Here is a 57,671-nt window from a genome sequence, read left to right as displayed (position 1 = left end):
AGTACACACCGGCCTGGCTGTATAACAGCACCCATGCCAGTGCGATTTCAATCACCAGAATTTGCACTACAAACCGCAATTTAACACCGCGTTTGTTGTAGCTTATCAGCCAGCCGATACCGAATATCATTATAAGGCTCAGAAGGAAATGCAATATATTTGACGCCATAAAGGCTCCAATGAGTGTGAGTGGTGTTTTAAAGCGCGCACTATAGCAGCAACGTCACAAAACTCACCTGATTTTTTCATAATGTTTGTCATGAGCAATCGATTGCGTTCAAAAAAGGAACAAACAGACTCTGTTACTTTAAATAATGCCCTGAAGTGGTGAGAATTTTATTAATTCGCACTATTTTGGTGAGCTGATTTTTATTATAAAGAGCCGCGTTACCCGTATCTCGCTCTTTGCATTACCTGCCAATCTTTATCAAACCCCGGGGAAAATATGTTTACACAAGGACATTTTGTTAACGCTGAGATCCGCATCAAAGAAGAAGTGGATATTAACCTGGCCCTTGCCGCTATTGAGCAATTTTGCGCCGACATGAATAGCGAGGCCGGCTGTTCATTCGCCATGGCATTGCAGGATAAACAGGACTCGCGGCGCATCATTCTCTGGGAACGCTATGAAGATGAAGCCGCGTCGCAGCGCCATTTCGATGAGGCCCATACACAGCGCTTTATCCATTCCGGTCTGACTGAGTTTGTACAGGCCACCCTGTGCCAATTGCCGGTCAAGGAGCCAGTCGCATGAGCCACACGAAAACGTTGAACTGGGGCCTGCTGGGCACCAGCTTTATCTCCGGCATTATGGCCGAAGCCATTGAAAAGCATGACGGCTCGACCCTTTACGCCGTAGCGGGGCGTTCACCCAAAGGGCTGGAGGAGTTTTTAAAACAGCACCCGACGCCAACTCAGTATGACAATTACGACGCACTGATTAACGACCCCGCCGTGGACGTGGTGTATATCGGCCTGCCAAACCATATTCACCATGAATATGTGATGAAAGCCGCCAACGCCGGTAAAGCCATTCTGTGTGAAAAATCGCTGTCAGTGACCATGGCGGACACCGACGCCGCCCTTGCCGCTGTGGAAAGCAACGGGGTGTTCTTCCTCGAAGGCTTGATGTACTTAACCCATCCTTTCGCCAGCAAAATTGCCGAAGTGATTGCCAGCGGCGAGCTGGGCGAGGTGCGTTCCATTAACGCCAGCTACTGCGCGTCCATTGCCCAGTTTGTCAATCCGGGCAGCAAAGGGGCTATCTACAACCTCGGCTGCTACCCGGCGTCGCTGATTCATCTAGTGATGCAGAGCGCCAGCGCGGATGGCACCTGCCCGACGTGGGAGCTGACGGCCCACGGCCGCCGCAATCTGGGTGACGGCAACATCGGCGAGACGGCGGCAACCATTCAGTTCGCCAACGGCGCGCTGGCGCAGCTGCACTGTGCGGAAGATTACGGTATGTTCTGGGCGTTTTCGGTCGCAGGTAGCAAAGGGCGGATGGAAATCATCTCCAACCCGTGGCTGCCAGAGGCGCAGGCCAACGTGATCAGCGTTTTGCCGTATGAAGGGGAAGAGCAGCGCCATGAGGTGAGCGCCGACGGCGACGCCTTCCACTATCAGGTGCGCGCGGTGTGGCAGGCGCTGCAAAACGGCGAGAAAGCCTTGGCTCGCCCGGCGGTTCGCCCGCAGGACTCCCGCCAAATCATGCAGTTGCTGACCGAGTGGGAAAACAAAACCGTCTGCTGATCGGCAAGAAGAATTATGATTCAGGCGCACTCCGGTGCGCCTTTTTTATGGCTGAAGCTAAATAGCTGTCCGATCGCTGAATTGCTGGCGAAAGCGCGTCGGCGTGGTGCCCAGGCGCTGGCGAAAATGGTGGCGCAGCGTCTCCACCGAGCCAAACCCGGCTTCTTCAGCCACCCGTTCAATGCTGACCGTGCTGCTCTCCAGCAGGGCGCAGGCGTTTTCAATTTTTACGCTGAGCATCCATTCCCCCGGCGTGGTGCCGGTAGCGTCGTGAAAACGGCGCAGGAAAGTGCGGCGGCTCATTCCCGCCTCGGCGGCCAGTTGTTCAATCACCAGCGGCGTGTTCAGTCGGGTGCGCAGGCTGTCTAACAGCGGCGAGAGGGTTTTGCCCGGCAGAATCGACACCGGCTGGCGCAGATATTGGGCCTGATTGCCTTCGCGATGGGTTGAAGTGACCATGCGCTGGGCCGTGCGATTCGCCACCTGCGCGCCATAATCACGGCGAATCAGATACAGACAGAGATCCACGCACGCCGCGCCGCCGGACGAGGTGATCAATCTGCCTTCATCGACATAAATGACGCCGTGCTGTACCTGAACTTGTGGAAACTGCCGCGCCAGTTCCTCGGTGCTGTTCCAGTGGGCGGTGGCTTTTTTACCATCCAGCAGGCCAGTGGCGGCAAGGATAAAGCTCCCCGCACAGATAGAAACAATCCGCGAACCCTGCTGGTAGGCGCGTTGCAGCGCGGCAACCAGCTGCGGGGACGGCGCTTCATGCACGCTGCGCCAGCCGGGGATCACAATGGTTCCGGCGTCTTCCAGCAGCTCCAGCCCGCCGTCTACCGTCAGGCGCACACCACCCTGCGCGCCAATGGTGGTGTCTTCCACCGAGGCGACGTCCAAATCATAGAGAGGCGTGCCGAGTTGGTCGTCGACGCGGCCAAAGGCCTCTATCGCCGTGCCAAACTCAAAGGTGCACAGGCACTCATAGGCCAGCAGCACCAGTCGGCGGTTAAAGGGAGCATGCGAATTGAAGGGTGTGAAAGCAGTCATGGCGGGCCTTAGATGAATAGTGGCTAAAGTTGGCACAATATTGACGATACATGGCATCCGTGCCAATTACCACCACGCCTACAATCTTCCATACTGGGCCAACTTAACGTTTGGGTAGGAAGAGTATGAGCACGCCAACAAACACTAAAAATACGCTAGCGCTGGTGGCGGTCTGCCTCGCGGCACTGATGTCGGGGCTGGAGATCTCCAGCGTGCCGGTGATTTTACCGGTGCTGGAGCAGCAGATGCACGCCAGCTTTAAAGACCTACAGTGGATCATGAATGCCTACACGCTGGCCTGTACTTCGGTCTTAATGGCGGTGGGCACGCTGGCGGACCGTTTCGGCCGTAAGCGCGTCTTTTTGGTAAGCATCGCGGCCTTTGGCGTCACCTCGCTGATGTGCGGGCTGGCGGCTACCGCGCCCTGGCTTATTTTCGGCCGCTTCTTACAGGGGCTGAGCGGCGGGGCGATGCTGACCTGCCTGATTGCCATTCTCTCCACCCAGTTCCCACAGGGCAGATCGCGCAGCACGGCCTTCGCCGCGTGGGGCGTGGTGTTTGGCTTTGGGCTGGGGTTCGGGCCGATTATTGGCGGCGGGCTGGTGGCGCTATTTAGCTGGCAATGGGTGTTTCTGGTACACGTGTTTATCGCCGTTGTGACACTGTTTTTAGCCTTGAATAATGTGGTGGATTCACGGGATCCGCAGGCCAAAAAGCTGGATATTGGCGGGCTTGTGACGTTGTCACTCACGGTGTTAGGCAGTACCTGGTTGATAACTCAGGGAAGTACCCTAGACTGGCAAGGCAGTTTGGCCTATGGGCTGGTGGCGCTGACCCTGCTGAGCGCGCTGCTGTTTGTCTGGATTGAACAACGTCATCCTCACCCGATGTTTGATTTTTCGGTGTTCCGCATTCGGCCATTTTCCGGCGCACTGATGGGCTCTATTGGCATGAACTTTAGCTTCTGGCCGCTGATGATTTACCTGCCGGTCTACTATCAGGTCGGGCTGGGTTATAGCAGTCTGGCCACCGGCGTGGCGCTGCTGGCCTACACGTTGCCGACGCTGATTATGCCGCCGCTGGCCGAACGTTTAGTGGCGAAGTTCGGCGCGGCGCGCTTTATCCCGCTGGGGTTGTTCACCCTCGGGGCGAGTTTTATGTTGATGAAAATCGCTGCCGCCAACGGCTGGACGCTGCTGCCCGGCGCACTGCTGGCGGGGGCTACGCTGGGGCTGATTAATACGCCGGTGACCAATACCACTACGGGATCGGTGCCGGGCAACCGGGCGGGGATGGCCTCGGGGATTGATATCAGCGCGCGGCTTATCACGCTGGCAATAAATATCGCGCTGATGGGCAGCCTGCTGGTGGCGGGGATTGCCGCCAGCCTGCGGGAGAATAGTGCGGTGAATATGGCGTCGGGGGAACTCTACGCGCTGGCCGAGCGAGTGGCGGCGGGGGCGGAATCCGCGACGCTCAACGCGGGCATTCAGCAGGCGCTGATTGACGGCTTCGGCAACCTGCTGCTCTACGGCGCGCTGGGCGTCTGGCTGCTGGCGCTGGCAAGTTACCTGCTGTTCAACGGGCGCAAGGGCTGCCCGCACGAACTGCCGCAGTCGGTGCCTTAATTCGCCTCTGCCGGGGTGGGTGAAATATGAACCCGATCACAATTACCCGCTCCGGTTATTTTTCCCCCTTGTAACTTTGAATAGTTCGCTAGAGACTCAGGGCTAGAAAACAGGATTGTTACTGTTCATCAGGCAAAACCTAAACTTTCTGCTTCTTCACCCCCGCCGGTGCAAGAGACAGCAAGTTTAGGTTTTTTTTTGGCCTTTACTCAGGTGCTTAGCGATTCGCCTCTGCACGGCGCAACCACATCAGAACGAGATAAGATAATGGAATATAAGGTTTTAGCGGATGAAATCCTCTCAGGAGTGGGTGGACGGGAAAATGTAAAAAGCGTGGTGCACTGCGCCACTCGCTTGCGTTTCAAGCTTAAGGATAGCGGCAAGGCCAGTGCCGAAACCCTGAAACGCAACCCCGGCGTGATTATGGTGGTGGAGAGCGGCGGGCAGTTTCAGGTAGTCATTGGCAATCATGTCGGCGAGGTGTTCGACGCGCTGGCGATGAAAGGGGAAGAGTCTGGCGACGCCGCCAGCAATAACGGCGTGAAAGAGAACATCTTTGCGCGCTTTATTGATGTAATTTCCGGCATTTTCACCCCGTTTATCGGCATTTTGGCAGCATCGGGTATTTTGAAAGGCTTCCTGTCGCTGGCGCTGGCCCTCGGATGGATGAGCAGCGACAGCGGCGGCTACAAGGTGTTGTTCGCCGCCAGTGATGCCTTGTTCTATTTCTTCCCGATTATCTTGGGTTATACCGCCGGGAAAAAGTTTGGCGGCAACCCCTTTATCACGATGGCAATTGGCGGCGCCATGACTCACCCGCTGATGATTGCCGCTTTTGACTCATCGCTGGCGGCCAACAGCGTGGCGCTGGATTTCTTCGGTATCCCACTGACTTTTATCAATTATAGCTCCTCGGTTATCCCAATTATTTTCGCCGCGTGGGCCTCCTGCTGGCTGGAAAAACGCATTAACCCAAGGTTGCCGAGCGCGATTCGCAACTTCTTCACGCCGCTGGTTTGTCTGGTGGTGATCGTGCCGCTGACGTTCCTGTTGATTGGGCCGACGGCCACCTGGGCGAGCCAGCAACTGGCTAACGGATATCAATATATTCATGGCGTTAGCCCGCTGGTTGCCGGTCTTTTCGTCGGCGCGTTCTGGCAGGTTTGCGTGATTTTCGGCCTGCACTGGGGGCTGGTGCCGATGATGATCAACAATCTCAGCGTACTGGGCCACGACACCCTGATGCCGCTGGTGCTGCCCGCCGTGATGGGGCAAGCCGGGGCCACGCTGGGTGTGCTGCTGCGCACCAAAGATCTTAAACTCAGGGGCATCGCGGGTTCGGCATTTAGCGCCAGTTTGTTTGGGATCACCGAACCAGCGGTGTATGGCGTGACCCTGCCGCTGCGCCGTCCCTTTATCTTTGGCTGCATCGGCGGCGCAATCGGTGCCGCCGTGCTGGGCTTCTACCACAGCACCACATACTCCTTCGGCATGCCCAGCGTGTTCACCTTCGCGCAGATGATCCCCCCGACGGGCTTTGACAGTTCAGTGACGGCGGCGCTGGTCGGTGCCGGTTTCGCTTTCGCCTTCGCCGCCGTGGCAACCTGGCTGTTTGGGCTGTCCGCCAAGGCCGCGCCGCCAGCCAAAGAGAGCCGCAAAGCCGCGACTCCGGCAACCTCCGTCACATCTTCCCCCGTGCGCAGCAAAGAAGCACTTTTTAGCCCTCTGGCGGGCCACTGTATTGCGCTCAGCGAGGTGAAGGATGCCACTTTTGCCAGCGGCATGTTGGGCAAGGGGACGGCGGTTATTCCACAGATTGGGCGAGTCGTTGCACCCTGCGACGGCACGCTGGTGTCGCTGTTCCGCACGCATCACGCCTTAGGGATTCAGAGCCGCGATGGCGCGGAAATACTCATTCACGTCGGCATTGATACGGTGAAACTCGATGGCCGTTTCTTCACCCCGCGCGTGCAGGTGAATGACGAGGTGAAGCAGGGAGACTTGCTGCTCGAGTTCGATTTACAGGCCATCGCCGACGCGGGATATGACCTGACGACGCCGATAATTATCAGCAACAGCGATGATTATCTGGACGTTATTGCTTCAGCCATCGGCCAGCCGGTGGCGGAGCAAAGCCCACTATTGTCACTTTTACGCTAATCAAAGGAGAGACCAATGACTCAACGTTTTCCAGACGGGTTTTTATGGGGCGGGGCCGTAGCCGCAAATCAGGTGGAAGGAGCCTATTTGGCGGATGGCAAAGGGCTGTCCACCTCGGACCTCCAGCCGCAGGGGATCTTCGGCGAGATAAAGCAGCGCGTGCCGGGTGATTTTGGCATCAAAGACAAGGCCATTGATTTTTACCATCGCTTCCCCGAAGACATCAAAATGTTCGCCGAAATGGGCTTCACCGTGCTGCGCACTTCGATTGCCTGGACGCGTATCTTCCCGCAGGGAGATGAAACGCAGCCCAATGAAGCCGGATTGGCGTTCTACGATCGGCTGTTTGATGAGATGAAAAAGTACGGTATTACGCCGCTTGTGACGTTGTCACACTACGAAATGCCCTATGGTTTGGTGGAAAACTACGGCGGCTGGGGCAACCGTAAAACCATAGATTTCTTCGAAAATTATGCCCGTACGGTGTTCGAACGTTATCAACATAAAGTGAAGCACTGGCTGACGTTCAACGAAATTAATATGTCACTGCACGCGCCCTTTACCGGCGTCGGGCTGGCGGCGGACAGTAGCAAACAGGCCATCTATCAGGCAATCCACCATCAGCTGGTGGCCAGCGCCCGCGCGGTAAAAGCCTACCATGAGATTGTTGCAGGCGGCCAAGTCGGCAATATGCTGCTGGGCGGCATGCTGTATCCCCTGAGCTGCAAGCCTGTCGACGTGCTGGAAACCCAGCAGCAGAACCGCGACTGGCTGTTCTTTGGCGATGTGCAGGTGCGCGGTTATTACCCGGCTTACATGAAACGTTTCTTCAAACAGCATCAGATTGAGCTGGACATCACCCCTGAGGATATCGCGACGCTGAAGCATACGGTGGATTTTATCTCCTTCAGTTATTACATGACCGGCTGTGTCACCACCGACCCGCAGCAGAATCAGGCGGCGCGCGCCAATATTCTCAATATGGTGCCCAATCCGCACCTCGCTAGCTCTGAGTGGGGCTGGCAGATTGACCCGGTCGGTCTGCGCTACTTGATGAATGAGTTGTACGATCGTTACCAAAAACCGCTGTTTATCGTCGAAAACGGGCTGGGCGCGCGCGATCATGTTGAAGCCGACGGCAGCATCAACGACGACTATCGTATTCAATACATCAATGACCATCTGGTGCAGGTGCGCGAAGCCATCGCCGACGGCGTAGAAGTGATGGGCTACACCAGCTGGGGACCTATCGATCTGGTGAGCGCTTCTAAGGCGGAATTCTCCAAACGCTACGGTTTTATTTACGTGGATTGCGACGATCAGGGCAAGGGGACGCTGGAACGCCGCCGCAAGAAAAGCTTCTACTGGTATGCCGATATTATTAAAAACCACGGTGCCACGCTAAAAGCCTAACCCGCGATCCTTATCACGTTTGCGCCGCGCTCTGATTGAGAGGATGGCGAGAACTGGTAAAGTTCGGTTCTGGATTGTTACTGCTTAGGCAGGCAAAACCTGATCACTTCTCTGCGGAAGGGGTCAGGTTTTTTGTTTTTCAGGGGAAGGCAATGGAAATCACCAAAATACTCAATAATAACGTGGTGTTAGTGCTCGACCCACAGCATCGGGAACAGGTCGTGATGGGCCGAGGATTGGCGTTTCAGAAGCAGGTTGGCGATCGGGTTGACGATAGCAAAGTGGAAAAAGTCTTTGCGCTGCAAAGCGATCAACTGGTGGCGCGGCTCTCGGAATTGCTGAGCCACATTCCCATGGAGGTGATGACCACCTGCGACCAGATCATCCAGCTTGCCAGCCAGCGATTGGGGAAATTGCAGGAGAATCTCTATGTTGCGCTGACCGATCACTGCTATTTCGCGCTGGAACGGCAGAGGCAGGGCGTGCCTCTGAGCAACGCGCTGCTGTGGGAAACCCGGCGGCTCTACCCGAAGGAGTACGCGCTGGGCGTCGAGGCGTTAGCGATTATTGCCAGTCGGCTGGGTGTCAGGCTGCCGGACGACGAGGCGGGATTTATCGCGCTGCACCTGGTCAACGGGCAGCTGGATGGCGATATGTCGCAGGTGAAACAGATCACCAAGGTGATGCAGGAGATCCTACATCTGGTGAAATATCAGCTAAGGCTGGAGTATGACCAGGAGGCGCTGAGCTACCACCGTTTTGTCACTCACCTGAAGTTTTTCGCCCAGCGAATGTTCAGCCACGCGCAGGTGCCCGACGACGATGTCGCGCTCTACGTCGCGGTTAAAGAGAGCTATCCGCAGGCCTGGGGCTGTGCTGAGAAGATCAGTCTCTTCCTCGCCGCCACCTATCAACGCGCATTGAGCAAGGAGGAGATGATGTACCTTTCCATCAACATCGAAAGGGTGCGCAAAGAAAGTTGTGGAACCAAAACCGCCGAGTGACAACTCATAAAGCATAAAGGCCCGCCAGCGCGGGCTTTTTTGTCTGGTGACACCAGTAGCGGCCAGAATAAGCCATTATCAATCGGCTATTTTTGCGGCATTTATACCTAGGACTCTTCTTAATAATCCATCCATAAGGCGATTTTCCTCACACTTAGAGATAGGTTTTTTTTGCCTCAAATGCACAATACAGGTAGCATCCACCGCCGTTAATACTCTCAATCCAGCACTCCACAGCAGGGTTGGCTGCTGCTTTCACGTAAGTCAGTTCACCGAGTATTTTCAGTTAGGCTAAAAATAATAGAGCGGAACACACCGCGTAAGCGTCAACATCTGCAACCGTTTGCCTGTTGGGAGAATTCAGGCTGCGGGCATTTTTGGAGAACAGGAAAGAATGCGATTACATAGAAAGTCCGCTGAGGCGAAACAGGCCGCTAAGCGACGTTGGTTGGATTCACACGAAGACGGATATCACAAGAGTATGGGCAATCGTCAGGTTCAGATGATTGCCATTGGTGGTTCTATCGGTACCGGTTTATTCCTAGGTGCAGGTGCGCGCTTACAAATGGCGGGTCCGGCACTAGCAATTGTCTACGCGGTCTGCGGTATTTTCTCTTTCTTCATCCTGCGCGCACTGGGCGAATTGGTTTTACACCGTCCAACCAGCGGCAGCTTCGTTTCCTACGCCCGCGAGTTCTTAGGCGAAAAAGCCTCCTACGTGGCGGGCTGGATGTACTTCCTCAACTGGGCAATGACCGGCATCGTGGATATCACCGCCGTGGCGCTCTATATGCACTATTGGGGCACCTTCGGTGATGTACCTCAGTGGATGTTCGCCCTTGGCGCACTGGCCATCGTTGGCACCATGAACATGATTGGCGTGAAATGGTTCGCCGAAATGGAATTCTGGTTTGCGCTGATCAAAGTGGCGGCCATCGCGCTGTTCCTGATTGTCGGCGTGGTGGTGCTGGGCACCGGCAAAGAAGTGGCGGGCGGCTCAACCGGCCTGCACCTGATCACCGAAAACGGCGGCATCTTCCCGCACGGCTTGCTGCCTGCCTTAGTGCTGGTGCAGGGCGTGGTCTTCGCCTTCGCCGCCATCGAACTGGTCGGCACGGCGGCGGGTGAAACTAAAGATCCTGAAACCATTCTGCCGAAAGCCATTAACAGCGTTATCTGGCGTATCGCGCTGTTCTACGTTGGGTCCGTGGTGCTGTTGGTGCTGCTGCTGCCGTGGAATGCGTATCAGGCAGGCCAAAGCCCGTTCGTGACCTTCTTCAGCAAGCTGGGCGTGCCTTACATCGGCACCATTATGAATATCGTGGTTCTGACCGCAGCGCTGTCGAGCCTCAACTCTGGCCTGTACTCTACTGGTCGTATCCTGCGTTCCCTGTCGATGGGCGGCTCCGCGCCGAAGTTCATGTCTAAAATGAACGCCCAGCAGGTGCCTTACGCTGGGATCCTGGTGACCGTGGCAATCTACATCATCGGCGTGGTGCTTAACTACTACGTGCCGTCGCAGGTGTTTGAAATCGTGCTGAACGTCGCGTCGCTGGGTATTCTTAGCTCTTGGGCATTCATCATCGTTTGCCAGATGAAGCTGCGTAAAGCCATCAAAGAGGGCAAGGCGAAAGAGGTGTCTTTCAGAATGCCTTGGGCGCCGGTGACCTCTTGGCTGACCTTAGCCTTCCTGGCGGGCGTACTGGTGCTGATGGCCTTCGACTACCCGAACGGTACTTACACCGTCGCCACTATTCCGGTACTGATTCTTCTGCTGGTGCTGGGCTGGTTTGGTCTGCGTAACCGCGCCAAAGAAGTCAAAGCCGAGCAGGCCGCGCATGAAGAAGCGCACCATGCCGGCGAAGCGAAAAGCTAATTCCTTTTCCCACTGACCGAGCAAACTCAGGAGCACAGCATCGCGCTGTGCTCTTTTTTTACCTGTAAGTTCAACCAGTAACTAATCCGAAAACCCCCGCCATACCGTGCTTTGCCGTCTTTCTTGACTACACTCTATCTTTCTTAAACCAAAATGGAGGCAATATGCTGAAAATCGTCATGCGAATATTTTCCAGTCCTGAGCAATTTTTAGGGCTGTTTAGTGCGAATGACATTCAGGAAACTATCGAGGAGGGTGAGCGTATTCTGATTGATGAAAACGGCATCGCGTCTGTGAATCCTGCCAACGAGCAGGTGCAGCAGGACTTCACCCGTCACGTCAAAAAGATGAGCGTACTTTAATGGCAACAGCAGTATTTATGGTTTTAATGGTGTGCGGCTACTGGTACACCACGCGCAACGTTTCCACGCGCTTTAAACTCAAACGCACCTTTGGCTGGGATGTCTATTTCCTGGTCGCACTGTACGGCTGCATTTTCGTTTTGCAGGGCGTAATGGTGATTGCGTTGGTTTATATGCTGCTGTGGGGCATTTCCATCGGCATTAACTATCTGCCGGAGATGCAGGCCATTCCGCAGCACGTGCATTACCACCGTGACTTCATTAATTGGAGTTTCTTGGGGATTCAAGCCCCTGTGGTGATTATGCTCTGTGTGTCGGTTTTGCTCTGTCTGTTCCGCACTACGTGGTCCCCCGGGCTGCGGCTCAATACCGCCGGTCGTAGGCAGCTTTATAAGCAACTGACCAGCGCCAACGGCGTCGAAGGGATTTTGTATCAGTGCATGGAACAGGGCGACATGGTGTATATCACCCTGAACTCGCATCGGGTATATATCGGCATGGTGCATACCGCGCGCTGTGAAACCTCGTCATCAGATAACGTAGTGGTTATCCCGATGATCAGTGGTTTTCGCGATCGCGACACCCAGCAGTTGGTGGTGGAGCATAACTATGCGGCTTACTACCAGAAGCACTGGATAACCCCGGTGTCTGAGCCGAATAACGCGTTGAATTTCCGCAAGGTGATTTTGCTCAATCAAATTGAGTCACTTTCACTGTTCGACCCGGCGACGGCCTGTGGTTTTGAGAAGTTGGCACCCATCGTGGAGCGCACTTTAGAGGAGAAAGCGCCCGGTGACCGGACGCCAATAATTTAACACCTTTGATTTAACAACAAGCCAGCCTTTATCAGACGAGGGTGAAGCTGAACGTCCCGATGTTTTTGATACCGCCAGTCACCACATCGCCGCGTTTGATTTCACCTACGCCTGCCGGGGTCCCTGTGAAAATCAGGTCGCCGGGTTGCAGTTCAACCGCCTCAGACAGCAGGCTGATCACTTCCGGCACTTTCCAGATTTGCTCACTCAGATGGCCGTTCTGGCGCTCTTCGCCATTGACGCTCAACCAGATAATTCCTTTCACCGGATGCCCCACCTTACTGACCGGCAGCAGCGGGTTAGTCGGCGCAGAGGCGTCAAAGCCTTTGGCTAAATCCCACGGACGTCCCGCCTTTTTCGCCACGGTTTGTAGGTCACGACGGGTCAAATCGACACCCACGGTGTAACCCCAAACGTGCTCCAGCGCGTTGTCCACGGCGATATTTTTGCCGCCAACGCCAATCGCCACCACTAACTCCACTTCATAATGCAGCAGCTCAGTCTGTGACGGATAAGGCACGTTGCCGCTGGCTGGGATCACCGCATCCGCCGGTTTACTGAAGAAGAAAGGCAGTTCACGATCAGGATCGTGGCCCATTTCGCGGGTGTGCGCGGCATAGTTCTGGCCGACGCAGTAAACGCGGCGTAATGGGAAGCGTGCCTCTTCACCTTCAATCGCCAGAGACGGCGTGGTGGCAGGGGGAAATACGTAAGCAGTCATATTGTCTTCCTTCGGTTTATGGCGATGTCTGAGTTGCAGTGTCGCGTAAAACCGCCAAGTTGAAACTGGACAGATCCATGCTGTTTTTGGACAAAAAGAGGATATCGGCGTTAGAAGTCAGTCGGCGACTGGCGGAACTTGCCCGGCGGCACGCCGTGGGCCTGGCGGAAGCGCCGCGAGAAGTAGGCGTCGTCGGTGTAGCCGCACTGGCGGGCTATCTCGGCAATGCTCTCACTGCTAGTGGTGAGCTTCATACGCGCCAGCCGCATTCGCCGCTCCAGCACCAGCTCGGAGAAGGTTTTGCCGATAGTTTTGCGCAGCAGGTGGGTCAAATAGTTAGGAGAAATAAAGGCCGCGGCGGCGGCATCGGTGAGGTTCAGCTGTGGGTCAGCCAACTGGCGGCGGATATAGCGCAAGGTGCGGTTGAGCGCCGCCTGCTGTCCGCGTTTCTCGGCGTTACGCGCCGCCATCTCTTGCAGCGGCTGCTGATAGCGATAACACACCAGCCCGAGCAATTGCAGCAGGTAGCCGCGCAGGCGCAGATCATCGCCAAACTCCCGCTGGCGGTCGCACTGGCGCATCTTCTCCAGCAGCAAGGTTATCTCGGCAAAGTCCTCTTCGGACATGACAAAGTCGAGATACTCCTGAAAGCGAAACGGCGCTAATTCCGGCACGTCAGCCAGCGGAATGTCGTCTAAATCCAGCGTGTCCATGGCGGTATTGCGCAGCAAAAAGGGCGCAGAAATGTTGATCACCATCGAGCGGCCATCCTCGGGATGAGGAATGAAATGCAGGCGGTGCGGCTGAATAAAAGCAATCGTGCGATAGGTAAAGGGGCGAATGGCGCCGCCGATGTGCTGGACGCTATCCGTGCCGCAGTTGAGCTGGATCTGGAAGTAGTCATGTCGGTGTGGCTGCATTAACGCCGGGCGTTCGGACTGATCGCGGATATAAAAGTCAGGGCGGTCGCTGCGCTGCGACATTCCATAAGTCACGCTGGTGGCGGGGGCTGGCATACTTCACATGTCCGAATGACGTTAACGGAATGTTATATTTGCAAAGAGTAAAGCGGATGACCAGCGAATTTGTTCGCCAGCCATCCTGCGGCTGTTAGCGAGTGTAACGGGCGCCCGGCGTGGAGTGGGCGAAGTTGGTCAGCAGGCCAATGCGCGTCGCTTCATGGTCAGTCCACAGCTTTTCATCCTGCAGCGGCGGGATAGTAACTTTCTCTTTAAGGTCAAAGCCGACCAGCGCGGCGTCAACCAAATCAGCCACTTCCATCACCCCTTGCAGGTCGTCCACGTTCTGACCCGCGTGGTCCCAAATCTCAGTTCGCGTCGCGGCTGGCAGCACGGCCTGCACGTACAGACCTTGCTGTTCCAGCTCGCTTTGCAGCGTCTGTGAGAAGGTCAGCACAAAGGATTTCGAGGCGGTATACACCGCTTTATTCAGCTCAGGGGCGAAGGCCATCACCGATGAAATGTTAATGATCGCGCCATCTTTGTGCTTCAGCAGGCCGTCCAGCGCCACGCGGGAAAGACGAGCCACCGAGGTGACATTCAGGCGAATCAGATGATCAATCGACTCAACGTCGGTTGAGCCAAATCCGCCCGGCGTGGTGGAACCCGCGTTATTCACCAGCAGAGAAATCTCCGGGTGTTGGCGGATGAAATCTTCCACGCGCAGCAGGTCGTTATGCTCAGTCAAATCGGCGGCGATGATCTCCACATGAGTGCCCGCCGCGCGCAGCGGCTGCGCCACATTTTCCATGCGTTTGGCATTTCGGGCGACCAGCACCAGGTCATAGCCACGTTTCGCCAGGCGATCGGCGTAAATCGCGCCAATGCCGGTGGAAGCGCCGGTGATTAAAGCAACAGGTTTATGTTGAGTAGATTGCGACATTTGGGTGTTCCTTTTCAGTGTTTGGGTTGGTTTAATTATTAAACTAGATGCATTTGTACGGCAGGTGGTTTTATAATGCAACCAGATTTTTAAGCAGGGCACATTTTGCTACTCGGCCCTGTTCATAGAGAACAGTTTGCAGAGAACAGCTAAGAGAGAACGGCAATGAAAAGAACCCGAATGGATGACAGCGTCTGCCCGGCCACGCGTTCGCTGGATTTGATTGGCGACTGGTGGACCTTGCTTATCGTGCGCGATGCGATGATTGGCTTAACGCGCTTTAGCGAGTTTCAGCGCAGCCTTGGCGCAGCGAAGAACATCCTCAGCACGCGGCTAAAGTCGATGGTGGCTGAAGGGATTTTGCGTATTGAACCCGCCGCCGACGGATCGGCGTATCAGGACTATGTGCTGACGGAGAAGGGTAAAGCGCTGCGCCCGATCATGGTGGCGTTAAGCCAGTGGGGCAGCAAATACCTGTTTGACGAGAACGAACCTTTCACCGAAATGGTGGATAAAGAAACCCGCCAACCTTTGCAAACCATAGAACTGCGTTCACAAGATGGGCGGGTTTTAAGCTATGACGAGATCACGGCCATTCAGCCGCAGAAAAAATAACCCGCGTTAGCGAGGAATACGCTCGTGCCAGTACTTGGTGAACTCTTCCTCGCCATTCAGGCTGACCACCATATCGCCGCTGACGATAAAGTGAGTCAGGTCGCTGCGCATTTCTAGGGTGATCACGGCCTCAATCTGCCAGCCCTCGCGGCCAATTTTCATGGTCTGCGTCAGCAGATAGCGCGCCGACAATGGGTCAGCATTGCCGACCACCAGCTCGCGGCGCAGGTTGTGATCCACCGTGGTATCAATGTCGTCGAAACGATAAACCCCTTCACCAAACACGCCGCCTTCGCCATTGGTGACGCTGGTCCACTCATCGGTCAGGAAATCGTAACTGATGGAACGATCCACACGGCCTTGGGTCAGCACGGTTTGCGGCGTCGGCGCGGCGCTTTGCGGCTCTTTGATGGGGCCGTCAATCACCCGCGGCTGGTGGCACACCGGCAGCGAAAGCTGGGCGCTGTGCAGGTCAAGGGTCAGGGTGGCGGCTTCCGGCATTGGCCAAATCATCGGCCAATAGGTGGTGGCCAGCGACACCCGCAGACGGTGGCCGACTTCGAAACGATGGGCAATGCCGTCCAACTGTACCGGTACCCGCACTTTCTGCCCCGGCACCAGCGGTACAGATTTATCATGCCCCTGTAAGTGACTCAGATTCAGCCAGCCGTGGGTTACGCGATTGACCGCGCCCTCTGGCGAGACGTCCGACAGCCGCACGTAGAGCATGGCGGCCGGTTTATCACTGCTCAGCTCGACGGTGAACTGCGGGAAGCCGAAGACAGACAGCGGCTCTGCCAGCGGCTGGCCGTCAAAGATTTCAGCATTGCCGTCATCCACGCGCTGATCCGGCGGCGTTTCACCCAGCACGCCTGCGCCCATCCATTCTCCCGCCATCAGGCCGTGGTTCTGCGGCGAGCAGATGGAAATCACGCCGGCTTCTGCGTCCGGGTGAGTATTCAACTGGCCGCGCGTTAGCCAGCGAGGCTCATGAGTCACATTGCTCGCCGTGCCTTTATCAAAGCCGACCCACTGGCCTTTGCTGACCGGGCGCTGGGCAGACGGCGGCTGGCTGTCTTGCAGCCAGGCTTGCACCATCGGGCCGTCCATTGCGGCGTTTTGTTCGCCTTTCAGCCAGTGATCCCACCACTGTACCGCCTCTTGCAAGAAGCCAATCGCCGGTTCCGGCGTGCCGTCCTGCGGGTAAATATGCGCCCAAGGGCCAATAATGGCGCGGCGCGGCACCTCTAGGTTGTCCATCAGGCGGAACACCGCGTTGCTATAGGCATCTGCCCAGCCGCCAATGGCTAACACCGGGCATTGAATCGCCGACCAGTCCTCGCAGACGGAACCGTGCTGCCAGTAGCGATCGCGCAGCGGGTGTTCCATCCACAATGCCGGGAAGAACGGCATGTTTTCGAGGCGATTGAGCCACTCGTTGTACCAGCCTTCGCCGACCAGCGCCGGGTCAGAAGGGCGGCTCTGATAAGCCAGCATGATGCCGCCCCACCAGAGGTTGTCATTGAGCAGGCAGCCGCCTTTGTAGTGAATATCATCGGCGTAGCGGTCGTCGGTGGAGCAGACGGTGATCACCGCTTTTAGCGCCGCCGGGCGACGTGCCGCCACCTGCAAGCCGTTAAAGCCGCCCCAGGATTTTCCCATCATGCCGACATTGCCGCTACACCACGCCTGCTGGGTGATCCACTCAATCACTTCCAGCGCGTCGTCCTGTTCTTGCATCAGATATTCATCCGCCAGCAGCCCGTCGGACTCGCCGCTGCCGCGCATATCCACGCGCACCACGGCGTAGCCATTACCGGCGAAATAGCCGTGCATCGGCTCGTCGCGGGTGCGGGTTCCGTCTCGTTTACGGTAGGGAATGTATTCCAAAATGGCCGGAACCGGCTGGTCCGCCGCACTGTCCGGCAGCCATAAACGGGCGGCGAGGCGGGTGCCGTCACTCAGTTTGATCCACAGATGCTCGATGGTGGTCACCGAATGCGGGAACTCAGTAATAATGCGTTTTGTGGTCATAGTGCGCCTGTCAAAGATGTCTTGTCGGAAGAAGAGGAGGAACGCAGCGCCAGCACGTCGTCCAGCCAGTCGGTGCGCATTTCTGGCACTGAGGTCAGCAGTTTTTCAGTGTACGGATGCATAGGCGGGCTGAACACCACGCGGGTATCGCCGCTGGCAACAATGTTGCCCTGATACATCACCGCTACCTGATGGGCAATGCGCTTCACCGTGCCGAGGTCATGGGTGATGAACAGGTAGGAAAGCCCCAACTGCTCTTGCAGGCGGCGCAGCAGGTTAAGTACCTCTTCGGCCACCAGCGGGTCGAGCGCCGAGGTGGCTTCATCGCAAATAATTAGCTCCGGCTGGGCCGCCAGCGCGCGGGCGATACAGACGCGCTGCTTCTGGCCGCCGGACAGCTCGCCCGGATATCGGTCAATCAGCTTCAGCGGCAGTTCGGTCAGGGTCAGCAGCTCTTCCACCTTGGCTCGCACTTCGCGTTTACTCAGCCCGAAGTAGAACGCCACCGGGCGACCAATCAGCTCAAGAATGGTCTGGCGCGGGTTGAGCGCCACGTCCGGTAGCTGATAGATCATCTGAATGCGGCGCAGCGTCTCTTTCTGCCGCTGTTGGTAGAGCGGCGAGAGGGTGACACCGTCGAACTCGACGCTGCCTTGGGTATCCGGCAGCAGGCCAACCAGCGCGCGGGCGAGGGTACTTTTGCCGCTACCCGACTCGCCAATCACCGCCAGCGTTTTGCCGCGCGCCAGTTGCAGGTTGACGTCATTGACCACTTTCTTGCCGTTGTAGCCGGTACTCAGCTGTTTGATGGTCAGCAAAGCCGCCAGGGCTTCTGGCTGCGCGGCGGTCACGGTTTCTGCCGCGTGTTCGCGCTCGGCCACTAAGCGGCGGGTGTATTCCTCTTTTGGCGAGCTAAGGATCTGCGCAGTATTGCCGGTTTCCACTTCTTTGCCGTGGCGCAACACCATAATGCGGTCCGCCAACTGAGCCACCACGGCGAGGTCATGGGTGATGTACAGCGCAGCGGTATTGAACTCGCGCACCAGCTTGCGCAGCATCACCAGCACTTCAATCTGAGTGGTAACGTCCAGCGCAGTGGTAGGTTCATCCATCACCAGCAAGTCAGGCTTGCAGGACATGGCCATGGCCGCCATCGCGCGCTGCAACTGGCCGCCAGAAAGCTGGTGCGGATAGCGTTTACCAATGTTTTCCGGGTCCGGCAGATCCAGCGAGCGGAACAGGGTGATGGCCCACTGGCGGCTCTCTTCTTTACTCATCAATCCGTGGCGAATCGGCCCTTCGCACACCTGTTTTTCAATGGTCAGTGCCGGGTTGAAGGCCGCCGCCGCGCTCTGTGCCACATAGGCCACGCGGCGGCCGCGCCACTGGCGTTTGACTCGCGCGGGTTGGGAAACAATATCGGTGCCATCGACAATCACTTCGCCGCCGCTGATCCGGCAGCCCTGTCGCGCATAGCCCAGCGCGGCTAAGCCAATGGTGGATTTTCCCGCGCCAGATTCGCCAATCAGCCCGAGGATTTCGCCTTTCGCCAGCGTGAGGGAGATGTCCTGCACCAGCGGCGAGCCGTCGAGGGTTTCGATGCGCAGCCCGCGCATTTCGAGGATCAGGTCTTGCTTGTTGTCCGTCATGCTTCTTCTCCGTGCGGCAGGCTGTTGCGGGCCAGTAGCCAGTCAACTACCAAATTGACGCCAATGGTCAGCAGCGCGATGGCCGCAGCCGGGTAGAGCGGCGCGAACTGACCGAAGTTAATCGCCTGCGCGTTGTCGCGCACCATGCTGCCCCAGTCGGCGTAAGGCGGCTGAATGCCCAAGCCGAGGAAGCTCAGTCCGGCGATAAACAGGAAGGTGAAGCAGAAACGCATGCCGAACTCGGCCAGCAGCGGCGGCATGGCGTTGGGCAGGATCTCTTTGGTTAGCACCCAGCGCAGTCCTTCACCGCGCAGACGAGCAGCTTCGACATACTCTTGGCAAACAATGGCTTGCGCCACCAAACGCGCCAAACGGAAAACCCGGGTGGCGTCGAGCAGAGCGATAGTCAGCACCAGAACCGGAATGGAGGTACCCATCACGGAGAGCACCATCAAGGCGAAAATCAGCACGGGAATCGACATCACGGTATCGACAATGCGCGACAGCACCACGTCCACCCATTTGCCATAAATCGCCGCCGCGAAGCCGCTAATAATGCCAATAATGAATGACGCAATGGTGATGGTCAGCGCGATGGCGATAGTGGTGCGAGCGCCAAACAGAATGCGTGAAAGCATGTCGCGCCCCAGACTGTCGGTGCCGAACGGCGTGGCCGCCGAGGGTAATAGCCAGATGTCACCCACCTGTTCGGTTTCGCTGTGCGGCGCGATCCACGGGGCGAAAATCGCCGCCAGCAGATTGACCGCGATAATCACGATGCCAATCCATGCTGACAGCGGGATGTTGCTGATAAATGAAGCTTTATGCGAATGATTCATGTTGCTCCTGCCTTAGCGCGCGTGGCGTAAACGTGGGTTACACCAAATCGCCAGCAAATCAGCGGTGGTATTGAGGAAGATGTAGGTGCCGCCAAACAGCAGGCCGCAGGCCTGAACCACCGGCAGGTCGCGCTTGGTCACGGCGTCAACCATGTACTGGCCGATACCCGGATAGACAAACACCACTTCCACCAGAATCACCCCCACCACCAGATAGGCAAGGTTAAACGCGACGACGTTAATGATTGGCGCGAGGGCGTTGGGCAGGGCGTGGGACACCACAATCCGCCAGCGCGACACGCCTTTCAGCACCGCGCTCTCAATGTACGGGCTGGACATCACCGCCGTCACCGAGGCGCGGGTCATGCGCAACATGTGTGCCAGCACCACCAGCGTCAGCGTCAGCATCGGCAGAGTGCAGACGTAGAGCCGGTCGACGAACGAGGAGCTGGGGTCGACCATCGCCAGGCTGGGGAACCACGTCAGGCGAATGGCGAAGGCGATCACCAGCACGTAGCCCACGAAGAACTCCGGCACCGAAATGCTGATGAGGGTCAGGGTATTGGCCAGTCGGTCGAAGATTGAGCCGCGCCAAATGGCGGACGCAATCCCCAAGCCGACGGCCAGCGGGATGGCGATAATGGCCGCGTAACCGGCCAAAAATAGGGTATTCCCCAGACGCGGCAGCAGCTCGTTGCCGATAGGTCTGCCATTCGCCAAAGAGTTACCTAAATCACCGTGCAGAATTCCCACCAGCCAGTGCAGATAGCGCAGCACGGCCGGCTCGTCCAACCCCAGTTGCAGGCGCAGCGCCGCCACGGTTTCCGGCGTGGCGCTCTGGCCGAGAATGGCGGTTGCCACATCCCCTGGCAGCATTTCAGTTCCCACAAAAATCAGCAGTGAAACCAGCCAAAGCGTGCCTACCCCAAGCAGCACGCGTTGTAAAATCTTCTTCTTCATCATGCCTCCAGCCAGACGCGCTCGGCCAGACGACCACCCATGAAGTTGAACATCGGATGCGGTTTAATTCCGCCGACTTTTTTGTTGGCGGCGTCAAGATAGTCGCCAAACAGGGGGATCATCGCGCCGCCGTTATCGCGGACAATGCTTTGCAATTCGCCATAGATTTCAGCGCGCTTGCCGTCGTCCAGCAGGGAGCGGGCTTGCAGCAGCAGGGCGTCGAACTTCTCATCTTTCCAGTGAGTGTCGTTCCATTTCGCCGTCGACTGATAGGCGGTGGAGAACATCTGGTCCGCCGTCGGGCGGCCGCCCCAGTACCCCATGCTGAATGGCGCTTTCATCCACACGTCGTCCCAGTAGCTGTCAGCGGGCTGGCGCTTGATGCTGACCTGAATGCCGCTTTTTTGCGCTTCCCCTTGGAACAGGGCGGCGGCATCGAGAGCACCGGCAAAGGCAGCGTCGGAGGAGGAGAGTTCGAGCTTGAGGTCAGTTAGCCCGGCCTTTTTCAGATAGAAGGCGGATTTGTCAGGGTCGTAGACACGCTGCTCAAGGCTGTGGTTGAAGAAGCGATCGGTTTTCGGGATGGGATGGTCATTGCCGAGTGAACCGTAGCCGCGCAGCACCGTGTCGAGGATCTTCTGCCGGTCAATGCCGTGTTTAATCGCCATGCGCACGTCGTTGTTATTGAACGGCGCGACGCTACAGTCCATCAGGAAGGTGAAGTGCTGGCCGCCGGAGGAGCGCACGATGTTCAGCGCCGGGCTGCGTTTGAGGAAATCGACGGTTTTGAAATCGACGCGGTTAATGGCGTGAACCTGCCCGGAAATCAAGGCGTTGGTGCGCGCGGTTGGGTCATTGATGACGATGACTTCCACGGCATCCACGAAGGCGCGGTCTTTCTTCCAATAGTTAGGGTTGCGTTTAAACAGCGAGCGCACGCCCGGCTCGTATTGGTCAAACACAAAGCCGCCGGTGCCAATCGGGTGTGACCAGTCGGTAAAGCCGTTCGGCACCACCAGCAAGTGGTAGTCAGCCAGCAGGTACGGCAGGTCAGCATTTCCGCTCTCCAGCGTGATAGCGATTTGGTTGTCGCCCTGCTTGTTCAAACCGGTGATTGGCGACAGCTGAGTTTTGATGGCGCTTTTGGTCTTATCACCGCGATGCAGGTTGATGGAGTAAATAATGTCGTCGGCATCGAGTTTCTTGCCGTTATGGAATGTTACCCCGTCTTGCAGAGTGAATATCCATTCGGTTGCGCCCGGTTTGGCTTCCCAACTGGCAAAAAGTTCAGGAATCGCTTTGTTATTTTCATCTATTTCGACTAAACCGTTCATCAGCATATATGCCTGATTTAACGGAACCCAGTCGCTGAATAATGTGGGATCTAAAGAATCGCTGGTGTTACCGCCTGACATTCCCAATTTTAATACGCCACCTTTTTTTGGCTCGGCTGCAAAAGCAGACAGGGGGGAAAGACCATAGGCGGTGGTAATACCCACAGCAGCAGCGCTGGTAATAAAGCCGCGGCGGCTGAGTTTTGCATCCTGCATTAATTGCGTCAAAGCGGAATTTTTATCTTTCATCTAATTATCTCCGGGGTGGCGAAAACCTGTTATCTCCAGGCTCTTGCGTCTTGTCTCAAGGTTGGCCGCGTTCATTCGCCTGAAACACTTACGCAGGTAAGCTAACCGGGGTTTGTTCGCATGCTGCCTTGATTCAACGCGAAGGGCATAGGGGATAGGCGCAGGTGAAAAAAGGAATAATTTATATTTATTGCTTAGTGATTTATATCAAAACACTCTGATGAATTTGCATGAGAATTTATCATGAGAGTATGCGAAAAATGCGCGGCAGAACACCCTGAAACGTTTTATTTTGCCTGTATCTGAATTCGGCGAAGGGAAATAACCGTTGTACTTCCATACCCTGATTGGCTTAATAGGCGTCTTCTGCTACCTGCTGGCTTATGCGCTGGTTCAAATGCGCAAACTAGCAGTAGATGCTGATATTTATGCCTGGCTTAATATTATTGGCGGTACCTTTGGTCTCTACTCCCTGAGCCATGATTTTAATTTGGCGTCTTGTATTTCCCAGTCATGCTGGTTGTTGTTTACCTTAATTGGGATGAGGGCGGCGCGGAAACGCCGTTATTTAGAGAAGAATAAAATTCCAGAAATTGAGATTTAAAACGCAGTTAAGAATTTTGGTAAAATTAATGAAAAGTTGGGGTTTGAATTCAAAACATTGCGTTGCCACGCAAACTGGCCTTTAAGGTCAAGGTCGTGCGCTGCCGCCACACCGGCCTTAAGGGGCGCCTATCGCCGCGCCCCTTAAGAATCCCCGGCTCTTTACTGCGCGCTATCGCTCGTTGGGAGGACGTGTTTCAGAGGCTTCCGTTATCCACCGCAAAATGTCGCCGCTTAGGCGGTGCCTTCGCTTCAGGCTTCGAGCCATAGGTCTCGAACCGTTCGCTCAGCGCCATTTTTGACTGCGGTTTTGAGGCATTTCAACCGTACCTTTTCAATGAGGTTTGGATTTGTTTTACGAATTGAATGGAAAGGTTCGGTGTAAATGCCAGTAGGTCGCGTTCAGAAGTGACGCCGAGGGAGTGGTTCGAGACCTATGGCTCGAAGCCCGAACTGAGGGAACCGCCTAAGCGGCGGCACTTCGCGACGATCACCGTGGCTGCTGAAACACGTCCATTCCGACCCTGCGAAGCCTCTGTCTCACAACAGGAAAAAACGCAGGGTTCCAAGGGAGGCGCGTTTACGCCTCCCTTGGTCGGTGTGGGCCGACGCCCACGACCTTGACCTTGACCTTAAGGCCAGTTTGCAACATATCGCAAAGTCGCGATTTTAGGTTTACTGGCTTTGCAAAAGCCATTCGATCACCCGTCGAATGACGGGCCTCAAATACCTGTCTTGCGGCGTCAAAATATAACATTTTCCGTCAGCGGCCAGCTTGCCCGGATGGGCATGGACCAGCTGTCCGTTATCGACATAATCCTGCACTAAGCCTTCCCAGCCGAGCAAAATTCCGTCGCCGAGCACGGCGGCTTGCACCAGAAACGGGTAGTTGTTGGCTCGCCACGTCTGCCTTGGGGCGAAATGGTGTACGTCCTGCGAGGTAAACCAGTCGCGCCAGCCGGTCCATTCGCGCTGGGGATCGTCTTGAATTAACAGCGTGTGATTGAGCAATTCGGCGGCGTCGGGGTCGGCGGGAAGCTGGCGTAAAAACTCAGGTGAGCACATCGGATAACAAACTTCGTCGAACAGCGGCACGGCGTGATAGCCCGCGGGCGGGGTGCGCAGGTAGAAAATCGCCAGATCAAACTCTGAGGATTTAAGGTCAGAGAAGCTGTCCGAAATCTTCATGCGGATCTGCAAATCCGGCATCAATCGGCGCAGAGCCGAAAGGCGCGATGAGAGCCAAAGGCTGCCCATCGCACTGGTGCAGGCCAGCGTCACCTGCGGCAGGCCGCTCCAGCCCATCACTTCGGCGGTGGATTGTGAAATATCACCCAACAGCTTTCGCACCTGCTCGGCGTAAATCTCCCCGCGAGGCGTCAACGTCACCTTGCGCTGGCTACGCTGAAACAGCTTGCAGCCCAGCATCTCTTCTAACTGCAAGATTTGCCGACTGATGGCGCTTTGCGTCAGATTTAACTCATCCGCCGCGCGTGAAAAACTGCAATAACGTGCAACACATTCAAAGGCCACCAAGGTGTTTAGGGGTGGTAAAGGTTCTATCTGCACGTCTTTATTCGCTCCAGTAGAGAGGCAGAATCAAAGTTCTGCCATCATTTCAGCAATGGTCTGCCCAATATGCTGCATGGCCTGCTCATAAGCCTCGGTTAGTGGCTGAGCATAGTTGATTCGCAGGCAGTTGCGATACTTGCCTGATGCAGAAAATATCGACCCGATCGCAATTTGCACTTTGTGGGCTTCCAGCAGGCGGTTGAGCCGCTGAGCGTCGAGGCGCTCATCGAGTTCAATCCACAGCATAAAACCCCCCTGCGGACGACTGACTCCCACGCCGCACGGGAAGTATTTACTCACCCAGCAGGTCATGGTGCAGAGGTTACGCTGGTACTGATTGCGCATTCTGCGCAGGTGTTGCAGGTAATGCCCCTGTTTGATGAAGTCGGTCAGGGCGATTTGCGGCAGGGTGGAGGTCGCGCCGGTGCTGATAAACTTCATATGTAAGGCACGATTGTGGTAACGCCCCGGAGCCAGCCAGCCGACGCGCAGGCCGGGTGCCAGGGTTTTGGAGAAGGAGCTGCACAGCAACACGCGTCCATCTTCATCAAAAGAGGTGATGGTCGCCGGGCGGGGATATTGATAGGCCAAATCGCCATACACGTCATCTTCAATAATGGCGATGTCATAGCACTGTGCCAGCCGTAGCAGCGCCTTTTTCCGCTCGTCGGGCATGTTGTAACCCAGCGGGTTATTACAGTTTGGCGTGAGTTGAATGGCTTTAATCGGCCACTGCTCAAGGGCCATTTCCAATGCTTCAATACTGATGCCGGTCACCGGGTCAGTGGGGATCTCCAGCGCCTTCATGCCGTAGCCTTTGAGAGTCTGCATCGCGCCGTGGAAGCTCGGGGAGTCAACCGCCACGATATCGCCGACGTCGCAAACTGAGCGAATCGCAATGGAGAGGGCCTCGTGGCAGCCGGTGGTGATCAGAATATTGCTGGCGTCCATGTGGCTGCCGCTATCAATCATCAACCGGGCGATTTGCTCACGTAACTCCAGCGCGCCATAAATAGTGTCGTATTTCAGCGCCAGCAGGTTTTCATGCTGTCCGGCACGTGACATAGCACGGTTCAGGGGGCGCAGAGTCGGGGCGGTGACATCCGGCGAACCGCGCCCGAGCTGAATAAAGCCCGGTGTATCTTGCTGGGTTATCTGTTCGAGCACCTGATCCCACTGGCTGATATCCACCGGACGCTGAGTCGGGCGACAGACGGCGGGCAGTGCCGCCTGCGGCCGGGCGGAGGTGACGAAATAGCCTGATTTCGGCCGCGCCTCGACCAGCAGTTTCTCTTCCAGCATGCGATACGCCTGCTGAACTGTACTGATGCTCACGCCATGTTCACTGCTCAGGATACGCACCGAAGGCAGGCGCTCCCCGGCAGGATACAGGCCTTGCTCGATGCGTTCGCTCAGCACATTGGCGAGATTTTCATAGCGATTCACTTTTTATTCCCCACTTGTTGAAAATAAAACCAGTACAGATGCGCTTAATCTAGCCCATAAACTGTCATTCATTCCACTGCTGTATGGTTTAAAAATCGATTATCTGAATCTGTAATGTATTTCGCGCTCATTGCATTCTATGGCGACAGGGTAAATAGGGGATGTGATGATGAAAAACGTGAATAAAGAACGCCAATACTGTGAGTCTGATTGCGCCGTGGGCGCGGGTCCGGTAGTCAGTAAAGCCATTGACGAGGCACCCGCCAGAGCCGATAGCTGGATGGCCAGATCAGTACAGTTTGTGATGATGTGGAATGAGAAACGCATTCAGCGCAACATTCTGAACGGGCTGACAGATTGCCAGTTGAAAGACATTGGTTTAAGTAAGGCGGATATTGAGAAAGAGCACGGGAGGGTATGGCCGACATGGCCGAAGTGAGAGTAGGGGTGAGATTTGCCGCATTGAGCTTAGAATTAAACCACTCCTCATCCAGCCTTCTTCTCTGAAATGAGAAGGAACAGAACAGAACGCCACCCATAAAAAACCGGTGAGGATCGCTCCTCACCGGTTAGGTGTTTGCCCAAAACCCAGACGGGTTTATTTCACCTGCATGCCCGGCTGTGCGCCAGAGTCAGGGCTGAGCAGGAAGATCTCTTTGCCGCCAGGGCCTGCCGCCATCACCATGCCTTCGGACACGCCGAAACGCATTTTGCGCGGAGCAAGGTTGGCGACCATGATGGTCAAACGGCCTTCCAACAGCTTTGGATCTGGGTAAGCGGAGCGAATGCCAGAGAAAATCTGGCGCGATTCGCCACCCAAATCTAACTGCAGGCGCAGCAGCTTGTCAGAGCCTTCTACGAAATCAGCACTTTTAATCAGCGCAATACGCATATCCACTTTCGCGAAATCATCAAAAGTGATGGTTTCTTGAATCGGCGCGTCAGCCAACGGGCCGGTGACGGTTTTGGATTTCTCTGCGGCGATATCTTCTTTCGATGCATCCACCATGGCGCTCACTTTATCCAGCTCAATGCGATTGAACAGGGCTTTGAACGGGCTGACTTTGTGTGACAGCAGCGGCTGAGCGATGCCGTCCCAGGTCAGTTCAGCATTGAGGAAGGCCTCAGCGCGTTCAGTCAGCGATGGCAGTACTGGTTTTAGATAAGTCATCAGCACGCGGAACAGGTTGATACCCATGGAGCAGATCGATTGCAGGTCGGCATCGCGGCCTTCTTGCTTCGCCACAACCCAAGGCGCCTGCTCGTCAACATAGCGGTTTGCCAAGTCGGCGAGGGCCATAATTTCGCGAATGGCGCGGCTTGACTCACGGCTGGCGTAAGCTTCGGCAATGCTTTCGGCGGCATCGACGAAGGTTTTGTACAGCGCTTCATCAGCCAGTTTGTCAGAGAGAACGCCGTCGAAACGCTTATTAATGAAGCCCGCGTTGCGAGAAGCCAGATTGACCACTTTGTTGACGATGTCAGCATTTACACGCTGCACGAAATCTTCCAGATTCAGGTCGATATCGTCGATACGCGAAGAGAGTTTGGCGGCGTAGTAATAACGCAGGCAGTCGGCGTCCAGATGGTTCAGATAAGTGCCGGCCTTAATAAAGGTGCCGCGAGACTTAGACATCTTCGCGCCATTGACCGTGACGTAGCCGTGAACGAACAGGTTGGTTGGCTTGCGGAAATCACTGCCTTCCAGCATGGCTGGCCAGAACAGGCTGTGGAAATAAACGATATCTTTACCGATGAAGTGGTACAGCTCTGTGGTGGAATCTTTTTTCCAAAACTCGTCGAAGCTCAGGTCTGGGCGACGATCGCACAGGTTTTTGAAGGAACCCATGTAGCCAATTGGCGCGTCCAGCCAGACGTAGAAGTATTTGCCCGGCGCATTAGGGATTTCAAAGCCGAAGTAAGGGGCGTCGCGGCTGATGTCCCACTGTTGCAGGCCAGACTCGAACCACTCTTGCATCTTGTTCGCCACTTGCTCTTGCAGAGCGCCGGAGCGGGTCCAGGCTTGCAGCATGGCGCTGAATTCAGGCAGGTCAAAGAAGAAGTGCTCGGAATCACGCAGTTCTGGCGTCGCGCCGGAAACCACGGATTTAGGCTCGATAAGCTCTGTCGGGCTGTAGGTAGCGCCACAGACTTCGCAGTTGTCGCCATATTGGTCCGGAGATTTACACTTCGGACAGGTGCCTTTAACGAAACGGTCCGGCAGGAACATGCCTTTTTCCGGGTCGTACAGCTGGGAAATGGTGCGATTCTTGATGAAGCCGTTTTCTTTCAGGCGACCATAGATAAGCTCGGACAACACGCGGTTCTCGTCGCTGTGCGTCGAGTGGTAGTTGTCATAGCTGATACCGAAGCCTGCGAAATCTTTTTGATGCTCCTGGCTCATTTCGGCGATCATCTGCTCCGGTTCAATTCCGAGTTGCTGAGCTTTCAGCATGATCGGCGTACCGTGCGCATCGTCAGCACAAATGAAGTGAACTTCGTGGCCGCGCATTCGCTGGTAACGGACCCAGACGTCAGCCTGGATGTGCTCGAGCATGTGTCCGAGGTGAATAGATCCGTTGGCGTACGGAAGTGCACAGGTTACCAAAATTTTTTTCGCGACTTGAGCCATAGTAAGAGCTTGCTTTCTTTAGTTGAAATCAGGGGTATTGATGTTAACCGAAACGGCCTCCCTGCGTAAACAAGCCGTACACCCTGATCGACAAGAGCCTTGCGCGGTTACTGAATTCAGCGGGTTTTGAGTATATGCTACGTAAAATATCAATGTCGTTTAATAACATGCTTCAAGGAGCCGGGATGACATCTCAATCCCCCGAGGGGCTACGCGCCCTGGTGGCCAGCGTACTGTCCACTTTTACTCATTCCACCCTGCAAAAAGATTTAGTGTCGATCAAAGCCGTGCACCACTGCGCGTTGATGGACGGCGTGCTGCATCTCGATTTAACCCTGCCTTTCGTCTGGCAGAGCGGCTTTGATGCGCTGAAAGAGCAAACCAGCGCTGAACTGCTGCGCGTGACCGGGGCGAAAGCGATTGAATGGCGGCTGCGTCATGACGTCGCCACGCTGCGCCGCGCCAACGATCAGCCGGGCATCAAAGGTGTGCGTAACATTATTGCTGTCAGCTCCGGCAAGGGCGGGGTGGGGAAATCCACCACGGCGGTAAACGTCGCGCTGGCGCTGGCGGCCGAAGGCGGCAAAGTGGGCATTCTCGATGCGGATATTTATGGCCCGTCTGTGCCCAACATGCTGGGTACCGAGTCCGAACGCCCAACCTCGCCTGACGGCGTGCATATGGCACCGATCATGGCTCACGGGCTGGCGACTAATTCCATTGGTTATCTGGTGACGGATGACAATGCCATGGTATGGCGCGGCCCGATGGCCAGCAAAGCACTGATGCAAATGTTGCAAGATACCCTGTGGCCGGATTTGGATTATCTGGTGATTGACCTGCCGCCGGGTACTGGCGACATCCAGCTGACCCTGTCGCAGAATATCCCTGTAACGGGCGCCGTGGTGGTGACTACACCGCAGGACATCGCGCTGCTCGACGCCATGAAAGGCATTGTGATGTTCGAGAAAGTGAAAGTGCCGGTGCTGGGCATTATCGAAAACATGAGCATGCACATTTGTAGCCAGTGCGGACATCATGAGCCCATTTTCGGCAACGGTGGTGCAGAAAAGCTGGCAGAGAAATATCGCTGCGAACTCTTGGCCCAAATGCCGCTGCACATTTCACTGCGCGAAGACTTGGATCGCGGCGAGCCGACGGTGGTCTCCAACCCGCAGAGCGAATTTACCTTAATGTATCGTCAGTTAGCTGCGCGCATCGCTGCTCAGCTCTATTGGCGAGGGGATGCTATCCCGACAGAAATCGCCTTCCGGGCGGTTTAACGTCCAAAGTCTGCTAATAATTGCCCGATGCCAGAGTTTACCGTCCTAAATGCTGGCATCGGCAAGGTGTTGTACCTATAATTGGCGCGATCAAAGCACCGTCCCCGTGCTTGCCCTTCAAACTTCCAAATCAGGTCTTTAATTTTATGTCTGACAAGCACCATCAGTGTGTCATCGTAGGTATCGCTGGCGCATCTGCCTCTGGAAAAAGCCTCATTGCCAGTACCTTATATCGTGAACTTCGTGATCAGGTGGGTGATGAACACATCGGGGTTATTCCAGAAGATTGCTACTATAAAGACCAAAGCCACATGACCATGGAGGAGCGGGTTAAAACCAACTATGACCATCCCAGCGCCATGGACCACAATTTATTGTTCCAACACCTGCAGAGTCTAAAGGCAGGGCATGCTATTGAGTTGCCGAGCTACAGCTTTATCGAACACACCCGACTGGGTGAGACGGTGACCCTGAAGCCCAAGAAAGTGATCATCTTAGAAGGCATACTGCTGCTGACCGACGTCCGTTTACGTCAAGAGATGAACTTCTCGATTTTCGTCGACACGCCGCTGGACATCTGCCTGATGCGCCGTATGAAGCGCGACGTCAACGAGCGTGGTCGTTCGATGGATTCCGTCATGGCGCAGTATCAGAAAACGGTTCGCCCAATGTTCCTGCAATTCATTGAACCTTCTAAACAATATGCAGATATCATCGTCCCTCGTGGCGGTAAAAACCGAATTGCGATTGATATTCTTAAAGCGAAAATTAGTCAGTTCTTCAATTAATGGCCAAGCTTTCACCAGACCATTTTCAGCAGTAACAACACGGAGAGAGAAACGATGAGACTGTGCGATCGAGACATCGAAGCCTGGCTGGACAGCGGAAAGTTAGCGATTTCCCCGCGCCCTCCCATCGAACGAATCAACGGGGCAACGGTTGATGTCCGGCTGGGGAATGGATTCCGCGTCTTTTTAGGGCATAACGCCGGTTTTATCGATCTTAGTGGCCCGAAAGATGAAGTCAGCGCCGCGCTGGATAAAGTCATGAGTGACGAAATCGTTTTGCCAGAAGGCGAGGCGTTTTTCCTGCATCCCGGCGAGCTGGCGCTGGCCGTGACTTTCGAAACCGTTTCTATTCCCGATGACTTAGTTGGCTGGTTGGATGGACGTTCTTCACTTGCTCGACTAGGGTTGATGGTTCACGTAACGGCTCATCGTATCGATCCGGGCTGGAAAGGCCGAATCGTGCTGGAGTTCTATAATTCAGGTAAGTTGCCTCTGGCACTGCGTCCGGGCATGCTCATCGGCGCGCTGAGCTTCGAGCCGCTTTCTGGCCCCGCTGCTCGTCCTTATAACAGCCGTCAGGATGCCAAATATCGCGACCAGCAGAGTGCAGTTGCAAGCCGTATCGACAAAGACTGATTCAGGTCTTTACCCGAGTTGCTGTGGGTAAAAGGGCAAGAGGAAGGCATGAGAAGACTACTGACAACGCTGGTTATATTGCTGGTGGTGATTATTGCAGGAATGACCTCGCTGGTATTTTTAATTAATCCCAACGATTTCCGCCAGTACATGGTAGACCGTGTCGAGCAGAAAAGTGGTTATCAACTGGCGATTCGCGGTGATTTACGCTGGCACGTTTGGCCTCAGTTAAGCATTATCGCCGGCCAAACGTCGCTGACTGCGCCGGGTGCGAAAGCGCCGGTGGTCACTGCGGAAAACATGCGTCTTGATGTCAAACTCTGGCCTTTGCTTTCCCATCAGTTAGCCGTGCGCGAAGTGATGTTGAAAAACGCGGTGGTGCGATTAACACCGGACAGCGAAGCCGACGTGCCGGATGCTCCTGTAGCCCCGACATCAACGGTCCAGCCTCCTTCTGAATTAGAAGCTGGCTGGAAATTTGATATTGATAAAATCAGCGTGGCGGACAGCCTGCTGATTTGGCAGCGCGGTGAAAACGACCAAATTAATGTGCGCGACATCAATATGCAGCTTGAGCAAAATGCGCACCGTCAGGCTACTCTTGAGCTTTCCAGCCGCATTAATCGTAATCAGCGCGATCTCGCCTTCTCCATGTCTGCCGACCTGGATATGCAAAAGTATCCGCAAGAGTTCTCCGCCGATATTAATAAATTTAGCTATCAGCTGAGTGGCGCGGATATTCCGGCGAAAGGTTTGCAGGGTTCGGGAACCATGCAGGCAAACTATCATCGCGACACGCAGCGCCTGACCCTCAGCCAGCTAGCATTGACGGCCAATGATAATCAGTTGAGCGGCAACGCGGCGGCGACCCTGTCCGATACCGGCGATTATCAGGTTAACCTTGATGCCGCCAAGCTGGACCTTGACGCTTTATCAGGCTGGCAGCCGAAAACGCCGGATCAAACGTCTCAGGCGGCTCGCGCCGTGACTTCTGCGCCGGTTATCGCGCGCGATGTTAGCGACCAGCCGAATAACTTCAGTATTCTCAACAGCTTTAACGCAAATGTCGCGCTGAAGGTGGCCGATCTCACTTATCGCGGCCTGAAAATTCAAGACTTCCAGCTGTTGGCTACCAATCAGCAGGGTAAAGTTAATCTGCAAACCCTGAGTGGCAAAATGGCATCGGGCGATTTCTCCCTGCCAGGCAGTATGGATGTCACCGGCAAGCTGGCGAAAATCAACCTGCAGCCGATTGTGAATAATATCGAGCTGGGTCAGTTGCTGGTCGCTTACGACCTGCCTGAAGCGCTCACGGGGAAATTCACCCTCCGCGGCGCGGTGAATGGCAGCGGTTTATCGTCGTATGATTTTAGCCATAGCTGGGCGGGTAAAATGCATATGTCGATGGACGATGCGCGACTTAACGGCATGAATATTCAGCAATTAGTGCAACAAGCCATTGCCCGTAACAACAATAGCGTGCAGGGCCTGGAACGCTATGACCATTACACGCAGATACAGTCGCTGCAGGCAGAGGGTGTGCTGAGCAAGGGTACGCTGACACTATCCAATCTGATGGCTGAGTCTGAAATGTTAAATGCCAAAGGCGATGGCAAGATTAACTTTGCTGATAAGCAGTGTGATTTGACGCTTGGTGTGCGGGTCACCGGCGGCTGGAAAGGTAACAATAATCTTATTCAGCGTTTGCAAAATACCGACGTGCCTTTGCGAGTCTATGGCCCTTGGTCGCAGTTGAACTATCAGCTGCAGGTAGATCAGATCCTGCGCAACCAGTTACAAGATGAAGCCAAAAGCGCTATCCAAAATTGGATTGATAAAAACAAGAACGCCAAAGAAAACAAAGAGCTGAAATCCATTATCAATAAGTAATTGAAGGGATATTAAGCCAGCAAAACGTGAAAGGGCCTCATGATGAGGCCCTTTTTGTATTTAAAATTCGCAGGAATTAGACCTCGTAATCATCACTATTGGGTGGAGCAAGGGGGGTAACCCTGACTTTTAAAATGCGATGACTATTCACTTCCAGAATTTCAAACTGATAATCACCAATAGTCAGTTTGGCACCCTCCTGTGGAACCACTTGAGCGTGTTCCATCAGCAATCCGGCCAGTGTGTGGTAATCGCGCTTTTCTTCCATAGAGAGGGGAATGTGCATCACGACATCTTCTAATGGCATGGAACCACTCACCACCCAGCTACCGTCTTCGCGTTGCTCAATATCATCATCTGGATCTGCGTCTGCGGTTTCATGGTTCTCCGGCAGATTACCGGCAATGGTTTCCATCACGTCAGTCAGCGTCACCACACCCTCAACGGAACCAAACTCATCGACAACAAAGGCAAAGTGGGTTTTCGCCAGGCGGAACTGTTCTAACGCTTTTAGCAGGGAGAGTTGCTCGGGGAAGATGAGCGGCTGCCGAATCAGCGCCTTAAGGTCTAACTCGTTGTGCAGCAACTGCTGCTTAAGCAGGTCAATAACATGCACCACGCCAAGAGGTTCGTCGGTGGAACTGTCTTCAGTGACCAGAATGCGAGTGTGCTGATTGTCGGCTATTTGCTGGGTTAATACGTCGACGGGGTCATTCAACTCGAGGTTATCAACGTCGTGGCGGGAGGTCATGATACTACTGACGCTGCGCTGGGCGAGCCCAAGAACGCGCTCAATCATATGGCGTTCTTGCTGATTAAATATTTCGTTGCCCTCGGTATCTGAAATCATGTTGGAAGAGTGCGTGTCGAGTTCTGCTTCTTCATGCTTACCGCGCAACACCCGCAGTACGGTATCAGCCGTCCTTTCTCGCAAAGAGCGGCTGGATGAGAGAAATCGTCGCCGGTTGAACTGCGCCAGCTGATTCAGGGCCTCAATCATCACCGAGAAGCCAATCGCCGCGTAGAGATAGCCTTTCGGGATATAGAATCCGAAGCCCTCGGCAACCAGACTAAAACCAATCATCAGCAGGAAGCTCAGGCACAGGATGACGATAGTAGGGTGAGCATTGACAAAACGGGTTAGAGGCCGGCTGGCGAGCAGCATCAGCAGGATGGCGATACACACCGCCGCCATCATCACGGCCAGGTTATCAACCATGCCGACGGCGGTGATCACCGAGTCGAGGGAGAATATCGCGTCGAGCACCACAATTTGCGCGACGACTGCCCAGAACTTCGCCCCGGAACGCTGCGCGCTATGCTCTTCATCCTTGCCTTCTAGCCGTTCGTTAAGCTCCATCGTGGCTTTGAACAGCAAAAAAATCCCACCCAGCAGCATGATGATGTCGCGAGCGCTAAACGAATGAGAGAACAGGGTGACCAAGGGGCGGGTGAGAGTAGCCAGCCAAGAGATGGACGCCAGCAGCAGTAAACGCATTGCCAGCGCCAGCAGCAGGCCGGTCACACGCGCCCTGTCACGCTGCCGCTTAGGCAGTTTATCCGCCAGAATGGCAATAAATATCAGGTTATCAATGCCTAAAACAATTTCCAGAATGACCAGTGTAGCGAGACCGGCCCAAATTGACGGATCGACGATCCATTCCATAGCTATTTTTTACCTTTAGGTTTAATGACGTGAGTTACATGTGAATGATGGGTGGCATGGCGTGAAAACTCAACTTTTCCCAACCTGCGGAGTAGGGCGAGTATCGTCTATCAGGTTACTGCAGAGGCAGAGTACGTTGATATAAGGTTTATGAATGACTCATAAATCATCAAGAATCGGTTAGAAAAAACGCGAACGAGGGAAACATTCTTAAAATTCAGCGTTTCGCTTACCGTTTGGGAAAGCTTACTGGTATCGTATCACCAAGTTAAAAATCGGTGTTTATTAGCTTTATGTGCTCCCCCGTTAAGGTTTGAAGGTCTATACTAGTGGGATCATGTGGAACGACACAGAATTGCTAAACGGTTTCAGTGCAGTGAGCTAGGTGAGTGTTAATATTCTGACTGGCTGAACTTCCAAACTATTGGTTTCAAGGAGTATCCTTTACAATGTTAAAAGCTGTTATCCCTGTTGCCGGTCTTGGCACACGCATGCTGCCAGCAACCAAAGCGATTCCCAAAGAGATGTTGCCGATCGTAGACAAGCCTCTTATCCAGTACATTGTGAACGAATGTGCCGCTGCGGGTATTAAAGAAATCATCTTGGTTACGCATTCTTCCAAGAATGCGATCGAAAACCACTTCGATACCTCTTTTGAATTGGAGAGCATGCTCGAGTCGCGCGTTAAGCGCCAGCTGCTGGAAGAAGTTCAGTCAATCTGCCCGAAAGGCGTGACTATCATGAACGTGCGTCAGGGGCAGTCAAAAGGCCTGGGCCACGCTGTGTTGTGTGCAAAACCACTGATCGGCAATTCTCCTTTCGCCGTCATTCTGCCAGACGTTCTGATGGATGACTCAACAAGCGATCTGCGTAAAGACAACCTTGCAGCCATGCTGCGTCGCTTCGAAGAAACCGGTAACAGCCAGGTTATGGTTGAAGAAGTGCCGGAAGAAGATGTGTCTAAATACGGTATCGTTGACTGTAACGGCGTTGAAGTTGAGCCAGGCGAAAGCGCACCAATGACCGCAATCGTCGAAAAACCCGATCAGAAAGATGCCCCATCTAATCTTGCAGTAGTTGGGCGTTATGTCTTCTCCGAAGATCTGTGGCCACTGCTGGCAGTCACCCCTTATGGCGCGGGCAACGAAATTCAGCTGACCGACGCTATCGCATTGCTGATGAAGAAGAAAACGGTAGAAGCTTTCACCATGACTGGCCGTTCACATGACTGTGGCGACAAGCTGGGTTATATGAAAGCCTTCGTTGAGTATGGCATCCGCCATCCTTCACAGGGCGCGGCATTTGAGATTTGGTTGAAAGAGTTTACCGCTAAGTAATCACAGATCTCACATAATATTCAAAGCACCATATACATGGTGCTTTTTCATTCATTATCTATGATTATTTTCACTAAAAGATACGTCTACTCATAGCCTAATTGTGTGATATTTAGGATAATTGCGACTTGCTATAAGTGATGTTAAGGGTAAAATTCTCAACGATTTGCTCACCCCAGCAGCACGTGAAATTTCAAGACTTTATTAACAACAATAAGTGCATTGGTAGCTTAAGAGCCAAGGGCGGTAGCGTGCCTAAGACTTTACATTCCTTAACTAGCAATCAACCTGTCTGAAAATTCCTCAAAGTTTCTAGAACCTACCCATGAGTAAGAATGATTCAATAAATAGGTCACGTTTTGGTCGTCAACGATCATATTAATCATGTCTAGATGACCTATTTATTAAATTTTATTCTGACAGAAAAATTGAGTATTTAATAAAAGTGAGACAGCACCGCTGCTCTATTTTCACTACACAATATTGTGCATCAATACTGAACTTGCACTAATAGCATTCAAAAGGGCTCAGGGTGAAAATTCTTATAACAGGCGCGACAGGATTCGTCGGAAGCAGTCTTTTAAAAACATTAGAAGCAAGAAACCATCATGTTGTCGGTACTACCCGCCGGGGGCCGGAGGGGGAATCTTCAAACCTGATCAATGTTGGTGAGATTTCGGAAAAAACGGATTGGTCTGCAGTACTGCAAGGTTGTGATACGGTTGTTCATACCGCCGGACGTGCACATATTCTTGATGATCGTGCCGAAGATAAGCTCGCTGAATTCCGTAGAGTAAACTGTGCTGCAACCTTGAAGCTTGCGCATGATGCACAGAAAGCCGGGGTTAAACATTTCATCTTTATTAGTTCGATTGGTGTAAATGGCAATAAAACTGAAGGTAAACCCTTTAATGAACTATCAACACCTCAGCCGACTTCAGACTATGCTATCTCAAAATTAGAAGCAGAGCAGGCTCTTCAGTCACAGTTTGCTAATAGTACAATGTCTATTACGATCATTCGACCAGCATTAATTTGTGGCGAAAATGCTCCCGGAAATATCCGTCGACTTCTAAAAATTGTTGAAAGCGGCTTACCTCTTCCTTTCAAAGGCTTTAAAAATAAGCGCGGCATGGTATCACTGGACAATGTGGTTAGCTTTATTATCGCTTGTATTGAAAATGAATTAGCTAAGAATGAACTCTTTGTTCTTGCTGATAAAGATGCCCCAAGTACTGAGGAAATAGTTAAAAGCTTTTCTCTAGGTATGAATAAGCCTTCTCGTGTTATCTGGTTTCCTTCAAGTATATTAGGTGTATTACTCGCCTTAGTTGGCAAGAAAAGTCTTTATGAACAACTTTATGGTTCTCTTGAAATTGATGCCAGTAAAAGCACTCGTTTACTAAATTGGCAAGCTCCAGTAACGATTTTTGAAACAATGGAAAGAACAGCTAAATATTATAGCAAGGGAAACAAATAATGTTTGAAATAATCATTGCCATTGCGACCTTTATTTTGTCGTTTGCACTTACTTGGGGATTGCGAGTTTATGCATTAAAGAATAACGTGATTGATGTTCCTAATCAGCGCAGTTCGCATTCCACTCCAACACCACGCGGTGGTGGTGTAGCAATTGTTATTAGTTTCCTTATAGGTTTATTAGTATTAAAAGTTATTGATGCTATTTCCTTAACTCAGCTAGCATCACTTTTCATCGCTGGGCTGATTATTGCGATCGTCGGTTTTCTCGACGACCATGGTCATATAGCTGCCCGCTGGCGTTTGTTAATGCATTTCCTTGCAGGTGCGTTTGGGCTGTTTTTCCTGGGACAATTCCCCTCTATCGATCTGTTTGGTTATACGCTTAATGCTGGTTGGGCTGGAATGGTCTTTGGATTAGTCTATCTGGCTTGGATGCTAAACCTCTATAATTTCATGGATGGCATTAATGGATTAGCAAGCATGGAGGCGATAACATTTTCCTTATCATCATGTGCTCTGCTTATTTTAGCTGTGCCTGAAGCATTAAAAACAAGCCAATTTACCATGCTATTGCTGTTAGGCTTTGCAGCATTAGGGTTCATTTTCTGGAACTTCCCTAAAGCAAAAATTTTTATGGGGGATGCAGGTAGTGGCTTTTTGGGAATAACTATCGGTCTCATTGTTCTCCATGTTGCCACGTTAAACAGTAATTTGTTTCTAGCAGAGATTACATTATTAGGAATATTTATTGTTGATGCTACTGTGACTCTTTTACGCCGTTTATTCGCTGGGAAAAAAGTTTATGAAGCCCATGCTAGTCATACTTACCAAATTCTAGCCAGAAAATATGGAAGCCATAAAACAGTTACTTTAGCTGCATTGATTATCAACCTCCTATGGCTCGCACCTATTGCAATGTTTATTGCCACTGGCTCAATGACTGGTGTGATTGGCATTTTGATCGCATGGTTGCCGTTGATAGTTGTTGCATACTTATGTGGGGCAGGAGTTAAGGACCGGGTAAATGTGTAATGATAGTTAATTCACTCCTTATCCTTGGTGCTGGTGGGCACGGTCGTTCAATTTATGAAATGGCTATTTCTCTAGATTTGTTTACTCATGTGGCTTTTCTAGATGATGGCGCTCATTCTGCGGAGCAAGCGCTAGAAAAACATATTATTGGCCGAATAGATAAACTTTGTGAATTTGCGCCGAAGTATACTCATGCTGTCGTAGGGATCGGCAACAATAGTGTTCGTGAAACATTGCAAAGTAAGGCAATGGATGCTGGATTGATTATTTCAACCCTTATACACCCCAGAGCTATGGTGAGCCCGTCAGCGCAAATAGAAATGGGTACAGTTATTCTGGCCGGCGCTATTATTGGAGCGAATGTAAAAATCGGAAAGGGCGTCATTGTTAATTGTCAGACAGTTGTTGATCACGATGGCGTACTCGAAGATTTTTCCCATCTAGGCGTGGGGGTCAGTTTGGCAGGAAATAGTCTTATTGGTAGAAGTGCTTTTGTACAGGCTGGTTCAAGTGGTGGATATAATTGCCATATTGAACCCTATGCCAAATGTGCTCCTGGAACAGTTTTAGAAACTAGAGCTTGATGCTCTGATAATCTACTCGGTTTAAAACTATGCTTACGTTCTTACTTTCCTTACCAAGGCCGGTGAAAAGGATTATTACACTGGCTATTGATGTAGTGCTGTTGTTGTGCGCCTTCTGGTTTGCATTTTGGGTGCGTATTGATTCAATGACGCCAGTATCAAGTTTGCCGCATTGGATTTTAATCCTTTCTATTGTTTTTGTTACGCTAATATTCTTTATCAAACTTGGGCTATATCGTGCGGTCATTCGATATATTACAGCTAAGATATTGGTCGCTGTAGCGATTGGCATGATAGCCTCATCTATGCTGCTAATTATATCTGCGTTCTATACAACTTTATTCTTACCGCGTACTGTACCTATTATTTATTTCGCCTTTGGCTTATTAATGATCACGGGTTCGCGTTTAGCACTACGAATGCTAATTAACCGCGGTCTAAAGTTGGGGACTAAAATCATCATCTATGGAGCAGGGGCGTCAGGGCGACAGCTATTGCCTGCTTTGAGTCAGGCATCTGAATATTATCCCGTTGCATTTGTAGACGACAATCCACGCTTGCAAGGCACGGTTATGCACGGTGTGACTGTTTACTCCCCTAAAAAATTGGCTTGGTTAGTCGAGAAATATGAAGTGCAAAAAATCCTTCTCGCAATGCCAAGCGCTAGCCGCGCACGGAAAAATGAAGTTATCAAGCAATTGGAAGGCTTACCTTGTGAGGTATTGTCCATACCAGGCATGGTTGATCTGGTAGAAGGTAAGGCCAGTATAGATACGCTGCGCAAGGTTTCAATCACTGACTTACTTGGACGAGATCCAGTTGATCCCGTCCCTGAACTCATCGCACGTAACATCCGAAATAAATCGGTTATGGTTACAGGTGCGGGTGGCTCTATCGGTTCGGAGTTATGTCGTCAGATTCTACGCAATTCACCTCAAGCTTTAGTACTTTATGAAGTATCTGAATATTCTCTTTATGCAGTTGAACGCGAGCTCGCTGAGATTATTAAATCTCAGAATCTAACAACTACGCTTTATCCTATCCTTGGTAATGTTCAAGACCAAGAGCATTTAGAACGAGTATTGCGTAGCTTCAAAACTGAAACTATTTATCATGCTGCAGCGTATAAGCACGTGCCATTGGTGGAATATAACGTTACTGATGGTGTGCGCAATAACGTATTTGGTACGCTTGCTTGTGCCCAGGCTGCTATAGCCTGTAACGTCCCTAAATTTGTCCTGATATCAACGGACAAAGCAGTACGACCGACTAATACCATGGGGGCAACTAAACGCTTAGCAGAATTAGTTCTCCAAGGGCTGTCATCTTCGCAGGGTACGACATGCTTTAGCATGGTTCGTTTTGGAAATGTGTTAGGGTCATCTGGTTCTGTAGTGCCGCTTTTTGAAAAGCAAATAAGTGCTGGCGGTCCCATCACTCTAACTCATCCAGATATAATTCGTTATTTCATGACTATTCCTGAGGCAGCACAGTTAGTTATCCAGGCTGGGGCAATGGGTAATGGCGGCGACGTTTTTGTTTTAGATATGGGGGAACCGGTAAAAATTATCGATCTCGCACATAGAATGGTTACGCTGAGCGGCCTCAAACTCCGTGATGCTGAACACCCTACAGGCGACATTGAAATTAAGACGACGGGTTTGCGGCCTGGTGAGAAGCTTTTTGAAGAGTTACTCATTGGGGAAAATGTGATGAATACCCTCCACCCGCGCATCTTGACTGCGAATGAAGTGATGATGCCTTGGGCTGAATTGACTGATTTCCTACAGCAATTGAATGAGGCATGTAGCCGTTTTGATCAGCAACGCATTCGCGAGCTATTACTTTCGGCTCCAACAGGGTTTACCCCCACCGATGAAATTTGTGATGTCATGTGGATTAATTCAAATTCTTGATTATTAAAAGAGATGCTCGTTTGAAGGTGATTTTATGAAACTAATATTCGCATTGAATTAACAGTTTACACTATTACTTACCAAACTATCTGGCATTGATATTATTCAGTGAGTTCACTTAATAGTAAATGATAACTATATTTAAGAGAGATTATTAAGGTGAAAATTCTCGTTACTGGTGGTGCGGGGTTTATTGGCTCTGCAGTTATCCGCCACATTATCGAAAATACGAATGACAGCGTTATTAATGTAGATAAGTTGACCTATGCTGGTAATCTTGAATCCCTGGCTGAAGTATCATTGAATGAACGTTACTCGTTCTTCCAGGCAGATATTTGTGATAAAGAAGCTATTGATAATATCTTCAATCAGCATCGACCAGATGCTGTAATGCACTTGGCTGCAGAAAGTCATGTCGACCGTTCAATTACAGGCCCTGCAGAATTTATAGAAACTAACATTGTTGGCACCTATACTCTGCTGGAGGTTGCCCGCGGATATTGGTCTCGGTTAGATGATTTACATAAAAAAGCATTTCGCTTTCATCATATTTCAACAGATGAAGTCTATGGTGATTTGCCACATCCAGATGAATGGAAAGAGCAGGGTGAGTTGCCACTCTTTACGGAAAGTACAGCGTATGCACCTAGTAGCCCGTATTCTGCATCCAAAGCATCAAGTGATCATCTTGTTCGGGCGTGGCAACGCACCTATGGACTACCGTGCATAGTGACGAACTGTTCCAATAACTATGGACCCTATCATTTCCCAGAAAAGTTGATTCCTTTGGTAATTCTTAATGCGCTTGAAGGAAAACAACTGCCAATCTACGGAAAGGGAGATCAAATTAGGGATTGGCTCTATGTTGAAGATCACGCTCGAGCACTATATACCGTCGTAACTCAGGGAAAAATTGGAGAGACTTATAATATTGGTGGCCATAATGAGAAAAAGAATCTTGATGTTGTGTTAACTATATGCGACTTACTTGATGAGATAGTTCCTAAGTCACAATCTTATCGAAATCAAATTACCTTTGTAGAAGATCGTCCTGGCCACGATAGGCGCTATGCTATAGATTCAAGTAAGATTAATGGAGAATTAAACTGGAAGCCGGTAGAAACTTTTGAATCCGGTATAAGAAAAACAATTAACTGGTATCTTGCTAATCAAAAATGGTGCAAAAGAGTACAAGATGGCAGCTATCAGCGTGAACGTTTAGGACTGGAATAATATGAAAGGTATCATTCTTGCTGGTGGATCAGGAACTCGCTTATATCCGGTTACCATGGGTGTTTCGAAACAGTTACTTCCTATCTATGATAAGCCTATGATTTATTATCCTCTTTCAGTATTAATGCTGGCGGGTATTCGTGAAATACTTATTATAACGACTCCTGAAGATCAAGCTTCATTTGAACGTCTTTTGGGAGATGGAAGTAATTTTGGTATTCGATTGGAATATGCAGTACAGCCAACTCCAGACGGTCTGGCGCAAGCTTTTATTATTGGCGAGGATTTCATTGGATCGGATTCTGTTTGTTTAGTCTTAGGGGATAATATTTTCTTTGGCCAAGGTTTTAGCAGCAAACTCAAGTCTGTTGCAGAGCGTAAAGATGTAGCAACTATTTTTGGCTACCATGTTATTGATCCTGAACGTTTTGGTGTGGTAGATTTTGACGCAGAATATAATGCATTATCTATCGAAGAGAAACCTAAAAACCCAAAATCGAATTGGGCAGTAACAGGTCTTTATTTTTATGATAATAGCGTGATTGAAATTGCAAAAAATATTAAACCTTCTGAACGCGGTGAGCTCGAAATAACAGCAGTTAATGAAGAATATCTAAAAAAATCAAAACTCCAGGTGGAATTACTTGGGCGCGGATTCGCGTGGCTTGACACTGGAACTCATGATAGTTTAATTGAGGCTGGTAGTTTTGTTGAAACGGTGCAAAAACGTCAGGGTATGATGGTTGCGTGCCCAGAAGAAATCGCTTGGCGTAATGGCTGGCTGACTGATGAAGAGTTGATTGTTAGAGGGGAGAAATTCAATAAAAATAGCTACGGTCAATATCTCCTAAAATTAATTTACTCGGTATAATTATATGAAATTCGAAACGATTAAACTTCCTACATTTGGTGATGAACGTGGCTCACTAGTTGTGCTTGAAGGCGGTAAGAATATACCTTTTGAAATAAAAAGAGTGTACTACATGTTCGATACTCAAAAGGATATTCGAAGAGGATTTCATGCACATAAGGAATTAAGACAAATTGCTATACCAGTAAAAGGTTCTTGCCGATTTCTTATGGATGATGGGCATGAAAAAAAAGATATTTTACTAGATAATCCGAATACGGGTTTAATCATTGAACCTTTAATTTGGCATGAGATGTATGATTATAGTAATGATTGTGTGCTAATGGTTTTGGCCAGTGATCATTATGATGAAAGTGACTACATTAGAAATTATCAGGATTTTGAAAAAGAGGTACAGAATGGATGAGCATTTTATTAGAAGTAAAACTATTAGTCTAAGACTAGTAACTGTTAATGATGCGGCGTTTATTCATTCACTACGTGTCGATGATAAGCTCAATAAGCATATATCGAAAGTAACAGGGACAGTTGAAGAACAGCGTAATTGGATCGAAAAGTACAAAGTAAGAGAAAAAGCAAAACAAGAATTTTATTTTCTAATAATTAAAAACAAATCTTCTAAGCCCATAGGCACTGTTAGAATTTATGGAATAAAAGGCGATAGTGAATTTTGCTGGGGAAGCTGGATTTTAAATGATAACAAAACAGTAACTTCTGCTTTAGAAAGCGCATATCTTGTATATAAATTTGCATTTGAAATTATGGGGTATAATTCAGCATATTTTCAGGTGGATAATGCTAATTTACCTGTTATTTCATTTCATAAAAAAACTGGTGCTACGCTTATTGACCACGATGAGACAAATCATAATTTTTCATACGAAAAAAAGGCTTATGCTGATTTTAAAGAAAAATATACAAATATTTTAGAGGGAAAATAAGATGATCAACTTCCTTGACCTTAAGAAAATAAATTCTCAGTATCGTGATGACATTATAGCGGCCATGACTCGCGTGCTAGATTCTGGCTGGTATATAATGGGCAAAGAGCTTTCTAACTTTGAAAAACAGTTTTCAAGCTATTGCGGTGTTAAACATTGTATCGGTGTGGCTAATGGATTAGATGCACTCGTTTTAGTATTAAGAGCATGGAAGGAAATGGGATTAGTAAATGATGGTGACGAAGTGCTCGTTCCTTCAAATACTTATATTGCTTCTATATTAGCGATATCCGAAAATAATCTGAAGCCGATCTTAGTCGAGCCAGATGTTAATACATATAATTTATCAATCGAAAATATTAAAAGCAAAATCACTAAAAAAACCAAAGTAATACTTCCCGTGCATCTTTATGGTCAGTCATGCCGAATGGATTTAATTTCTAAACTAGCCAAAGAAAATGGCTTGTTAGTATTAGAAGATTGCGCACAAGCTCAAGGAGCTGAATTTGACGGCTCGAAAGTTGGTTCTTGGGGAGATGCTGCAGGTTTCAGTTTTTATCCAGGTAAAAATTTGGGTGCATTAGGAGACGCAGGAGCAATTACTACAAATAATGATGAGTTAGCAAACGTTTTAAAAGCGCTTAGGAATTATGGCTCACATATTAAATATGAAAATAAGTATCGTGGTACAAATAGTAGATTAGATGAGCTTCAGGCCGCCATTTTGAGCATTAAGTTAAATAATTTAGATAATGAGAATGATAATCGTAGAAGCGTTGCTGAAAAGTATTTATCGAAAATAGATCATCCGGATGTAATACTTCCATCACAGCCTCGTAATTCATTGGAGCATGTTTGGCATTTGTTTGTGATAAAAACGTCATATAGAGATGAACTCCAAAAATACTTATTAGAAAATGGTATCCAAACATTAATTCACTATCCAATTGCCCCACATAAACAAATTGCATATAAAGATCTAGAAGAATTAAGTCTGCCAGTCTCAGAGATGTTACATCAAGAGGTTTTATCCTTACCAATGGGGCCTTATATGAGTGACGATGAGGCAGATACAGTCATCAGAATCATCAATGGATGGCAACGTTGAATTTTGCAAAAATCACGATACTGAGTGGAGTTGTCACTTTCTTTAGACTTCTCGCTGGGCTGCTTATATCAAAAGTAGTGGCGATTTATACTGGCCCTTCGGGAATGGCTTCCCTGGGCCAACTACAAAATATGGTAACATTCATTAATGGATTTGTTTCATCGCAAGTATCTCAAGGTCTCAATAGATATTCTTCCGAGTACAAAGATGATTACGAAAGTGCTAAATATTATTGGCAAGCGGCGATAAAGTTGTCGCTTTTAGCATGCTGTTTCATCATTAGTGTCGGTGTCATTTTATCTGCTGATATTTCACAATACTTATTTCATCAGAAGCAATATTACTGGCTTGTCGTCGTAGCATTATGCGTTTTACCATTAAATATAATAAATAATATTTTCCTTGGCGTTCTAAACGGTTTAGGCGAGCACAATAGGTTTTTTTTAGCAAATCTGCTTGCAATCATATCTGGTTTGATATCAATGACTGCCCTCGTGTACTTTTTTGGCATCACTGGCGCATTAATATCAGCAGCATTGAACAATGCAGTTGCTGGCCTATGTTTGATTGGGATTATATTTAAACGACCTTGGTTTAAAATTAGATATTGGATCGGTGTAGCATCTAGCCAACATACTTCAGAAATGAGGAAGTATTTTTACATGGGTGTAATAGGTGCCTTGACTGGCCCTATTTCATTAATTGCTGTTAGAACTATTATTTCAAACGATCTTACCCAAGATTATGCTGGCTATTGGCAGGCTGTTTCTAAAATATCCGAAGCGTATCTGGCAGTATTAACAACTGCACTTACCGTATATTATTTCCCGAAAACTGCTGCTGCAAAAACAGTTGATGACTATTTGTCGACTCTAAAAAGTGGAGCAACCGTTGTTATACCTTTAGCTTTTTTATTTGCTTGTGCTATATTTTTATGCAAAGATATTATTATAAAAATACTATTCACTGCTGAGTTCTATAGAGCAAGGGATTTATTTTTATTTCAAAACATTGGGGATTTTTTTAGAATTTCGAGTTGGTTATTTGCTACAATTTTGCTAGCAAAAGGATACTTCAAAATTAATGCCACTTTAGAAATATTTTTCTCTTTATTATTCCCCTTGGCTACTAAATTCTTTATAACTTATTACGGATTGCAAGGTGTAAGTATTGCTTATTTCTTAACTTACTTTGTGTATTTTAATGTTACTATCTTAATTTATATAAAGCATTTAAAAAGAGTCCAAAATGCAACTTTCGAGTGACAATCCAAAATGGCAGTGCTCATTAATAATTCCTGCTTATAATGAAAGCAAGAATATTCTTAAGTGTCTGAATTTTATCGTTGATAGTATTAGCCTCAATGTAGAGGTTTTGATTATTAATGATGGGTCAACTGATGATACTGAACTTTTAATTTTGGATTTTATAAAAGCCAATAAAGCAGAAAATATCCATTATTTTAAGCAAGAAAATAAGGGTGCGGCGAGCGCTCGTTTATTTGGAATTGAAAAGGCATCTACTGAATACATCGCATTCCTTGACTGCGATGATAGTTTAAATAAATCCTCCATTCATAATGCCATGTCAAAATTTTTTGAAAATGATGAAATAGATTTTGTTCTATTTGATTATTATTCAGTATCAGAAAGTAATGTTCACCAACCATTTTCTTATTCAGTAAATACATGGCCTATTACTGGCCTTGAAGCGTTTTCAAATACAATAGAATATTGGGGTATTCATGCTTTTGGCATTTATCGCAGGTCTACCATCTTAGCAGGGTATGAACTCTATGCTGAAATAAAAAGGCATGATCATGGTATTAATAATGTGAATGATGACGAGTTAATAGCTCGATGTGCCATGTTAAGTTGTAGACTTGTAACTCTCAGTTCTGGACAATATTTTTACAGCTCCAATGATAATTCGACAACGCGTAGATTGAATAAGAATTTATTTAAAATGGCGTATACCACAATGTCATTGCGAGACTTAATAGCTAGTAGGGATACTCTATTTTTTTTAAAGCCTGCATTGAATCTTTATATTCTGCGTGTTTCGACAAATCTTTCAATAAAGCATTACAAATGGAGGAAGGAGTTATCTAACAATGAATATTGGGTAAGTGCGATAAGCATGCTAATAAATGCCGTGAATGTAAAAGATCTTTTTTCTTACTTGACTAGAAAACCCTTATTATTAACCTGGTCGATGTTTAAATATTTATATATTTGGATTGTTTATGCTTGGCGATGATCTTGTTAAATATGAGCCCTTAGTATCAATTGTTATTGTTACATATAATTCTGAAGAATACGTTATTGAAACTCTTAACAGTTGTATCAACCAAAGTTATAAAAATTTTGAAATAATTATCAGTGATGATGGCTCTACTGATAAAACCTTAGATTTATGTGAAACCTGGCGCTGTGAACAAGCCCATGAGTACGCTATTAAAATAATAACAAGTAATTTAAGAAAAGGTATTCCGGCCAATTGCAATCGTGGTGCGAATATTTCAAAAGGGGAGTGGATAAAATTTCTTGGAGCAGATGATTTACTAGAGCCAGATGCTATAGAGAACCTTTTAAAGGCGGGAAGCAAAGGTTTTGATTTAGTCTATTCAAAATTTAAAACATTTGGCTCCGCTATTACACAATCTGAAATTTATCCTTATCATTTCACATGGCGTCTTATTAAATGCCGAGAGTTCAAATGGACAAAATTCAATGAGTGGCTATTCCTCTTAGGATTTTCAAATGTGGCTCCAGGAGCATTTATTAAAAGTAGTACTTTTAATGCATTACATAAATACAATGAGGATTATTATCTACTTGAAGACCTACCTCTTTGGCATAAAGCTTTTAATTCAAAATATAAGATCACCACTTGTAATATGATTACTGTAAATTATCGAGTTCATCTAAAACAGGTTACTAGTAATGGATTAAACCCCTTACTAAAGAAAGATTTATTGCATTTTAATGACACCGTGAGAAAGGGTAGCATTATACCTTATTATCATAATTTATTTCAAATTAAAGTACTATCAAGCAAACTTTGGTATAAGCTTAGGTTTTTCGATATTTTTCAAGTGGTTATATATATAATTAATAGATTAGGGAAATAAATGTTTAGTATTATATTGTGTATCCCTTGCTTTCTTTTAATCCCCATATGGGGGCGGTTAAATAGAAGGAATAGAGATTTTTCTTTATTTTTATTAAATGTTTTTTTAAGCCTTATGATTACTTCGTTTTATTTAAATGGCGAAGATTGGGCTAATTATTATATAAATTTATTTACAAGTGAAGGTGCGACATGGTTTGAGCCAGGTTTTTACCTTTTACTATTAACACTTAAGGCCATTACGTTTGGTAATTTCGGTTTAACTATCCTACTGTATTTTTCATTATGCTTTTTAATTTTAACTAAGGCGCTGAAAAATATAGATGATGTTAATATTCCCGTCTTTTATGTGTTTCTTTTCTTATGCTTTGGCAATACTCTTGTGTTAGAGCAATTACGGCAATTTATGGCTGCAATAATTGCGATATATGCATTGATATCATTACAGAATGGTAATGCCAAAAATGCTTTTCTGTTTATTATTTTAGCAGTGTGCTTTCATATTTCAGCGCTGATTCTTATAGTATCTTATTTCATTGCGTTGAGGCGAAGCTCCACGTTGTTTATTTCTACTTCAGTAGCTTTGATGTTAGGAATATCTCTGCTTTTTACTGCGACAGAACTGTTCACACCTTTGTTGCAGTTTTTCCCATCAGTTTTACTTAAATTGACCCAATATCAAGAGATTACAGCAATAGGCTTTCATTTAGGGCCATCTTTTATAATTTCTATGATGTTCCTCATATTTCTTTTGTTGAATGGCAATTTGATTTCAGTTAATACAAATAACCCTGATTGGTTCATATTTCGTCAGATGTTTTTTGGCGTTTTAATATTTCTTCTTGGTTTGTATATTCCATTCGCTAGTAGATTTAGTGTTTATTTCATATTATATGTTTTCATATTTTCTAGTAAGAAAAAAAGTTTTTATTCATTCTCACGAGTAATGCGAAAAAACACCGCTATCTATTCTCTTGTTTTAGTAATGTTTATATTATCTAATTTATTCTCTTACTATAGGAATGAACTGTCCCCGATTTCTTTTTTACAGGTTAATACCAATTTATTTGAATTTTTGATAAACGATATAAATTATGATGAAAGGATAAACGAGATTTACTTAAGGAATTATGAAAAACTAGAAGAGTACAAAGACTCCCAAGGAATTTAATAATGCGTGTTGCAATGATTCTTCCCAGCTTAAATAGAAGCGGCCCTGGGATACAAGTCATGAATTTAGTGGAAGCACTACTGGCTCAGCAAGTTAATGTGGAAATATTTGTTATTAAAGATTGTTCTGGTGAAAAGTTGAATTTTGAAGGATTAAAACCCCAGAAAATAAATCCTTTTAGTTTTATTAAAACTCTAAAAAAATTCGACATTGTTCATTCGCATGGTTTCTTTCCTGATTTATTTTCTTCGTTGCTCACTATTCCGTTGAGAAAAACACATAGTGTGTCGACAATGCATAATTTCATCAGTGAAGACTTTGGAAATAGATACGGTGGATTAAAAGGGAAAGTTTATTCACACTTATGGTCGGCGGTGATAAAACTAATTCCTAATATTATAGTTTTTACTGATATCGCTAAAAGTTATTATGTTAAAAAAACTTCTGGAAGAATAATTGTCATTCCGAGTAGTATTCCTGTAGTCAAAGTCGTGGAAAGAAGTAAAAATGCTTCTCTCCTTCCGAAAGATATATATCAGAAAATCATTAATTTTAAGTCTCAAGGCTATAAAGTAATTGGTGCAAATTCAATAATTACTAAAGTAAAAGGTTTAGACCTTATAGTCCAATCTCTTATCTATCTAGATAATTCCGTTGCTGTTTTTGTCGGAGGTGGAGATGAAGAAAAAAAACTAAAAGATTTAAGCCGAAAGCTCAATGTTTATGATAGGTGTCTATTCGTTGGTTTCCAAAGTGATCCGATCCCATTTCTCCCTTATTATGACGTTTATGCTGCACCTAGTATTAGTGAGTCCTTTGGCTTAAGTTTGTTCGAAGCTATTGCTTGTAGGGTGCCCGTCGTCTGCAACTCACTTCCGGTATTTAAAGAGTTGTTGACAGATGACTCTGTTTATTTTATGGATAATACCATTGATTCATTTGTTAAATCCGTAAATAATGCATTTAATGTTGATAATGAATTTCTCCAAAACGCCTATGATTTAGTTCATAATAATTACGATTCACGCGTTATAGCTGATGAATATAAAAAGTTATATAGTGAGATAATTGGAAATGTTAAAATTTAGTGTGTTGATGTCCCTATATAATAAAGAAGATCCGGCTTATCTTCGTGCCTCTTTGGAAAGCTTAGATAATCAAACCCTCTTGCCAACAGAAGTGGTTATTGTTTTTGATGGGCCAATTAATTCTGAGCTTGAGAGTGTTATTGATGAATTTAAGCCTTGCCTGAATGTTATAATTTTTAAATTGCCTGAAAATGTTGGTTTGGGAAATGCTTTAAACTGCGGCTTAAAGCACTGCAAATATGATTTGGTTGCTAGAATGGATACCGATGACATTTGTTTACCAAACCGCTTTGAACAGCAGATCTTAGAATTTGAAAATGAACCTAACCTTGTTCTGCTCGGTTCATCCATTCTTGAGTTTTCCGGTTCTGTGAATAACATCATTGGTGAAAGAGTTGTACCAATTACATCAGAAGATATCGGAGAGTTTTCAAAACGGAAGAATCCATTCAATCATATGACAGTCGTTTTCCGTAAAAACGTTATAACTAATGTTGGTGGTTATATACACCACCCTTTAATGGAAGATTACAATCTTTGGCTGAGGGTTATTTCCGCAGGTTATCTTACCAGAAATATCGCCCAACCTCTTGTTCTAGCTCGCGTTGGGAGAGGGATGTTGAAAAGAAGATCTGGTGCGAAATATATTAAAAGTGAATATCAATTAGCATTGTTGAAACATAAACTAAAATTACAAAATATTATTTCAGCTACAATGATTTTTTTGATGCGATCATTACCACGTATGCTACCGCTAGCGGTACTATCTGCCATCTATAAGTTAAATCGTAAGATCAAAAATTCTTGAACATCACTTCAAAATTTATTTAGGATGATTTAATTTAAATTTTCAATATTTCATTATCTTTTTCATGACAATTTTTAAGGTAGTTTGTAACCAATGGTTTCACTTCTTCAGAAGATTGTTATGGATGCGATAGGTTCCTCCTCTCGAAAACTCATGTACAATGCTGGTGTTCATTTGTATAGCCCAGCTTGTATAAACTCACTAATTACATGGGTTTAGACCACAAACTGAGCAATCAACTATTTCAGACAGGAGTTGCTAATGTCCAAACAACAGATCGGCGTTGTCGGTATGGCGGTAATGGGCCGTAACCTCGCGCTTAACATTGAAAGCCGTGGTTATTCCGTTTCAATTTTTAACCGTTCAGGCGACAAAACTGATGAAGTGATCGCTGAAAACCCGGGTAAAAATTTAGTTCCGCATTACAGCGTCGAAGAGTTTGTTGACTCGTTGGAAAAACCGCGTCGTATCCTGCTGATGGTGAAAGCGGGCGAAGCAACAGACAAAACCATTGCTTCATTGACTCCGCACCTTGATAAGGGCGACATCCTGATCGATGGCGGCAACACCTATTACAAAGACACGATTCGCCGTAACCGTGAACTGTCTGAGCAAGGTTTCAACTTCATCGGTACCGGCGTTTCCGGCGGTGAAGAGGGCGCATTGAAAGGTCCTTCCATCATGCCTGGTGGTCAAAAAGAAGCTTACGCGCTTGTTGCCCCAATCCTCGAGCAAATCGCTGCTCGTGCTGAAGATGGCGACGCTTGTGTTGTTTACATCGGTGCTGATGGTGCGGGTCACTATGTGAAGATGGTTCACAATGGCATCGAATATGGCGACATGCAGCTGATCGCTGAAGCTTATTCTCTGTTGAAACAGTCACTAGGCCTAACTAACGAAGAGCTGGCTAGCACCTTCGTTGAGTGGAACAAAGGCGAGCTCAGCAGCTACCTGATCGATATCACCAAAGACATCTTCACCAAGAAAGACGAAGAAGGTAAATATCTGGTGGATGTGATTCTGGACGAAGCAGCTAACAAAGGTACTGGTAAGTGGACCAGCCAGAGCTCTCTGGATCTGGGTGAACCACTGACTCTTATCACTGAATCTGTATTCGCTCGTTATTTGTCTTCCCTGAAAGATCAGCGCGTTGCGGCATCCAAAGTACTGACTGGCCCAACCGTTAAACCTTTCGCTGGCGAGAAAGCAGAGTTTATCGAGAAAATCCGTCGTGCTCTGTACCTGGGTAAAATCGTTTCTTACGCTCAAGGCTTCTCACAGCTGAAAGCGGCTTCTGACGAAAATAACTGGGATCTGAACTACGGCGAAATCGCTAAGATCTTCCGCGCTGGTTGTATCATCCGTGCTCAGTTCTTGCAGAAAATCACTGATGCTTACGCAGAAAACGCGTCAATTGCTAACCTGCTGTTGGCTCCGTACTTCAAAAACATTGCTGACGAATACCAGCAAGCGCTGCGTGATGTAGTCTCTTATGCTGTTCAGAACGGCATCCCGACTCCGACATTCTCTGCTGCGATCAACTACTATGACAGCTACCGTTCTGCGGTTCTGCCAGCTAACTTGATTCAGGCACAGCGTGACTACTTCGGTGCACATACTTACAAACGCACTGATAAAGACGGCGTGTTCCACACCGAGTGGTTGGATTAAGTTAAATTCACTCGTTGCTGATTAATAATCATACGACCCTTTAAGTGGGTCGTTTTTTTATTTGCTTTACTGACTCAGCAGGAATGCTAAAAGTTATTTCTGGGTATTATTAATTTCAGAATCTGTTGAGTTTCGGTGCAATCCGAACAAAATACCTATTTTTCAGTTAGGTATTCCTGAAATTACAAGCTTATAATTACTTCACGCATAGAATTGCTTAAATATTTTGCTTAGGGTGACCATGAATCAAGATAACAACGATGGGATGAGAAGACGCATCAACGATGCTGATGACTCTATTGATATAATTGATCTTTTTATGCAGCTTTGGCGTGGGAAGTTGACAATTATTATTTGTGCAATTTTAACAGTAGCCATTGCTACAACTTACTTAATCGTTGCTAAAGAAAAATGGACTTCTGAAGCTATTGTGACTTACCCGGACTCCGGGCAAGTTGCAAACTATACGAATGCTATGGGAATTCTGTATAGCCAAAATCCTGCAATTTCTGAAGTTCAGCAGCGCTTTTTTGGACGGTTTAACTCAGCTATTTCTGCATTATCCGAACAACTTAATAACCAAGCTTCGCCTGAAAAGTTAATCATAACTCCTGCTGCTAAAGACCAGCCGCTGCCCATTAAGATAAGCTATACGGCCTCAAGTGCAGGTGACGCGCAAAAGACACTCACTACTTATATCCAACAAATCAATAAGCGCGTAGTCAACGAGCTTGATGATGATTTACAGTCGAGCATCAATTCGAAAATTGGTGACTTGAAAGAAGACTTAGCAACCAAAGAAAAGGTTGCTCAGGAGAAGAAAGATAAACGTCTTGAGATCCTAAATCAGGCACTGATTGTTGCTGAGCAGTCCAATACTAAAAATACGATTGTGCAACAAGCTGAAAATTTATCTGAAGATACCCTGTTTGCTTTAGGTAGTGATGCGCTTTCATCTATTATAAAGAATGAAGCTACGCGTCCGTTGCCACTGGATGGGTCCTACTACGACGCCCGCCAGTCACTTTTGGCTATTAGCGCATTAAAGTCTAAGCCAGACTCCACGTATTCTTTCCGCTATGTGATGAAGCCGAACCTGCCTATTCGCCGTGATAGTCCGAAAAAAGGTGTGATATTAGTGCTGGGTGCATTAGTCGGTGTTATTCTTGGTGCAGGTGTTGTCTTAGGGCGTAATATCTTTAGAAATTACTCTCGCCAATCGTAATTGTTAAGCTGATAAAAAAGGCCGGTTTATTTAATAAACCGGCCTTTTTTTTATTTAAAAATCACTTAATTACTTCTTATGCCTTTGACGCAAATTCTCAATCACCGTGCTCAGGTTCAAATCTTGATCCTGTAATAGCACTAACAAGTGGTACACCAAATCAGACGCTTCGTTAGTGAGTTCGAAACGGTCATTGACCGTGGCGGCGAGGGCGGTTTCGACGCCTTCTTCACCGACTTTTTGCGCGATGCGCTTAGTGCCGCTGGCGTAGAGTTTGGCGGTATACGAACTCTCTGGGTCGGCGTTTTTGCGCGAAGCCAACAGTTCTTCCAGTTGGAAGAGGAATCCCCAGTCGGTTGCGGCAGGATGGAAGCAGCTATTGTTACCTTTGTGACAAGTCGGGCCGATAGGGTTGACCAGCGCCAGTAGGGTGTCGTTGTCACAGTCGGGATAGATGCTGGCCAGATTGAGGAAGTTGCCCGAACTTTCGCCTTTGGTCCACAAACGCTGTTTGGTTCGAGAATAGAAAGTGACTTTGCCCGAAGCCTGAGTCACTGTCAGCGCCTCCTGATTCATGTAGCCCATCATCAATACTTCACCGGATACCACGTGTTGAACAACAACAGGCATCAGATTATCGACTTTTTCCCAGTCCAGCTGGGCAATCTGCTCTTCACTTAAACGCGCGTTATTCAAAGTTTCATTACTCACAAGCGGATCTCCACGCCATTTTCGGCCAGATAGCTCTTCAGCTCGCCGATATTAATTATTTGTTTGTGGAACACGGATGCCGCCAGTGCGCCATCAACGTTGGCTTGTAAAAATGCATCGAGGAAGTGCTGCGGCGTGCCCGCACCGCCTGACGCGATCAGAGGAACGCGGCAAACGTCGCGAATCAACTGCAACTGCTGCAAATCATAGCCATTGCGCACGCCATCCTGATTCATCATGTTCAGCACAATTTCGCCCGCACCGCGTTCCTGCACTTCTTTTACCCAATCCTGCGTCTGCCAAGTGGTAACCTTGGTACGTGCTTCATCGCCGGTAAACTGGTGAACCTGATAGCTACCGGTCTCGGCGTCGTGCCAAGTGTCGATGCCGACCACGATGCACTGCACGCCAAAGCGATCCGCCAGTCGGGTGATCAGCGTTGGGTCGGCCAGTGCAGGGGAGTTGATGGAAATCTTATCCGCGCCAAACTGTAAAATCTGCGCCGCGTCTTCTGCACTTTTAATCCCGCCCGCCACGCAGAAAGGAATGTCGATCACTTCCGCCACGCGAGATACCCAGCTTTTATCCACCACGCGCCCGTCGGAAGAGGCGGTAATATCATAAAACACTAATTCGTCGGCACCTTCTTCCGCATAGCGTTTTGCCAGCGGCACGATGTCGCCGATGATTTCGTGATTGCGGAACTGCACGCCTTTGACTACCTGACCGTTTTTAACATCCAGGCAGGGGATTATCCGTTTTGCCAGCATGAAATTGCCTCCGTCACGCTAAATTTGCCGTCGAGCAGTGCGCGCCCGACAATCACGCCTGTTACGCCGCTATCGCGCAGTTGGGCGATATCATCCAAATTACCAATGCCGCCTGATGCCTGAAATGCCACTTGCGGATAACGCGCCGTGACTTCGCGATACAGCTCCACGTTCGAGCCGGCGAGGGTGCCGTCGCGGGAGATATCCGTGCACAGCACGTGCTTGAGGCCGAAAGGCAGATACTGCTCGACCACTTGTTCCAGTGTGGCGTTGGAGTTCTCCTGCCAGCCGCTGATGGCCACGTTTTTCGTGCCGTGCTCATCAATACGCACGTCAAGCGCCAAAACCAGCACATCAGCGCCAAAACGGCTAAACCAGCCTTGAACTGTCTCAGGGTCTTTTACCGCCGTTGAACCGACAACCACGCGGGTTGCGCCCGCAGACAACAGCGCTTCGACATCCTGCTCGGTGCGAATACCGCCGCCGACTTGTACGGGCACGCTAACGCCAGCCAGCAGTTTTTTTAGCAGTGGGATTTGGCGGGCCGCCGGGTCTTTCGCGCCGGTCAAATCCACTAAGTGCAGCACTTCGGCACCCTGTTGCTGATAATCTTGCAGTCGTGGCAGCGGGTCGCTGCCGTAATCACGTTGCTGACCATAATCGCCCTGATGCAAACGCACCACGCTGCCATCAATTAAATCTAAAGCGGGAATAATCATGGTGCTTACATCTCCAGAAAATTTTTCAACAGCTGTGCGCCTGCTGCACCGGAACGCTCGGGGTGGAACTGCACGCCGAAGAAATTATCTTTTTGCACGGCGGCGGTGAAGGCCTCGCCGTAAAGCGTCTGCGCGATGGTGTTTTCGCAGATTGGCATCGCATAGCCGTGGACGAAATAGAAGTAAGCGTTCTCGTCAATCCCGCGGAACAAGTGGCTGTCAGCGTTAGCAATCACCTGGTTCCAGCCCATGTGCGGCAGAGGTAAACCTAAGTCCTGCATGCGTTGCACCGGCGTATCAATAATCCCCAGAGTCGCCACGCCCCCGCTCTCATCACTGCCCGAACCAAGCAGCTGCATACCTAGGCAAATGCCCAGCACAGGCTGAGTACAAGCCTTGATTAAGTCGATTAACTCGCGCTGCTCAAGCTGATCCATGGCAGCCTGAACCGTGCCGACGCCGGGTAAAAAAAGCTTATCGGCGTGTAAAACAATCTCAGGGTCACGGCTGACCTGCGGCTCATAACCCAGACGCTGGACCGCATATTTCACTGAAGAGAGGTTGGCACAGCCGGTATCAAGGATAACGACATTCATCAAAGCACTCCTTTCGAGCTCGGCAGGGTGTTGCCGTCAACGCGGATCGCCTGGCGCAGTGTGCGGCCAAAGGCTTTGAACAGGCTTTCCACGCGGTGGTGATCGTTTTTGCCCTTAGTGCGCAGGTGCAGGGTACAGGCCATGGCGTAAGAAAGTGAGCGGAAGAAGTGCTCCACCATCTCGGTACTAAGATCGCCTACGCGCTGATAGTTGAACTCCGCTTTGTATTCGAGGTGCGGGCGGCCAGAGATGTCCAGCGCGCAGCGAGCCAAACACTCGTCCATCGGCAACACGAAGCCGAAACGGCCAATGCCGCGTTTATCGCCCAGTGCCTTGTTCAAGGCTTCGCCTAGCGCCAGCGCGGTATCTTCAACCGTGTGGTGGTCGTCTATGT

53 protein-coding genes (2 of these 53 cut by a window edge) are annotated in these 57,671 nt (G+C 49.5%); 34 read left to right on the top strand and 19 right to left on the bottom strand.

The window, feature by feature from the left end:
• Positions 1 to 169: the start of a NupC/NupG family nucleoside CNT transporter gene (locus ACT3RT_RS05985; protein ID WP_496199788.1), read on the bottom strand. The gene continues 1,019 nt to the left of window position 1, outside the view; the window shows 169 of its 1,188 coding nt (coding positions 1–169); the start codon lies at positions 167 to 169; its stop codon lies beyond the left edge, outside the window.
• A gap of 276 nt (positions 170 to 445) precedes the next feature.
• On the opposite strand from ACT3RT_RS05985, the gene ACT3RT_RS05980 reads away from it, so the two are divergent.
• Together ACT3RT_RS05980 and ACT3RT_RS05975 are read left to right on the top strand one after the other, a co-directional pair.
• The gene (locus ACT3RT_RS05980) at positions 446 to 754 is read left to right on the top strand and encodes a putative quinol monooxygenase (RefSeq protein WP_396132509.1); all 309 of its coding nucleotides are present in this window, start codon (positions 446 to 448) and stop codon (positions 752 to 754) included.
• Positions 751 to 1,752 (top strand): Gfo/Idh/MocA family protein, encoded by a 1,002-nt coding sequence (locus tag ACT3RT_RS05975; RefSeq protein ID WP_496202657.1) that lies wholly within the window; start codon positions 751 to 753, stop codon positions 1,750 to 1,752. The genes ACT3RT_RS05980 and ACT3RT_RS05975 overlap by 4 nt, the downstream gene beginning before the upstream one ends.
• Before the next feature lie 57 nt (positions 1,753 to 1,809).
• On the opposite strand, the gene ACT3RT_RS05970 is transcribed toward ACT3RT_RS05975, so the two are convergent.
• A complete protein-coding gene (locus ACT3RT_RS05970) occupies positions 1,810 to 2,805 on the bottom strand; it encodes a helix-turn-helix domain-containing protein (protein ID WP_496202656.1) in 996 nt (331 codons plus the stop codon).
• Positions 2,806 to 2,930: 125 nt separating this feature from the next.
• Here ACT3RT_RS05970 and ACT3RT_RS05965 point away from each other — a divergent pair, with 125 nt between their 5' ends.
• The 7 genes from ACT3RT_RS05965 to ACT3RT_RS05935 all read left to right on the top strand — a co-directional run bounded on the left by ACT3RT_RS05965 (position 2,931) and on the right by ACT3RT_RS05935 (position 12,063).
• Complete coding sequence (locus ACT3RT_RS05965) at positions 2,931 to 4,433, top strand: MFS transporter (protein ID WP_496202655.1); 1,503 nt, start codon at positions 2,931 to 2,933, stop codon at positions 4,431 to 4,433.
• 267 nt (positions 4,434 to 4,700) lie between these two features.
• Entirely contained in the window at positions 4,701 to 6,593 is a 1,893-nt protein-coding gene (gene bglF / locus ACT3RT_RS05960; RefSeq protein ID WP_496202654.1) for a PTS beta-glucoside transporter subunit IIABC, read from the top strand.
• A gap of 15 nt (positions 6,594 to 6,608) precedes the next feature.
• Positions 6,609 to 8,006 (top strand): glycoside hydrolase family 1 protein, encoded by a 1,398-nt coding sequence (locus tag ACT3RT_RS05955; protein WP_496202653.1) that lies wholly within the window; start codon positions 6,609 to 6,611, stop codon positions 8,004 to 8,006.
• A gap of 152 nt (positions 8,007 to 8,158) precedes the next feature.
• Positions 8,159 to 9,010, top strand: coding sequence for a transcriptional antiterminator BglG (gene bglG / locus ACT3RT_RS05950; RefSeq protein WP_441655972.1), 852 nt, complete (start codon positions 8,159 to 8,161; stop codon positions 9,008 to 9,010).
• Positions 9,011 to 9,404: 394 nt separating this feature from the next.
• Positions 9,405 to 10,886 (top strand): L-asparagine permease, encoded by a 1,482-nt coding sequence (gene ansP, locus ACT3RT_RS05945; RefSeq protein ID WP_185687915.1) that lies wholly within the window; start codon positions 9,405 to 9,407, stop codon positions 10,884 to 10,886.
• A gap of 164 nt (positions 10,887 to 11,050) precedes the next feature.
• Positions 11,051 to 11,248 (top strand): hypothetical protein, encoded by a 198-nt coding sequence (locus ACT3RT_RS05940; protein ID WP_353501797.1) that lies wholly within the window; start codon positions 11,051 to 11,053, stop codon positions 11,246 to 11,248.
• Complete coding sequence (locus tag ACT3RT_RS05935; protein ID WP_496202652.1) at positions 11,248 to 12,063, top strand: hypothetical protein; 816 nt, start codon at positions 11,248 to 11,250, stop codon at positions 12,061 to 12,063. The genes ACT3RT_RS05940 and ACT3RT_RS05935 overlap by 1 nt, the downstream gene beginning before the upstream one ends.
• Before the next feature lie 31 nt (positions 12,064 to 12,094).
• Here the strand turns inward: ACT3RT_RS05935 and ACT3RT_RS05930 are convergent, their stop codons facing one another.
• The 3 genes from ACT3RT_RS05930 to ACT3RT_RS05920 all read right to left on the bottom strand — a co-directional run bounded on the left by ACT3RT_RS05930 (position 12,095) and on the right by ACT3RT_RS05920 (position 14,686).
• A complete protein-coding gene (locus ACT3RT_RS05930) occupies positions 12,095 to 12,784 on the bottom strand; it encodes a fumarylacetoacetate hydrolase family protein (RefSeq protein WP_496202651.1) in 690 nt (229 codons plus the stop codon).
• A gap of 110 nt (positions 12,785 to 12,894) precedes the next feature.
• A complete protein-coding gene (locus tag ACT3RT_RS05925; RefSeq protein ID WP_496199794.1) occupies positions 12,895 to 13,800 on the bottom strand; it encodes a helix-turn-helix transcriptional regulator in 906 nt (301 codons plus the stop codon).
• 94 nt (positions 13,801 to 13,894) lie between these two features.
• On the bottom strand, positions 13,895 to 14,686 hold the full coding sequence (locus tag ACT3RT_RS05920; protein WP_496202650.1) for an SDR family NAD(P)-dependent oxidoreductase: 792 nt from the start codon (positions 14,684 to 14,686) through the stop codon (positions 13,895 to 13,897).
• 165 nt (positions 14,687 to 14,851) lie between these two features.
• Between ACT3RT_RS05920 and ACT3RT_RS05915 the strand changes: the two genes are divergently transcribed.
• Positions 14,852 to 15,301 (top strand): winged helix-turn-helix transcriptional regulator, encoded by a 450-nt coding sequence (locus tag ACT3RT_RS05915; RefSeq protein ID WP_185687911.1) that lies wholly within the window; start codon positions 14,852 to 14,854, stop codon positions 15,299 to 15,301.
• 6 nt (positions 15,302 to 15,307) lie between these two features.
• Here ACT3RT_RS05915 and ACT3RT_RS05910 read toward each other — a convergent pair whose 3' ends face one another.
• The 5 genes from ACT3RT_RS05910 to ACT3RT_RS05890 are packed head-to-tail and all read right to left on the bottom strand — an operon-like array spanning position 15,308 to position 22,366.
• Positions 15,308 to 17,335: a CocE/NonD family hydrolase gene (locus ACT3RT_RS05910; protein ID WP_496202649.1), complete on the bottom strand. Its 2,028-nt coding sequence runs from the start codon at positions 17,333 to 17,335 to the stop codon at positions 15,308 to 15,310.
• Positions 17,332 to 18,984 (bottom strand): ABC transporter ATP-binding protein, encoded by a 1,653-nt coding sequence (locus ACT3RT_RS05905; RefSeq protein ID WP_353501803.1) that lies wholly within the window; start codon positions 18,982 to 18,984, stop codon positions 17,332 to 17,334. Before ACT3RT_RS05905 ends, ACT3RT_RS05910 begins: the two co-directional genes overlap by 4 nt.
• Positions 18,981 to 19,823, bottom strand: a complete 843-nt coding sequence (locus tag ACT3RT_RS05900) for an ABC transporter permease (protein WP_353501804.1) — start codon at positions 19,821 to 19,823, stop codon at positions 18,981 to 18,983. The genes ACT3RT_RS05905 and ACT3RT_RS05900 overlap by 4 nt, the downstream gene beginning before the upstream one ends.
• 12 nt (positions 19,824 to 19,835) lie before the next feature.
• On the bottom strand, positions 19,836 to 20,783 hold the full coding sequence (locus ACT3RT_RS05895) for an ABC transporter permease (protein WP_034789813.1): 948 nt from the start codon (positions 20,781 to 20,783) through the stop codon (positions 19,836 to 19,838).
• Positions 20,783 to 22,366, bottom strand: a complete 1,584-nt coding sequence (locus ACT3RT_RS05890) for an ABC transporter substrate-binding protein (RefSeq protein ID WP_496202648.1) — start codon at positions 22,364 to 22,366, stop codon at positions 20,783 to 20,785. Before ACT3RT_RS05890 ends, ACT3RT_RS05895 begins: the two co-directional genes overlap by 1 nt.
• Before the next feature lie 328 nt (positions 22,367 to 22,694).
• Between ACT3RT_RS05890 and ACT3RT_RS05885 the strand changes: the two genes are divergently transcribed.
• Positions 22,695 to 22,970, top strand: a complete 276-nt coding sequence (locus tag ACT3RT_RS05885) for a CBU_0592 family membrane protein (RefSeq protein ID WP_496202647.1) — start codon at positions 22,695 to 22,697, stop codon at positions 22,968 to 22,970.
• A 674-nt stretch (positions 22,971 to 23,644) separates the two neighbouring features.
• Here the strand turns inward: ACT3RT_RS05885 and ACT3RT_RS05880 are convergent.
• Positions 23,645 to 24,538, bottom strand: a complete 894-nt coding sequence (locus ACT3RT_RS05880) for a LysR substrate-binding domain-containing protein (RefSeq protein ID WP_486029760.1) — start codon at positions 24,536 to 24,538, stop codon at positions 23,645 to 23,647.
• A 30-nt stretch (positions 24,539 to 24,568) separates the two neighbouring features.
• Positions 24,569 to 25,987 carry an aminotransferase-like domain-containing protein gene (locus ACT3RT_RS05875; RefSeq protein ID WP_496202646.1) on the bottom strand — a complete coding sequence of 473 codons (1,419 nt, stop codon included), beginning with the start codon at positions 25,985 to 25,987 and terminating at the stop codon, positions 24,569 to 24,571.
• Between the two features lie 166 nt (positions 25,988 to 26,153).
• Between ACT3RT_RS05875 and ACT3RT_RS05870 the strand changes: the two genes are divergently transcribed.
• Positions 26,154 to 26,426 (top strand): DUF1127 domain-containing protein, encoded by a 273-nt coding sequence (locus ACT3RT_RS05870; RefSeq protein ID WP_353501809.1) that lies wholly within the window; start codon positions 26,154 to 26,156, stop codon positions 26,424 to 26,426.
• 159 nt (positions 26,427 to 26,585) lie between these two features.
• On the opposite strand, the gene metG is transcribed toward ACT3RT_RS05870, so the two are convergent.
• On the bottom strand, positions 26,586 to 28,619 hold the full coding sequence (gene metG, locus ACT3RT_RS05865) for a methionine--tRNA ligase (RefSeq protein ID WP_353501810.1): 2,034 nt from the start codon (positions 28,617 to 28,619) through the stop codon (positions 26,586 to 26,588).
• Between the two features lie 185 nt (positions 28,620 to 28,804).
• Between metG and apbC the strand changes: the two genes are divergently transcribed.
• The 4 genes from apbC to asmA all read left to right on the top strand — a co-directional run bounded on the left by apbC (position 28,805) and on the right by asmA (position 33,216).
• Positions 28,805 to 29,902, top strand: coding sequence for an iron-sulfur cluster carrier protein ApbC (gene apbC, locus ACT3RT_RS05860; RefSeq protein ID WP_485900254.1), 1,098 nt, complete (start codon positions 28,805 to 28,807; stop codon positions 29,900 to 29,902).
• A gap of 146 nt (positions 29,903 to 30,048) precedes the next feature.
• Positions 30,049 to 30,690: a uridine kinase gene (gene udk / locus ACT3RT_RS05855; RefSeq protein ID WP_353501812.1), complete on the top strand. Its 642-nt coding sequence runs from the start codon at positions 30,049 to 30,051 to the stop codon at positions 30,688 to 30,690.
• 54 nt (positions 30,691 to 30,744) lie between these two features.
• On the top strand, positions 30,745 to 31,326 hold the full coding sequence (dcd, locus tag ACT3RT_RS05850; RefSeq protein ID WP_034789874.1) for a dCTP deaminase: 582 nt from the start codon (positions 30,745 to 30,747) through the stop codon (positions 31,324 to 31,326).
• Between the two features lie 48 nt (positions 31,327 to 31,374).
• A complete protein-coding gene (asmA, locus tag ACT3RT_RS05845) occupies positions 31,375 to 33,216 on the top strand; it encodes an outer membrane assembly protein AsmA (protein ID WP_485900257.1) in 1,842 nt (613 codons plus the stop codon).
• A 76-nt stretch (positions 33,217 to 33,292) separates the two neighbouring features.
• Here the strand turns inward: asmA and ACT3RT_RS05840 are convergent, their stop codons facing one another.
• The gene (locus ACT3RT_RS05840) at positions 33,293 to 34,882 is read right to left on the bottom strand and encodes a TerC family protein (protein WP_496202645.1); all 1,590 of its coding nucleotides are present in this window, start codon (positions 34,880 to 34,882) and stop codon (positions 33,293 to 33,295) included.
• Between the two features lie 449 nt (positions 34,883 to 35,331).
• Here ACT3RT_RS05840 and galU point away from each other — a divergent pair, with 449 nt between their 5' ends.
• The 18 genes from galU to wzzB all read left to right on the top strand — a co-directional run bounded on the left by galU (position 35,332) and on the right by wzzB (position 54,481).
• Positions 35,332 to 36,219: a UTP--glucose-1-phosphate uridylyltransferase GalU gene (gene galU / locus ACT3RT_RS05835; RefSeq protein WP_485900261.1), complete on the top strand. Its 888-nt coding sequence runs from the start codon at positions 35,332 to 35,334 to the stop codon at positions 36,217 to 36,219.
• A 532-nt stretch (positions 36,220 to 36,751) separates the two neighbouring features.
• Positions 36,752 to 37,699: an NAD-dependent epimerase/dehydratase family protein gene (locus ACT3RT_RS05830; RefSeq protein WP_485900263.1), complete on the top strand. Its 948-nt coding sequence runs from the start codon at positions 36,752 to 36,754 to the stop codon at positions 37,697 to 37,699.
• Complete coding sequence (locus tag ACT3RT_RS05825) at positions 37,699 to 38,733, top strand: MraY family glycosyltransferase (RefSeq protein ID WP_353501817.1); 1,035 nt, start codon at positions 37,699 to 37,701, stop codon at positions 38,731 to 38,733. Before ACT3RT_RS05830 ends, ACT3RT_RS05825 begins: the two co-directional genes overlap by 1 nt.
• Positions 38,733 to 39,317: an acetyltransferase gene (locus tag ACT3RT_RS05820; protein WP_441830326.1), complete on the top strand. Its 585-nt coding sequence runs from the start codon at positions 38,733 to 38,735 to the stop codon at positions 39,315 to 39,317. Before ACT3RT_RS05825 ends, ACT3RT_RS05820 begins: the two co-directional genes overlap by 1 nt.
• Before the next feature lie 29 nt (positions 39,318 to 39,346).
• Entirely contained in the window at positions 39,347 to 41,233 is a 1,887-nt protein-coding gene (locus ACT3RT_RS05815) for a polysaccharide biosynthesis protein (RefSeq protein WP_496202644.1), read from the top strand.
• Between the two features lie 159 nt (positions 41,234 to 41,392).
• Positions 41,393 to 42,466, top strand: a complete 1,074-nt coding sequence (gene rfbB, locus ACT3RT_RS05810; RefSeq protein ID WP_485900268.1) for a dTDP-glucose 4,6-dehydratase — start codon at positions 41,393 to 41,395, stop codon at positions 42,464 to 42,466.
• A 1-nt stretch (position 42,467) separates the two neighbouring features.
• A complete protein-coding gene (gene rfbA / locus ACT3RT_RS05805; protein WP_485900270.1) occupies positions 42,468 to 43,337 on the top strand; it encodes a glucose-1-phosphate thymidylyltransferase RfbA in 870 nt (289 codons plus the stop codon).
• 4 nt (positions 43,338 to 43,341) lie between these two features.
• A complete protein-coding gene (locus tag ACT3RT_RS05800) occupies positions 43,342 to 43,743 on the top strand; it encodes a sugar 3,4-ketoisomerase (RefSeq protein ID WP_485900272.1) in 402 nt (133 codons plus the stop codon).
• Complete coding sequence (locus ACT3RT_RS05795) at positions 43,736 to 44,278, top strand: GNAT family N-acetyltransferase (protein ID WP_485900274.1); 543 nt, start codon at positions 43,736 to 43,738, stop codon at positions 44,276 to 44,278. The genes ACT3RT_RS05800 and ACT3RT_RS05795 overlap by 8 nt, the downstream gene beginning before the upstream one ends.
• 1 nt (position 44,279) lies before the next feature.
• Positions 44,280 to 45,386, top strand: a complete 1,107-nt coding sequence (locus tag ACT3RT_RS05790) for a DegT/DnrJ/EryC1/StrS family aminotransferase (protein ID WP_485900276.1) — start codon at positions 44,280 to 44,282, stop codon at positions 45,384 to 45,386.
• Positions 45,374 to 46,651, top strand: coding sequence for an O-antigen translocase (locus tag ACT3RT_RS05785; RefSeq protein ID WP_485900278.1), 1,278 nt, complete (start codon positions 45,374 to 45,376; stop codon positions 46,649 to 46,651). The genes ACT3RT_RS05790 and ACT3RT_RS05785 overlap by 13 nt, the downstream gene beginning before the upstream one ends.
• Complete coding sequence (locus ACT3RT_RS05780) at positions 46,635 to 47,645, top strand: glycosyltransferase family 2 protein (protein ID WP_485900279.1); 1,011 nt, start codon at positions 46,635 to 46,637, stop codon at positions 47,643 to 47,645. The genes ACT3RT_RS05785 and ACT3RT_RS05780 overlap by 17 nt, the downstream gene beginning before the upstream one ends.
• Positions 47,632 to 48,519 carry a glycosyltransferase family 2 protein gene (locus ACT3RT_RS05775; RefSeq protein ID WP_485900280.1) on the top strand — a complete coding sequence of 296 codons (888 nt, stop codon included), beginning with the start codon at positions 47,632 to 47,634 and terminating at the stop codon, positions 48,517 to 48,519. The genes ACT3RT_RS05780 and ACT3RT_RS05775 overlap by 14 nt, the downstream gene beginning before the upstream one ends.
• Complete coding sequence (locus tag ACT3RT_RS05770; RefSeq protein ID WP_485900281.1) at positions 48,520 to 49,689, top strand: EpsG family protein; 1,170 nt, start codon at positions 48,520 to 48,522, stop codon at positions 49,687 to 49,689.
• A gap of 2 nt (positions 49,690 to 49,691) precedes the next feature.
• The gene (locus ACT3RT_RS05765) at positions 49,692 to 50,777 is read left to right on the top strand and encodes a glycosyltransferase family 4 protein (RefSeq protein WP_496202643.1); all 1,086 of its coding nucleotides are present in this window, start codon (positions 49,692 to 49,694) and stop codon (positions 50,775 to 50,777) included.
• Positions 50,764 to 51,585, top strand: a complete 822-nt coding sequence (locus ACT3RT_RS05760; protein ID WP_485900283.1) for a glycosyltransferase — start codon at positions 50,764 to 50,766, stop codon at positions 51,583 to 51,585. The genes ACT3RT_RS05765 and ACT3RT_RS05760 overlap by 14 nt, the downstream gene beginning before the upstream one ends.
• A 261-nt stretch (positions 51,586 to 51,846) precedes the next feature.
• Positions 51,847 to 53,256 carry an NADP-dependent phosphogluconate dehydrogenase gene (gndA, locus tag ACT3RT_RS05755; RefSeq protein ID WP_485900284.1) on the top strand — a complete coding sequence of 470 codons (1,410 nt, stop codon included), beginning with the start codon at positions 51,847 to 51,849 and terminating at the stop codon, positions 53,254 to 53,256.
• A gap of 241 nt (positions 53,257 to 53,497) precedes the next feature.
• Entirely contained in the window at positions 53,498 to 54,481 is a 984-nt protein-coding gene (gene wzzB, locus ACT3RT_RS05750) for an LPS O-antigen chain length determinant protein WzzB (RefSeq protein WP_485900285.1), read from the top strand.
• A 69-nt stretch (positions 54,482 to 54,550) separates the two neighbouring features.
• On the opposite strand, the gene hisIE is transcribed toward wzzB, so the two are convergent.
• The 5 genes in view from hisIE to hisB are tightly spaced (at most 11 nt apart) and all read right to left on the bottom strand, a layout consistent with a single transcriptional unit that may run on beyond the window.
• Entirely contained in the window at positions 54,551 to 55,177 is a 627-nt protein-coding gene (gene hisIE / locus ACT3RT_RS05745) for a bifunctional phosphoribosyl-AMP cyclohydrolase/phosphoribosyl-ATP diphosphatase HisIE (RefSeq protein WP_496202912.1), read from the bottom strand.
• Positions 55,178 to 55,188: 11 nt separating this feature from the next.
• The gene (gene hisF / locus ACT3RT_RS05740; protein ID WP_485900286.1) at positions 55,189 to 55,962 is read right to left on the bottom strand and encodes an imidazole glycerol phosphate synthase subunit HisF; all 774 of its coding nucleotides are present in this window, start codon (positions 55,960 to 55,962) and stop codon (positions 55,189 to 55,191) included.
• On the bottom strand, positions 55,944 to 56,681 hold the full coding sequence (gene hisA / locus ACT3RT_RS05735) for a 1-(5-phosphoribosyl)-5-[(5-phosphoribosylamino)methylideneamino]imidazole-4-carboxamide isomerase (RefSeq protein WP_496202642.1): 738 nt from the start codon (positions 56,679 to 56,681) through the stop codon (positions 55,944 to 55,946). Before hisA ends, hisF begins: the two co-directional genes overlap by 19 nt.
• Before the next feature lie 5 nt (positions 56,682 to 56,686).
• Positions 56,687 to 57,277, bottom strand: coding sequence for an imidazole glycerol phosphate synthase subunit HisH (hisH, locus tag ACT3RT_RS05730; protein ID WP_353501833.1), 591 nt, complete (start codon positions 57,275 to 57,277; stop codon positions 56,687 to 56,689).
• A protein-coding gene (gene hisB, locus ACT3RT_RS05725) for a bifunctional histidinol-phosphatase/imidazoleglycerol-phosphate dehydratase HisB (RefSeq protein WP_353501834.1) crosses the window boundary here: on the bottom strand, positions 57,277 to 57,671 show its 3' end. It continues 688 nt past the right edge of the window; the window shows 395 of its 1,083 coding nt (coding positions 689–1,083); its start codon lies off the right edge, out of view; the stop codon is at positions 57,277 to 57,279. The genes hisH and hisB overlap by 1 nt, the downstream gene beginning before the upstream one ends.

The organism is Ewingella sp. AOP9-I1-14, assembly GCF_052375995.1.
Lineage (GTDB): Bacteria > Pseudomonadota > Gammaproteobacteria > Enterobacterales > Enterobacteriaceae > Ewingella > Ewingella allii.
This window is presented reverse-complemented; position numbering and strand designations above follow the sequence as displayed.

Bases quoted from the DNA above. Each gene is read 5' to 3' on its own strand.
- ACT3RT_RS05980 (WP_396132509.1), top strand. From the start codon at position 446: ATGTTTACACAAGGACATTTTGTTAACGCTGAGATCCGCATCAAAGAA.
- ACT3RT_RS05975 (WP_496202657.1), top strand. From the start codon at position 751: ATGAGCCACACGAAAACGTTGAACTGGGGCCTGCTGGGCACCAGCTTT.
- ACT3RT_RS05970 (WP_496202656.1), bottom strand. From the start codon at position 2,805: ATGACTGCTTTCACACCCTTCAATTCGCATGCTCCCTTTAACCGCCGA.
- ACT3RT_RS05965 (WP_496202655.1), top strand. From the start codon at position 2,931: ATGAGCACGCCAACAAACACTAAAAATACGCTAGCGCTGGTGGCGGTC.
- bglF (WP_496202654.1), top strand. From the start codon at position 4,701: ATGGAATATAAGGTTTTAGCGGATGAAATCCTCTCAGGAGTGGGTGGA.
- ACT3RT_RS05955 (WP_496202653.1), top strand. From the start codon at position 6,609: ATGACTCAACGTTTTCCAGACGGGTTTTTATGGGGCGGGGCCGTAGCC.
- bglG (WP_441655972.1), top strand. From the start codon at position 8,159: ATGGAAATCACCAAAATACTCAATAATAACGTGGTGTTAGTGCTCGAC.
- ansP (WP_185687915.1), top strand. From the start codon at position 9,405: ATGCGATTACATAGAAAGTCCGCTGAGGCGAAACAGGCCGCTAAGCGA.
- ACT3RT_RS05940 (WP_353501797.1), top strand. From the start codon at position 11,051: ATGCTGAAAATCGTCATGCGAATATTTTCCAGTCCTGAGCAATTTTTA.
- ACT3RT_RS05935 (WP_496202652.1), top strand. From the start codon at position 11,248: ATGGCAACAGCAGTATTTATGGTTTTAATGGTGTGCGGCTACTGGTAC.
- ACT3RT_RS05930 (WP_496202651.1), bottom strand. From the start codon at position 12,784: ATGACTGCTTACGTATTTCCCCCTGCCACCACGCCGTCTCTGGCGATT.
- ACT3RT_RS05925 (WP_496199794.1), bottom strand. From the start codon at position 13,800: ATGCCAGCCCCCGCCACCAGCGTGACTTATGGAATGTCGCAGCGCAGC.
- ACT3RT_RS05920 (WP_496202650.1), bottom strand. From the start codon at position 14,686: ATGTCGCAATCTACTCAACATAAACCTGTTGCTTTAATCACCGGCGCT.
- ACT3RT_RS05915 (WP_185687911.1), top strand. From the start codon at position 14,852: ATGAAAAGAACCCGAATGGATGACAGCGTCTGCCCGGCCACGCGTTCG.
- ACT3RT_RS05910 (WP_496202649.1), bottom strand. From the start codon at position 17,335: ATGACCACAAAACGCATTATTACTGAGTTCCCGCATTCGGTGACCACC.
- ACT3RT_RS05905 (WP_353501803.1), bottom strand. From the start codon at position 18,984: ATGACGGACAACAAGCAAGACCTGATCCTCGAAATGCGCGGGCTGCGC.
- ACT3RT_RS05900 (WP_353501804.1), bottom strand. From the start codon at position 19,823: ATGAATCATTCGCATAAAGCTTCATTTATCAGCAACATCCCGCTGTCA.
- ACT3RT_RS05895 (WP_034789813.1), bottom strand. From the start codon at position 20,783: ATGAAGAAGAAGATTTTACAACGCGTGCTGCTTGGGGTAGGCACGCTT.
- ACT3RT_RS05890 (WP_496202648.1), bottom strand. From the start codon at position 22,366: ATGAAAGATAAAAATTCCGCTTTGACGCAATTAATGCAGGATGCAAAA.
- ACT3RT_RS05870 (WP_353501809.1), top strand. From the start codon at position 26,154: ATGATGAAAAACGTGAATAAAGAACGCCAATACTGTGAGTCTGATTGC.
- metG (WP_353501810.1), bottom strand. From the start codon at position 28,619: ATGGCTCAAGTCGCGAAAAAAATTTTGGTAACCTGTGCACTTCCGTAC.
- apbC (WP_485900254.1), top strand. From the start codon at position 28,805: ATGACATCTCAATCCCCCGAGGGGCTACGCGCCCTGGTGGCCAGCGTA.
- udk (WP_353501812.1), top strand. From the start codon at position 30,049: ATGTCTGACAAGCACCATCAGTGTGTCATCGTAGGTATCGCTGGCGCA.
- dcd (WP_034789874.1), top strand. From the start codon at position 30,745: ATGAGACTGTGCGATCGAGACATCGAAGCCTGGCTGGACAGCGGAAAG.
- asmA (WP_485900257.1), top strand. From the start codon at position 31,375: ATGAGAAGACTACTGACAACGCTGGTTATATTGCTGGTGGTGATTATT.
- ACT3RT_RS05840 (WP_496202645.1), bottom strand. From the start codon at position 34,882: ATGGAATGGATCGTCGATCCGTCAATTTGGGCCGGTCTCGCTACACTG.
- galU (WP_485900261.1), top strand. From the start codon at position 35,332: ATGTTAAAAGCTGTTATCCCTGTTGCCGGTCTTGGCACACGCATGCTG.
- ACT3RT_RS05825 (WP_353501817.1), top strand. From the start codon at position 37,699: ATGTTTGAAATAATCATTGCCATTGCGACCTTTATTTTGTCGTTTGCA.
- ACT3RT_RS05820 (WP_441830326.1), top strand. From the start codon at position 38,733: ATGATAGTTAATTCACTCCTTATCCTTGGTGCTGGTGGGCACGGTCGT.
- ACT3RT_RS05815 (WP_496202644.1), top strand. From the start codon at position 39,347: ATGCTTACGTTCTTACTTTCCTTACCAAGGCCGGTGAAAAGGATTATT.
- rfbA (WP_485900270.1), top strand. From the start codon at position 42,468: ATGAAAGGTATCATTCTTGCTGGTGGATCAGGAACTCGCTTATATCCG.
- ACT3RT_RS05800 (WP_485900272.1), top strand. From the start codon at position 43,342: ATGAAATTCGAAACGATTAAACTTCCTACATTTGGTGATGAACGTGGC.
- ACT3RT_RS05795 (WP_485900274.1), top strand. From the start codon at position 43,736: ATGGATGAGCATTTTATTAGAAGTAAAACTATTAGTCTAAGACTAGTA.
- ACT3RT_RS05790 (WP_485900276.1), top strand. From the start codon at position 44,280: ATGATCAACTTCCTTGACCTTAAGAAAATAAATTCTCAGTATCGTGAT.
- ACT3RT_RS05785 (WP_485900278.1), top strand. From the start codon at position 45,374: ATGGCAACGTTGAATTTTGCAAAAATCACGATACTGAGTGGAGTTGTC.
- ACT3RT_RS05780 (WP_485900279.1), top strand. From the start codon at position 46,635: ATGCAACTTTCGAGTGACAATCCAAAATGGCAGTGCTCATTAATAATT.
- ACT3RT_RS05775 (WP_485900280.1), top strand. From the start codon at position 47,632: ATGCTTGGCGATGATCTTGTTAAATATGAGCCCTTAGTATCAATTGTT.
- ACT3RT_RS05770 (WP_485900281.1), top strand. From the start codon at position 48,520: ATGTTTAGTATTATATTGTGTATCCCTTGCTTTCTTTTAATCCCCATA.
- ACT3RT_RS05765 (WP_496202643.1), top strand. From the start codon at position 49,692: ATGCGTGTTGCAATGATTCTTCCCAGCTTAAATAGAAGCGGCCCTGGG.
- ACT3RT_RS05760 (WP_485900283.1), top strand. From the start codon at position 50,764: ATGTTAAAATTTAGTGTGTTGATGTCCCTATATAATAAAGAAGATCCG.
- gndA (WP_485900284.1), top strand. From the start codon at position 51,847: ATGTCCAAACAACAGATCGGCGTTGTCGGTATGGCGGTAATGGGCCGT.
- wzzB (WP_485900285.1), top strand. From the start codon at position 53,498: ATGAATCAAGATAACAACGATGGGATGAGAAGACGCATCAACGATGCT.
- hisF (WP_485900286.1), bottom strand. From the start codon at position 55,962: ATGCTGGCAAAACGGATAATCCCCTGCCTGGATGTTAAAAACGGTCAG.
- hisA (WP_496202642.1), bottom strand. From the start codon at position 56,681: ATGATTATTCCCGCTTTAGATTTAATTGATGGCAGCGTGGTGCGTTTG.
- hisH (WP_353501833.1), bottom strand. From the start codon at position 57,277: ATGAATGTCGTTATCCTTGATACCGGCTGTGCCAACCTCTCTTCAGTG.